Genomic DNA, 57,671 nt, shown 5'->3' with positions numbered 1-57,671 from the left:
GAGCCCTTTGTACCCGTTCACTGGCAGGCAGCTCGCCCAGCCACGCCAATCGAGCAACCTCTTCGCTGACGTGGATCGGGGCCGCCCTGTCCAGCAAGGCCACACCTGTACGCAGGCGGTAAGCCTCCACGGCGTTGCGCGCCTCTTCAGACCACGGATTGTGGTGTAATGTTGTCCCTTCGTTTTGCGCCTGCCTTCGTTCAAACAGCGCATCGGGGATGTCCACCAACTGGTTGCTGTGCAGATCAAGCTGAGTCAGGTGGCGAAGTGCCATAGCCCCGTACGGTATTTCGGTCAAGCCACAATCGGTCAGATATAACTGATTCAACCTAGTCATAGCACTGACATTCGGCACCATCCCCAAGCGGTTTCTCGCCAGTGATAACACCCGCAACTGCGTCAAGCCTGCCAGGATCGTCACACTTTGCGTGGTGAGTTGAATCTGATTGTGGTCCAGCGCCAACTGAGTCAAACCAACCATAGTGCCGACGATGCTCGGTATCCGTGTCAGCCTGTTTCCACTCAGGATCAGGTGACGCAGGCCCGGGAAGGAAGACAGAAAATCCCCGATATTGTCGGACAGTCTCATATTTCCCAGGGACAAGCTGGAAACATGGGGCATTCCTATTGGCAAGCTGGGCAAGTCGTTGATATGAAGGTCACTCAGGTTCAACGTGTAACCAACAAAATCACCCGCGTTGTTGAGCACCGTTCCCGAACGTCGTTGCCAACACGCCCTGATGCGTTTCGCTATGCGCTGTTTATTGTTTATCGACCCTTCCCAGTTCTTCAGGAAATCATCCAGCTGATCATACTGGGCTTGCCTGAGCCGAACCTCCTTGAGCATCACGCTATCGGTCTGCCCCCTGACGTTCAAATACCCCTCTATTTGCTCGAGCGTCGAACCCGGATAGAGCGTATGGGCCTCATGCCGACACTGAAAAGCTCGCGTAGAATCGGGCTGGGCGGCATGACCCGGCGCGCCGACGGCCAGCGCCATCGGTGACTGATATTCGTCCCCGCCCCCCGGCATGTTCAAGACTTCCCGCAGTTCTTCGGGAGGCAAAGCCCTACGTCTCAAGGCTTGGCGAAAATTTGTCCAACGCGTCTCCAGAGGGAAAACCATCACGTCAAGATCCGACGGCGGAACCATCTCGAAAAGGCTCCGGTAAACCGAATCCCCATGATGGGGTCTCCAGACCTCACCAATGCCGCCATTGTCATGTTTGACCCATCGTCTAACCGGGCTGATGGTTCGTCTAAGAGTCTCTGGCGTAAGTTCGGGTGTGACGCCAATACCGTCAAGCAATGGACCCGATGTAGAACCATCGTGCAGTTGAAGACCTGGGGTACCGGACCAGCCCGGCATCTTCTTGAGGGTATGCAGCAGCAAGCGTGCCGTGTCCTGCGTCAAGACTTGATTGAGGTACAGGCCTTCATAGGCTTGCCGCAGCCGAAACACATCAAGGTAGTCACGTGCCTCCTGGGACAATTGCAGGGGCGGACGCCGGGCGCTGTTCAATTGCCCTAGCCGGGTATCATCGGCCTGTGCCAGCAGTTGCTTGACCGCCACCTCAGGCAAGTCGGGAAAGGCCTCTTGCAACCACTTTTCCGGACTCTCTTCAAGACGGCGTGGTGGTGCATTCAGCAATTCCTCTCGTTTAATCGATGCCGCTAGCTGTAACCGTTGTCGCAACCCCTTCAGCGTTACATTCAGATCACGAGGTCGAGACGCCAAGGCGTCAAGACTGCTCTGATAAAAAAACTCATCTGACAGGCTGTCGGCATGGTTATAAAGCCCCGTTGGGTTTTCCGACCTTCTGTTTATGACCCAGTTTAGTGCCTCACGCAGTCGGGCTTCTTGCACGTCCTCCCCTAACAAGACCTTTAACTCGTCGTCATTAAGCTCCGACACCAGCGTGTCGAGAAGTTTTCCGCTGTTTAGCGAATATTCGCTGACAGCCACTTGAGGCAGCACTTCAGAGCCTGGAGGCGCCTGGAAGAACGTAGTGCCATCCTTCGTACGAATAACACTCAGGCCCCTGGAGGATGGCCAGATTTTTTCATGGGTAAGCAATTCAAGTTGCAAGTCAATGTTCGCTTGGCCATGGACCAGAGGGTCATTACTGCGCATCTGCTCGATGAACTCACAGTAACGGTGGTCAATCTGAAAACGCCGGATGGTCTCGGCCAGTAACGGCGCAGGCGGTGTCAGGTCGATGTGCATCTTGCGCAACTGGTCGTCACTTATGCCGCTGACCTTACGGACCTGCTCCAGCCGCTCATCACTCAGCCCGTCCACCGAGTGGCCAATGCGCCGCATCAATGTAGGACGGTCCCAGCTCAGAGGCTGCTCAAACTCGTGAACCCATCCCCCTACTGCGTTGTGTCTTGAACGTGGCGAATAACGTTGCGCATCATCGGGATGAAGGATAAAAAAGTCTTCGCCCTCGGCCTTCATTTCGTAATACTTCCCGTCTTGCACCTTCAAGTACACTTTGCCGTCGTGGGTATACAACCCGCGAGTATCCGCACGTACCCAGTGCGGCAGGTCAATGGTCTGTTCGTACTGGCGCCAGTCTGGTTGTATCAGGCGAGTTGCTCCTTTGCGGGACACTATCTGCGCCCATTCCCTGACATAATCAGATTGGCTGACAGCAGGTATCACTTGATGCCCGGCTGCGGCAAAAGCAAGGTTAAGTACAACGCCTGATACATGAGCCCATGCCTCTCGGATGTCGCCCCGAGCGGCACTACGGGCCGACTCATCAAGCTCATGCAGCATTTGTATGGCGCCAATTCCCATCATCAGCGGGCCCAACCCCGGCACGACAAAAGAGACCAGATTCAACACGTCCAATAGCGCACTGCCAACAGCCCATAACCGAGCCTGGCTTGCCTGCTTGTCTTTGTCGGCGGTAGAGACCACCAGCACCTTGCCATTGCTGCGGATCAAGTTGAGTTTCTGTTGTGCGACAGTTGGCCATGAAGCTTCAAACCGATTTCTACTGGCCTGAGGCCTATTCAACGTCGCCGAAGGCTCATGAATGAAGTCCTGATCAGGACTGCAAAGATTATCGGGATCCAAGTAGCGTTTGAGCGTGGCGAAAAAGCCAACATGTGTCTCTACCGGAATAAACTGACTGAAGAACACCCGATAGTCGTATGCACGAAACCGTTGAGTCAGATCCTGGGCTACCCCATCGAAAGAGGCATACTCCATCAGCGGTTTATCAGGATCACCGGGGACATAAAGAACACAGTCTCTCGTTGATCGGGTGACATAGAACAACATCACCTGTCGGGTCTCGAAGGCTTCTATCAACGGATGCACACAGCGAACAGCACCTCCTTTCCAGACAATATGTGCTTGCCCCGCGATAAAACGGGTCAGCATCTGATAAGTGCTGTGTTTGATGTGGTTGCGCTCAAGCGCGATCAGGGCTGAGGCCTGTAACTGAGTCGTTTGAAAGGTCACCAACGCGTCCAGGAAGGGCTTGGCGCCGGTGGAGTCCTGTGCTGGAAGGATTGAGTCGATATGAGCCTGATATTGCGCGCCCAGATCGAGGGTACGGCATAGCTGCGCAAATTGATGCGCAGGTATAGACAGGGCTTGTTCCTCGACGGCAAAGACTGTGGGCAGAATCTCACTGATATAGTTGTGAAAGTCGAATCGGGTCAGGAGCCGGCAATTCTCACAACTGTCCGGCTCGGCTTCATGGACCTCGAAGTTACCCATCGCGGCTTCAAGCAGTGTGATCCCCTGATAATAAAAGTCCCTTTCCCCGCCTACGCCTGTTGAGAAATTCAACGCCCCACCAAAATCCGTACGCTCGTTGCGTCGGTTTACATCGTAGACTTTGGTGGCAAAAAAGATTTTTTTGACATCCAGATCGACGCTGAACTGCTTTTGTATCGCCGCAACCAGCAGCGGCTCCGTAAATTCCGCGCAGTCCTTGAGCCCATCAAACACTCGATCAATGTCATTTAGCGCAGCCCACCCCTGTGCATGGGCTGCATGGAGTTTGTCCTTCGAAGCAACTGCCGCGTCCCGATAGAAATCGGGAACATGAAGATCCATTGCAGCCAGTTCCTTCTTTCTGCGAAGCGTGGACTGCGAATACCAGTCCGGAATGTTCTCCTTGATCGGCGTGACGTGAATGCCGTGTATCTCCAGCTCAGGTATCCGTGCCTCGTCCGTCGTTTTGTCGTTCATGATTGGCCTACTGAGTTCTCTCAAAAGACCAGCTTATGTTGCCCTCAAGTTACTCTGCCCCTAACTAATTAGCCTGCGACAAATACTTCCCTCTAGCCTTGACCCAACTCTTCAATTGATATTTCGCGCATCCGGAACTTCTGAATCTTGCCGGTCACCGTCATCGGAAACTCATCGACAAACTTGAAGTGCTTGGGCGTCTTGAAGTGCGCGATCCGGCCCTTGCACCAGGTTTGCAGCTCCAACTCATTGGCAACATGGCCGGGGTGGAACTTGATCCAGGCGACAATTTCCTCGCCATAACGCGCATCCGGAATGCCGATGATCTGTACATCCGCCACCGCCGGGTGGGTGAAGAAAAACTCTTCCAGTTCCCGTGGGTACACGTTCTCGCCCCCGCGGATGATCATGTCTTTGTTGCGCCCGGCGATGCATACGTAGCCCTGTTCATCCATGGTCGCCAGGTCGCCGGTGTGCATCCAGCCGGCATCGTCGATGGCTTCGCGGGTGCCGTCGGGGTTGTTCCAATAGCCCAGCATCACGCTGTAGCCGCGGGTGCACAGTTCGCCGGTCTGACCTCGGGGCACAGTGTTACCGGCTTCGTCGATGATCTTGCTTTCCAGTTGCGGCTGGGTGCGGCCGACGGTGGTGACTCGCAGCTCCAGACCGTCATCCGGCCCGGTCTGCAGTGACACCGGGCTGGTTTCGGTCATGCCATAGGCAATCTGCACCTCGTGCATGTGCATCTCGCTGATGACCCGGCGCATCACCTCGATGGGGCAGGTGGAACCGGCCATGATCCCGGTGCGCAGGTGCGACAGGTTGAATTCGGCCCGGCGCGGGTGATCGAGCATGGCGATAAACATGGTGGGCACGCCGTACAGGCCCGTGGCCTGCTCTTCGGCGACGGCGGTCAGGGTCAGCAACGGGTCAAAACCGTCGCTGGGGTAAATCATGGTAGTGCCGTGGGTGATGCAACCGAGATTGCCCATGACCATGCCGAAGCAGTGATACAGCGGCACCGGGATCACCAGACGATCGTGCGCCGTAAGGCCCAGGCTTTCGCCGACCATGTAGCCATTATTGAGAATGTTGTGGTGACTGAGGGTGGCCCCCTTGGGGAAGCCGGTAGTGCCGGAGGTGTACTGGATGTTGACGGCTTGATCGAAGTGCAGGCTGGCCTGGCGAGTGTGCAACTGGTCTGGCGGGACGCCCGCGCCAATGGCCGACAACTGCGACCAGGGCAGGAATCCCGAGGGCGGTCGCGGGTCGAGGCTGATCACGCCACGCAACTCGGGCAACAGGTCGCAACGCAACTCGCCGATGGGGTGTTCCGCCAGCTCTGGCACCAGTTCCTGGAGCATCCCATGATAATCAGAGGACTTGAATGAACCCGCGCAGACCAGCCATTGGCAACCGGATTGCTTGAGCACGTATTCCAACTCGCTGCTGCGGTACGCCGGATTGATGTTGACCAGAATCACCCCGAGCTTGGCGCTGGCCACTTGGCTGATGCACCACTGGGCACAGTTGGGGGCCCAGATCCCGAGGCGGTCACCCGCCTGCAAGCCCAGCGCCAGCAACGCACGGGCATGCAGATCCACGGCGTCGGCCAGTTGCCGCCAGGTGTAACGCAGGTGTTGATGGCGCACCACCAGTGCTTCGCCCTCGGGATACGCGGCGACGGTGCGATCGAACGCCTGGCCGATGGTTTCGGCCAGCAAGGCCTTGTCCTGAGCGCCACGGCTGTAGCTCTGATTCGGTTGTTGCATAACGACCCCTATTGTCTTTTTTGTAGGTGGACGGTGCTCTGCGCCGAGCGCACTTGACGTTAACGTAAACTACGATTGACAGCCACGCAACGCAAGCTTACGTTAACGTAAAGGTGAGCGCCCTTCTCCGCGCAATCAGCCCATACAACAACAACGCTTATTAAGGTGCCCGTCCATGAGCTATCCCTCCCTGAACTTCGCCCTCGGTGAAACCATCGACATGCTGCGCGACCAGGTGCAGTCCTTCGTCGCCAAGGAGCTGGCACCCCGGGCCGCCCAGATCGACATCGACAACCTGTTCCCCGCCGACATGTGGCGCAAGTTCGGTGATATGGGCCTGCTGGGCATCACCGTCCCGGAAGAATACGGCGGCGCCGGGCTGGGCTACCTGGCTCATGTGGTGGCAATGGAAGAGATCAGCCGCGGCTCGGCCTCGGTAGCCTTGTCCTACGGTGCGCACTCCAACCTGTGCGTCAACCAGATCAACCGCAACGGTAACCACGAACAGAAACTCAAGTACCTGCCCAAGCTGATCAGCGGTGAGCACATCGGCGCCCTGGCCATGAGTGAGCCAAATGCCGGTTCCGACGTGGTGTCGATGAAGCTGCGCGCCGACAAACGTGGCGACCACTACGTCCTCAACGGCAGCAAGACCTGGATCACCAATGGTCCCGACGCCAACACCTATGTGATCTATGCCAAGACCGACCTGGAAAAGGGTGCTCACGGCATCACCGCCTTTATCGTCGAGCGCGACTCGAAAGGTTTCAGCCGCAGCAACAAGTTCGACAAGCTGGGCATGCGCGGTTCGAACACCTGCGAGCTGTTTTTCGATGATGTGGAAGTGCCCGAAGAAAATATCCTTGGCGTACTCAACGGTGGCGTGAAAGTGCTGATGAGTGGCCTCGATTACGAGCGCGTGGTGCTGTCCGGTGGCCCTACGGGGATCATGCAGGCCTGCATGGACCTGATCGTTCCGTATATCCACGACCGCAAGCAGTTCGGCCAGAGCATCGGCGAGTTCCAGCTGATCCAGGGCAAGGTCGCCGACATGTATACCCAGCTCAACGCCAGCCGTGCGTACCTCTACGCCGTCGCCCAAGCCTGTGAGCGTGGCGAAACCACCCGCAAGGACGCCGCCGGGGTGATCCTCTACAGCGCCGAGCGCGCCACGCAAATGGCCCTCGACGCGATCCAGATTCTCGGCGGTAACGGTTACATCAACGAATTCCCTGCCGGCCGTCTGCTGCGCGATGCCAAGTTGTATGAAATCGGCGCCGGTACCAGCGAGATTCGGCGCATGTTGATTGGTCGCGAACTGTTTAACGAAACCCGCTGACGGAGCGCGATCCATGGCCACTCTGCATACCCAGCTCAACCCGCGCTCGGCGGAATTCGCCGCCAACAGCGCGGCGATGCTCAAGCAGGTCGACGCCCTGCACACCCTGCTCGCCCACGTGCAGCAAGGCGGCGGTGCCAAGGCCCAGGAGCGTCATACCTCGCGGGGCAAACTGTTGCCTCGCGAGCGCATCAATCGCTTGCTTGATCCTGGCTCGCCCTTCCTCGAGCTCAGCCAGCTGGCCGCCTATCAGGTGTATGGCGAAGATGTGCCGGCAGCCGGGGTGATTGCCGGGATCGGCCGGGTCGAAGGCGTCGAGTGCATGATCGTCGCCAACGATGCCACGGTGAAAGGCGGCTCCTATTACCCGCTGACGGTGAAAAAACACCTGCGCGCGCAAACCATCGCCGAGCAGAACCGCCTGCCCTGCATCTATCTGGTGGACTCCGGCGGCGCGAACTTGCCGCGCCAGGATGAAGTGTTCCCGGACCGCGAGCACTTCGGACGAATCTTCTTCAACCAGGCCAACATGAGCGCCCAGGGCATTCCGCAGATTGCCGTGGTGATGGGCTCCTGCACCGCCGGTGGCGCCTATGTGCCAGCCATGGCGGACGAAGCAATCATGGTGCGCCAGCAAGCCACCATCTTTCTCGCCGGCCCGCCGCTGGTAAAGGCCGCGACCGGTGAAGTGGTGAGTGCCGAAGACCTGGGCGGCGCCGATGTGCATTGCAAGATTTCCGGGGTGGCCGACCACTATGCCGACAGTGACGAACACGCACTGGCATTGGCTCGGCGCAGCGTGTCCAACCTCAACTGGCGCAAACTGGGTCAGTTGCAACAACGCGTGCCCGTGGCGCCGTTGTACAGCCGTGAAGAACTGTATGGGGTGATTCCGGCAGATGCCAAGCAGCCGTTCGATGTACGGGAAGTCATTGCCCGGCTGGTGGACGGCTCGGTATTCGATGAGTTCAAGGCGCTGTTCGGCACCACGCTGGTGTGCGGCTTTGCTCACCTGCACGGCTACCCGATTGCGATCCTCGCCAACAACGGCATCCTCTTCGCCGAGTCGGCGCAAAAAGGTGCGCACTTTATCGAGTTGGCCTGTCAGCGCGGGATTCCGCTGTTGTTCCTGCAAAACATCACCGGGTTCATGGTCGGCCAGAAATACGAAGCCGGGGGTATCGCCAAGCACGGTGCCAAGCTGGTGACAGCCGTGGCCTGTGCCAAGGTGCCGAAGTTTACCGTGATCATCGGCGGCAGCTTTGGTGCCGGTAACTACGGGATGTGCGGCCGCGCCTATGACCCGCGCTTCTTGTGGATGTGGCCCAACGCCCGCATTGGTGTGATGGGCGCCGAGCAGGCCGCTGGCGTACTGGTACAGGTCAAGCGTGAACAGGCCGAACGCGCTGGCCAGCCGTTCAGTGCGCAAGAGGAAGCCGCCATCAAGCAGCCGATCCTCGACCAGTACGAAACCCAGGGCCACCCTTACTACTCCAGCGCTCGCCTGTGGGACGACGGCGTCATCGACCCGTTGCAGACCCGCGACATACTGAGCCTGGCCTTGTCCGCCGCGCTGAATGCCCCCATCGAGCCGAGCCGCTTCGGCGTGTTCCGCATGTAAATGGAGCTGCACCCATGAGCGATTTCAATACGCTGGAACTGGTGACCGACGCCCGTGGCTTTGCCACCTTGTGGCTCAGTCGCGAAGCCAAGAACAACGCCTTCAACGCCGAGATGATCCGCGAGCTGATCATTGCCCTGGATCAAATCCAGGGCAACCCGGCCCTGCGCTTCCTGGTGCTGCGCGGACGCGGCAAGCACTTCAGCGCCGGCGCCGACCTGGCCTGGATGCAGCAGTCAGCCGAACTGGATTACCACACCAATCTGGACGATGCCCGGGAACTGGCAGAGCTGATGTACAACCTCGCCAAACTGAAGATCCCGACCCTGGCCGTGGTTCAGGGCGCGGCCTATGGTGGCGCTCTGGGCTTGATCAGTTGCTGCGACATGGCCATTGGTACAGACGATGCCCAGTTCTGCCTGTCGGAGGTGCGCATCGGCCTGGCACCGGCAGTCATCAGCCCATTTGTGGTCCAAGCCATCGGTGAGCGTGCGGCCCGGCGTTACGCCCTGACGGCAGAACGTTTTGGCGGCCAGCGCGCGCGGGAGATCGGGCTACTGGCGGAAAGTTATCCGGCCGACGAGCTGGATCGCCAAGTGGAACAGTGGACTGCCAACCTGTTGCTCAACAGCCCAGCGGCCATGCGCGCCAGCAAAGACCTGCTGCGGGAAGTCGGCCATGGCGCGCTTACTCCGGCCCTGCGTCGCTATTGCGAAAACGCCATCGCACGCATCCGTGTCAGCAGCGAAGGCCAGGAAGGCCTGCGGGCCTTTTTGCACAAACGAGCGCCCAGTTGGCAGTCTCAGGAGCCGCGTTCATGAGTTCACCCGTTCTTAACACCGTGTTGGTGGCCAATCGCGGCGAAATCGCCTGCAGGGTCATGCGCACCGCCAAGGCCATGGGTTTGACCACTGTGGCCGTCCACAGCGCCACGGACCGCGATGCGCGCCACAGCCGTGAGGCCGACATCCGCGTCGACCTCGGCGGCAGCAAAGCCGCCGACAGCTACCTGCAAATCGACAAACTGATTGCGGCCGCCAAGGCCAGTGGCGCCCAGGCGATTCATCCCGGTTATGGCTTTCTCTCGGAGAACGCCGGGTTTGCCCGCGCCATTGAAGCTGCCGGCCTGATCTTTCTCGGCCCGCCCGCCTCGGCCATTGATGCCATGGGCAGCAAGTCCGCCGCCAAGGCGTTGATGGAAACCGCTGGTGTCCCGCTGGTGCCCGGCTACCACGGCGAAGCCCAGGACCTGGAGACCTTCCGCCAGGCCGCTGAACGCATTGGCTACCCGGTGCTGCTCAAGGCCACCGCCGGCGGTGGTGGCAAGGGCATGAAGGTGGTCGAGGACGTCAGCCAACTGGCCGAAGCCCTGGCCTCGGCACAGCGTGAAGCGCTGTCGTCCTTTGGCAATGCGCAGATGTTGGTGGAGAAGTACCTGATCAAGCCACGCCACGTGGAGATCCAGGTGTTTGCCGATCAGCACGGCCATTGCCTGTACCTCAACGAGCGCGACTGCTCGATCCAGCGCCGCCACCAGAAGGTGGTCGAGGAAGCCCCGGCACCCGGCCTCAGCCCCGAGCAGCGCAAGGCCATGGGGAGCGCGGCTGTGCGTGCGGCCCAGGCTATCGGTTACGTCGGCGCCGGAACGGTGGAGTTCTTGCTGGATGCCCGGGGTGAGTTTTTCTTCATGGAAATGAACACCCGGTTGCAGGTGGAGCACCCGGTGACCGAAGCCATTACCGGCCTCGACCTGGTGGCCTGGCAGATTCGTGTCGCCCAGGGCGAGCCGCTGCCAATGACGCAGGAACAGGTGCCGCTGCTGGGGCATGCCATTGAAGTGCGGCTGTACGCCGAGGACCCGAGCAACGACTTTCTGCCGGCTACGGGGCATCTGGCGTTGTACCGCGAATCCTCACCAGGCCCGGGGCGTCGCGTGGACAGCGGCGTCGAGCAAGGGGACAGCGTCTCGCCCTTCTACGACCCGATGCTGGGCAAGCTGATTGCCTGGGGTGAGGATCGCGAGCAGGCGCGGCTGCGACTGCTGAGCATGCTGGATGAATTCGCCATCGGCGGGCTGAAGACCAACCTGGGTTTTCTGCGGCGCATCATTGGTCATCCGGCCTTTGCGGCGGCGGAACTGGATACCGGGTTTATTCCCCGCTATCAGGATGAGCTGCTGCCGGCGGCCAGCGAATTGAGCGATGAGTTCTGGCAGGCCGCAGGCCATGGTTTCATGCAGAGTCGAGCCGCCAAGGTGCGCGAAGATGATCCGGGCTCTGCGTGGGCCACGAGCAACGGCTTTCGTTCCGGCCTGCCCGCCGAGACGTCGCTGCATTTGAGCTGCAATGGTCAGGATCGCCTGGTGATGTTGCAAACCCCGGGGCCCCAACTGCGGGGAGAACAGTTGGTGATCGAACAGAACGGCGTACGCCACTCACACTTGGCCGTACGGGGTCAGGACGCGCTGTTTCTGCGCTGGGGCGACGAGATGTACAGCATCACCCTGTTTGATCCGATTGCCGTCGTCGAGGCCAACCAGTCTCATCAGGGCGGCCTGACTGCTCCGATGAATGGCAGCATCGTGCGGGTGCTGGTAGAAGTCGGGCAAATGGTTGAGGCTGGAGCGCAACTGGTGGTGCTAGAAGCCATGAAGATGGAACACAGCATCCGCGCGCCCCACGCGGGGGTGGTCAAGGCACTGTATTGCCAGGAAGGCGAAATGGTTGCCGAGGGGAGTGCATTGGTGGAACTGGCGGATTAAAACTTCGCGACCGCTTGTACCACCACTCCGATGATCCGGCACTCAGCGCTGAACAACATTTTGGGGTAGGTCGGGTTGAGCGGTACCAGGTAAAGCTGACCGCTCTCCTCCATCAATTTGCGAAAGGTCGCCTGGGGACTGAAAGCCCATTGTGCGACCACCAGTTTGCCGGGCTCAGCCTTGATCGCCGGGTCCACCAGGATCATCATGCCCTCGCTGATGCTCGGGCCGCTGGGCGCTGTCATCGCATCGCCCGCCACCCGCAACCAGAACGCCGCGCCCCGTGCGTGGTAGTCGCTCAACTCGAAACGGGCAGCGCCATAGGGCGTGCGTTCTTCCTGCACCTCGCACACTCCTTTCCAGTCGCTCACCGGGTAGCGGAAATACGGGTTGTAGTGCTCCGTCTGCGGCAGTTCGTCTTCCGCCATCTCGGCGTTTTTTTCGCGCACGACCAAGGCAACTTCAAGCCCCCCCAAGCCGAGTTCTTCCATCACCCGATTCATGTCGGCGATGCTTGGCTCGCGGCGCTTGTTCAGCCAATGCCCAATGCCGCCCTGAGACATGCCCAGGCGTTCGGCCAGTTGGTCCTGGGTGATCTTGCGGTCCTTCATGTTGGCTTTGACCAACGCTATCCATTTATCCATGGGGCCTGACAATACGGTGTGTATTCACAGCCACAATAAACAGTTTGTAGTAATCAATCAAAAGACATAAATACGATCCGTACTATTATTCAATCCAGGCGTTCGACACCCACCCTGAGTACCGACCTCATGACGACACCCCCGGATCACCTGCCCTACACACCCAACGATGATGAACTGCTATTCCTGCGCAGCAGCGGTGCTGCCCAGCGTGCGCTCGACTATTACTTGAAAGAAGATGTAACTGGAGCGGCCCTCGATGACCTCTTGTTTGAGGTCAAAAACGATGTCAGCGATGAAGAAGCCCTGGTTCACGCCTCCGACCTGCTGCGAAGTGCAGCCGCCACGGCCTATGAGGCGGCGAACAGCGCCCAAGGCAATACCCGGGACCTGGCGTTTTCGGTGGTGTATCTGATTGATATGGCGAAGGCCATGGTAGAGCGATCGCTGCACGTACCGGCCCGAGAAAATCGGTAGCCGCGCACGCCGCACAAAGACGCAAAGGAAAAATATTTCTATCCCACGGATAAAAACATTTGACTTGCAAATGATAATGATTATTATTGCATCAGCTGATCGCGAGATCAGTCGATAGACCAAGGGACCTTAGGTCGGACTCTTGGAATATCTCCTCATCAGGCTAATCACGGTTTTTGACCCGGCTCTTTGGCCGGGTCTTTTTTTTGCCAGTTGTTCTGGCATGGCTTCAGGCTAATGAAGACTGTGTGTTGCTTGATGGCGCGCATGGTAGCAAAAGACCATCGCCGAAAGAAAGCCAAACGAACGCTCTAGCCCGGATCTTTCAAAAATAGCACTTGAGAATCAATCTCATAGATTCTAAGCTGCTGCGGCGTCATGGATGACGCCCCCTTCCTGCACCGCAACAATTTGCCCCCCGACCTCCCCTCGCGCCTGTGTAAAATGCCCGTCACAACAATCATATTCAGGCAACCAGACTATGACCGTGGCCTTGACCTCCATCAAAATCAGCACCGACTTCGACAGCGGTAACATCCAGGTCCTCGACGCCAGCGATGCCTATCAGTTGCTGCTGGCCATCAAACCCGATACCCGCAGCCAGCATTTCCAGTGGTTCCACTTCAAGGCCGAGGGTATGCACGTGGGCCACACCCACACCTTCCGTCTGAGCAACGCCGGCCAGTCGTCCTATAAACACGCCTGGAGTGGTTACAACGCCGTTGCATCCTACGACCACATCAACTGGTTTCGCGTACCCACACGCTTTGATGGCGAGACGTTGCACATCAACCTTGAGCCCAAGGAAAAACAGGCCTGGATCGCTTACTTCGAGCCCTACAGCCGTGAACGCCACGACGGGTTGATCGAGCAGGCACTGAGTCGTGCTGGCACGCAATTGCTGGCCACCGGTAAAAGTGTCGAAGGCCGTGATATCCAGCTGCTGCGCCGAGGTAAAGGCGATACGGCCAAGCGTAAGGTCTGGATCATTGCCCAGCAGCATCCCGGTGAACACATGGCCGAGTGGTTCATGGAAGGCATCATCGAGCGCCTGCAACAAGACGGCGACGATGAACTGAAAAAGCTCCTGGCGGCCGCCGACCTGTACCTGGTGCCGAATATGAACCCGGACGGCGCTTTTCACGGCCACCTGCGCACCAACGCCATGGGCCAGGACCTCAACCGCGCATGGCAGAGTGCAAGCCAGGAGACCAGCCCGGAAGTGCTGTTCGTCCAGCAGCAAATGGAAAAGTACGGCGTTGACCTGTTCCTCGATATCCACGGTGACGAGGAAATCCCGTACGTCTTCACCGCCGGTTGCGAAGGTAACCCCGGCTACACACCCCGTATCGAACAGTTGGAAAAACACTTCCGCAGCCACCTGAGCGCCCTGACCCGGGATTTCCAGACCGCCCACGGCTACACCCGTGACCTGCCGGGCGAAGCCAACATGACGCTGGCCTGCAACAGCGTTGGCGAGAAATTTGACTGCCTGTCCCTGACCCTGGAGATGCCTTTCAAGGACAACGACGATGCGCCCAATGCACACACGGGGTGGTCCGGCAAACGCTCGATGCAGTTGGGCAAGGATGTATTGAGTACCCTCGCGGATATGGTCAACGTACTGCGTTAATCCTCGACAACAACGGTGCCCGCCTGATCGGCGGGCACCCGCTCGCAATCCTCTGGCGTTAACAGCCGACCGTCCGCCGAACGTAACTCCAGCGTCCTTAACGGTTTGCCGTGCTCGCGATCAACCATCACCGAATGCGCTTCCCCTTCGCGGTAGAAAAAAACCTCACCCCACTGACGTAAGCCAATGATCACGGTGAACAGTCCCCTCCCCTTGTTCGTCAACACGTACTCCTGATACGCACTGCCATCCGACGCTGGCACGACCTCCAGCACCTCATGGGCCACCAGGCTGCGCAAACGCGTAGACAGAATGTTCTTCGCCATCCCAAGGCTGCGCTGAAATTCGCCAAAGCGACGAAGACCGTCAAACGCATCACGAATGATCAGTAACGACCAACCATCACCAATCGCATCCAGCGAGCGCGCCACCGGGCATTCGGCGCTTTCAAAGCGGGTGAGCTTGACCATGGACACTGTCTGCCTCTGAAGAAAATGTAGTTGCAATATAAAACCAGAATACCTACCGTACAACTGGTTTCAATTCGAAACCAACATAGGTAGTGACTCATGTCCAACTCCCCCTTAAGTGGCGTCGTGGTCTTGCTGTTCGCCATCGCCTGCGGCTTGTCGGTAGCCAATGTCTACTATGCCCAACCCTTGCTGGACGCCATGGCCGACACTTTTGCCCTGGACCACGCCACTGTCGGCAGCGTCATTACCCTGACCCAGGTTGGCTATGGCGTAGGCCTGGTGCTGCTGGTGCCTCTGGGCGACCTGCTCAACCGTCGACGCTTGATCGTCGGCCAGTTGCTGCTGTCGACCTTGGCCGTATTGCTGGTGGCGTTCTCTTCCAACAGCTTCTTGTTGCTGGCCGGCATGGCGTTGACCGGCCTGCTGGCGGTGGTCACGCAAACCCTGGTGGCCTTTGCTGCCAACCTGGCACGGCCAGAACAACGTGGGCATGTGGTGGGCCTGGTCACCAGCGGCATCGTGGTGGGTCTGCTGCTGGCGCGTACGGTATCGGGCGCCATGGCCGACCTGGCGGGTTGGCGCTCGGTGTACCTGCTGTCGGCGGGGTTGACCTTACTGATGGCGCTGTTGCTCTGGCGGGTCCTGCCTGAGGCCGAGCCGCCGCGAGCCACCCACTCCTATACCCAACTGATCCGTTCAGTGTTCAGCCTGTTCAAGCAAGAAAAAGTACTGCGCGATCGCGCGGTCCTGGCCTTGCTGATTTTCGCCGCCGGCACGGTGTTGTGGACGCCACTGGTGCTGCCCTTGAGCGCCCCGCCGCTGTCGCTGTCCCACACACAAATCGGCTTGTTCGGACTCGCCGGCGCCGCCGGTGCCCTCGGTGCCGCCCGCGCCGGGCATCTGGCCGACCGCGGCTTTGCACAGTGGACCAGCGGCGGAGCGTTGATCCTGATGCTGGTGTCCTGGCTGGCGATCGGTTTTACCCAATCGTCTTTGTGGGCGCTGTTGCTCGGGGTGATTACCTTTGATCTGGGCCTGCAAGCCGTCCACGTCACCAGCCAGAGCCTGATCTACAGCGTGCGCCCCGAAGCCCAGAGCAGGCTGGCGGCGGGCTACATGCTGTTCTATTCGGTGGGCAGCGCGTTGGGGTCAGTCGGGTCGACGCTGATGTACGCCTGGGGAGGGTGGATCGGTGTGTGTGGCCTGGGCGCAGCCATCAATCTGCTGGCGCTGATCTACTGGCTGGCCACCTTGGGCCCTGCACCGGCGGCCCACTCACAGCCGGTGCAGGGTTAGGCTTCAATCCTTGGTGCCAGTCATGCTTTGCAACACGCCGTCACGGCGAATCAGTCCATGAAATAACGCCGCCGCCAGGTGCAACAGCACCGTCAGAAACAGCAGATAGGCGAGAAGCCCATGGGCCTTGCGCAGCACCGCAAACAGCTGCGCATTGGCCGGCACCAGCGCTGGCAGTTGCAGGGAACTGCTGAGCATCACCGGGTCCCCCGCCGCCGAGATCATCGCCCAACCCAGCAGCGGCAACACCAACATCAAGCCATACAGCAGCACATGAGAGGCCTTGGCCGCCAGCACTTGCCAGAGCGGCAAATCAGCGGGCAATGGTGGCTGACGGGTGGAAAAACGCACCACCAACCGCACGACCACCAAGGCCAGAATGGCGATCCCCAAGGGTTTATGCAGGTGAATCAGCCATTCGTGCCGCTCCGACACCGACGCCGCCATGCCCGCGCCAATAAACAACATGGCAATGATCATCAACGCCATCAGCCAATGCAGCAGCCGCGCCAAGGGGGCGAAATACCGGGGTTGAGCATTCATGGCTTCGACTCCTGAGGGGCGTTGTGCAACTGACTGACTTCACTGGTGCGACGCAGGTAGGAGCTGGCGTAGGCCGCCGAACGCGCCGCCAGCAACGGGTCACTCGAAGCTTCAATTCCGCTCGGCAAGATCAACGGATCAAAGTTGATATCGCGGCAATCGCCATCGAGTTGCGGCTGGCTGCTTTCCAGCACCAGAGTCCCGGCGTTCAGCACCTTGTGTTCGCCGGCCCAGGGCTTGCTGGCGTCGTCGACCGGGTCTCCCGGATTGGCCAGGGTGACGTTCAACTGCCAGCGCAGCGGCCCCGTAACCAGGCGTTGCGCGAGGTCTTTCTCCAGGAAATCACTGCCTTGGGGCGCAGTGGCGCCCGGTGCATCCTGGCTCTGCGGCACCACCCCCCAACGCACGGCCTGGCGCTGGCCATTGGCATTGACCAGATAAAACGCATTGATGCTGTTATAGGTCTCGGTGGCATAACTGGCTGACGGTTTGGCGGTCTTGACCCAGGCCAGGAATGGCGCGGTCTCCGGATGAGCGGCGAAGAAAGCCGGCATGCTGGCCGGGTTCGGCTTGCCGGTAGCCGGGTCCGGCGCACCGGCCTTGAGCATCTGGAAGAACGCCTCGGGTGTGCCTACCGGGAACACCGGCATGCTGTTCATCCCGGTACGCCATTGCTGGCCATTGGCCAAGCTGAACTGCAAGGCAAAACTGCGCAAGGGCACGCTGCTGTCCGGCGCATAAGGGTTGCCACTGGGCAAGGCAAAACGGCCGATGATTGGCGTGCGCGCCTCGCTGAACACTTGGGCACTGGAATACTGGCGCGCCTCATTGCTGCTCTCGAAATAGCCCGCCACGCACACACCCTTGGAATGGTTACGCCGGTAACCCGGGTGCACGCCATTATTGGTTTCCAGCGCATTGACCAGCGTCTTGGGACGCAACCGCTGTGGGTCCAGGGTGCCGTTGACGTAGGCAAACGCCCCCGCCGCAACCGCAACCACCACCCCGATGCTGGCTAACCGAACGATCAGGCTCGCGGTGCTCAGCGGGGGACGTGGCGGTGATGAGTGATCTACCATGAAAAACTCCAGGGCCAAGGGCCTCAGGTGCGAAAACATAAGGTCGGAGCATTAGGACGAACGCCAACTCCCTCTATTCCACGGCCTACTGTTTATTTTTAAGGGCCTGGAATAACCTTCGACGTCGGACGTCTTCCTAGTCCCAGCGTAGTGACTAGCCAGAATCCCATGCACGAACTCGACGAACAGTTACGTGAACTCATCCCCAGGCTTCGGCGTTTTGCCGTGTCGCTGACACGCCAGTCCAGTAGCGCCGATGATCTGGTGCAGGCGAGCCTCGAACGTGCAATCGTCCGTTGGGCCGACAAGCGCCCTGAAGGCGACCTGCGGGCCTGGCTGTTCTCGATCCTCTACCGGCAGTTCCTCGACGCCCACCGCCGCTCCCGGCGCTATACAAGCATGCTGGAGTTCTTCACCGGCCGAGACGACACCCAGCCCTCGGTGGAACGCACCGTCATGGCTCAATCGACCCTGCAAGCCTTCGATCAACTGAGTACCGAGCAGCGCGCCCTGCTGCTCTGGGTGTCGGTCGAAGGCCTGAGCTACAAAGAAGTCGCCGACATCCTCGAAGTGCCTATCGGCACCGTGATGTCTCGCCTGTCCCGCGCGCGCCAGGCCTTGCGCCAACTCAGCGACGGCGAAATCACCAGCCCTTCCCTGCGGATACTCAAATGATCAGCCTGCCCCCCAGCGAACGCGATTTGCACGCCTACGTCGATCACCAACTGCTGGAGTCCGATCGGCACCTGCTCGAGACCTGGCTGGCGGCCCATCCCGATGTGGCGGCCCAGGTCCAGGCCTGGCAGCAGGATGCACAACACCTACGCGCGTCGTTAAGCGGTGCGCTGCAACAACCCGCCAACCCCGACCTGGACCCGGCCTTGATTCGCCAGCGGATCAAGCGCCAGTCGCGCCGCCACTTCGCGACTGCCGCCGTGCTGCTGATTGCCGTCAGCATCGGCGGCCTGGGCGGCTGGCAGGCACGGCAGATGACCCTGAACACAGTGCTTCCGATGACAGATGCCATGCAGGCCTACCGCATGTTCGCCCAGGACGGCATCTTGCCCGCCGACTACAACGTGCAAGGTAACGGCGACATGCAAGCCTGGCTCGACCGCTACTTCACCCAGGCCCGTCGCCTGCCGGATTTGAGCCAGGCCGGTTTCAAGGCGGTCAGCGCACGCCTGCTTACCACCGATCAAGGCGCAGCGGCCATGGTGCTGTATGAAGATCAACAGGGCCAACGCATCAGCTTCTACATCCGGCCACCGGGACCGCAGAACAAGCTGCTGCCCCGTGGCAGCAGCAGTGCCGATGGGCTACAGGCCGAATACTGGTCCGGCGACGGTTATAACTATGCGATGGTCAGCCCGTCAGACGAGCCGGTCACCCAGATGCTGAAACAGACGGTGGGGTTCTAGAAACCCACGTCCAGCACCACATTGTCGATATAGGTTCCCCCCGGCGGGGTGTTCTGGTCGGTGTAGATCTTGGCGTTGTAGTTGAAAACCTGGCTACCGGTACCCAGGCCATTGCCCGGATTGACCTCGGCGGTAGAGCTGGCGCGGCGCGCCGTCGACACACTGCCCCAACGCGTAGTCGTGGCGCTTTTGAAGATGTCATACGCCAGCAGGTTGCTGCCGGAGATCATCTGCCGCCGCCCACCCACGCTGACGGGGTTCTGGCCGTCACTCAAGCCCACGGTGTAGGCACTGCCCTTGGTACAGGCGATGTTGATGGTCTGGCCGGTGACAGCAGCAAAGCCACTGACCACCGGCGCGCTGCCAAAGCTGATATTGGGCGCGGTGATCTGGCAGTCGTTGGTCACGGTCATGCTGACAGTCAGGCTGGCGGTGCCGGTACCGGTATCCCGCAATATGCAAAGCGAGCCAATCCCCAGCGCCGCGCAATAGTTCCAGTTCCAGAAGATACTCAACGTCTCGCTGTAGACCCCGGCGGCAACGTTACTGCCGGTAATGCTGCTCAGGTAGATCGGTACAGTCTTGTTGCCTGGCCCGGAGACCAGCCCCAGGCTTTGGGCAATGTTGTTGCTGGCAAAGTCAAACTGGGCCCCACGCGTGATCGGGTAACTGGTGCTGTTATTGGCGTAAATCGTGTAGCCAATAACATCCCCCGTGGGGCCAACCATGCCGCTGGTGGCCGAGGTAATCGTCGCGTAGAAGTGATCGCTGGCCGCCAGCAACGAGATCAGCGTGGGCCCGCAGCTCAGGCCGGCGTTGGTGGTCGAGCTGGCCTGGGCGGCGGTGCGCACTGTCATCGAACTCACCGAGCCGAAGCTCGCCGGAACGGTCGACACCACCGAGCAGGCCGCCTGTACCTGTGTCGCAAAACCCAGGCTTGCCAGCACCGCCAGTGAATACAACCCTTGCTTGAACCGCACGTCCACACTCCTTCACTTTATTGACAAACCAGCGGGCCAATCAGCGGCACCTGCTCCTGCTGGATATCCAGATCGAACGTCGCCTGGCAGGTATGACCTTCTCCCACGGTCACCCGCAACGTGTTGTGCGCTGCCAGGCCCTCCAGATAGACCAGGCCATCCCAGCCCACCACCGCCTGCGCACCGCTTTGCTCATGCTGCACCAGGCTGCCCAGCGGCAGGTCCTGGTGCTGGGCATCCACCAGCGTAATGCTCGCTGCAATGACTCGGCGCACTGGAAACTCCAGCACATAGCCACTGCCCCGACGAACCGCAACACGTTGTTCAACCTGCGGGGTTTGTACGTTGGACGGCAGGTTCAACGGATCGATTTCATACTTGGCGCGGTAATAGGCGCTGCTCCAGGGCACCAGTAAATGCCCGTTACGGTCGGTTTCCCCCACTTTCTGGTTCTCGTAGAGCACCGGCACGCCGGCAAAACCATCGGTACTGACCACCACGAAGGCGTCATTGACCCGATTGGCCGCGAAGACTTGCTTGTCCATCCACACCAGCGAACCGCTGGCGTCCGCCCAACGGGTTTGTGCGTTGCTACTGCCATACACGCCGGCCTGCAGTTGCACCGACTGCAAGCGCCAGGTCAGGTCGGCCTGACGATAGGCCGGGCCGTCGCCATGGGCGTAGCCGAGGTTGTAGCCCACGCCGCCGTCGGTGGGGACCGCACGGCTGTAGTTGACCCGCTGACGATTTTCCCCGGCCTGGCTACGCTCGTTGCTCAGGCTCAGGCTGCCGTACATGTCGAAGGGGATCACCAGTTGTGCCTGCATGGCCCAGTTGCTGTCGCCGATCTCGCGGTTGGCGGACAGGTAGAAACTGGTGTTGTGCCACAGCTGTTTACTCCAGGTCAGGTTCAGCAGCCGTGTGCGTGAATCATCGGCTGCCTGCACATCAAAATAGCCGGCGCCGATGCTGCCGTAGCTGTCCAGGTTCAGGCTCAAGGTCACCTGTTCACTGCGCTTGCTGAGGCTGGCGTACGGCGTGTCGACCAGCGTCAGGTCGGCGTATTGGTCACGGCGCTGCACCCGCTGGTACGACAGGCTGTAGCGCTGGCTGCTGTACTGGTAGCCCAGGCTCAGTTGCTGGCCTTTCTCGCCCTCGAACTGGCTTTGACTGATAGCCGTGTTGAGCACACCAAAGTTGCCCAGCCGCAGGTTGCCGCCCAGCCCGCCCAGGGTCAGGGAGTTGGACGCTTCGGCATGGCTTTCCAGGGTGAAGGTATCCGATAGCCCGTAACGAAAGCTGCCACTGGCCACACCAGGCCCGTAGCCAAAATCCTTCACGGTGTAATCCCGACGCAAATTACCGGCGGCCACCGAAAAATCCGACAAGCCTTTTTGCAGCAACGTACTGGTGACGTAGAACGGCACGGTGGTTGAGACCTGCCGACCCAGCGCATCCGTAGTGACCACCACCGCTTCGCCCGCCCCGTTGATAAACGGAATATTGGTCAGGGTGTAGGGCCCGGGCTGCAGGTCGGCGCTGCTGGATTTATAGCCGTTGATAAACAGGTCCACCGACGACGGCACAGCAGCCTCACCGGCGAACTGTGGCAAGGGGTAAGTCACCAGGTCCGGGCGCACGGCAAAATCCCGGGACAGTTGCACGCCCCCCAGACGCACCGAACTGCTCCAGGGCAATGCGCCGCTGATCACGTCGCCGGCCTCGTAAGTCAGCAGGCGCTCATCGTCGGAGAAGCGCCAGGTGGTGTCATAACGCCGGTAGCCATTGTTCAGGGTGCTGCCTTCCACCTGAGAGCCAATGGTGCTGCGGTATTGGCCGGTGTTGGACAGCGTGCCCCAGGTGTCAAACAGCCGGACTTCGTTCCACACGGCCAGGTAGGTGCCGCTGTCGTCGGTGTCGTTGAGGTAGGCGTCATAGTTGAGCAAGGCACCAAAACTGGTCATCGCCTGGGTGCGCGGATAGTTGTTGCGGTTGCCGATGAACTGGTCCGGCAACCAGGCCGGCGGCACATCCACCAGCAAGCGCTGGCCCTGGCTGTCGTAGTCGCTGTGCAGGCCAGGCAAGTTGTCGAGGGCGACCTCTTCGCTCGTACCAGCAGGCAGTTTCATGCCCACATCACGCAAGGTGGCCGCGGGCAGAAACATCCGCCCGGCACGCTGATTGACGGCGACCACCCGGCCGGTGTCGAGTTGGTTGACCACCAGTCCCAAAAACAACTGTGCATCGGCAACAGCCTCCATATTGCCGGGGGGCGGCGGCAATGCGGCAGCCACGCTCAGAGGCGCAAATACCAGGCTACACAGACCACACACCACCAACACCGAACGCCACAGATAACGAGCCCGATCATGGCTCAGCAAGGCTTTGTGTCCTTCACTGGACATCTCCATCCTATTGAAACCAGGGACTGCTCCTGCATCATGTCCCAGGCCGCAGCGTTACCGCCCCGGCGCAATGTTCTCCACGGTTGTTGCCCCGTTGATCCGGACCTGCAAAGGCTGGTCAGCCGCTACTGCATCCGGGATCGGCCAGCGCATGGTCGCGCCCGGCAACACATATCCCAGCAAACCGTCCACCAGGGGCCGAGGCTGGCCACCCTGCTTGAATGCGGCGTCGGTCAGGCGAGCATGCACGGCGCCCTGATTGCGCATTTCCACATAGTTGCGCCCGGCGACCGTGACCTTTTTCCAGCTCAGATCGGGCTTGCCCGCACCTTTCGGATCCCGCTGGCGGGTGCTGTCGTCCTTGCTCCACAGTCCTGGACCATAGGCGAACAAGGGCACCGAATAGCGCATCTGAAAGCGGATGGCAGCCGCCGTCTTGCCATCGGCCGGGGGCGCAACCGGCGTCGCCGAAGGAATTTCATCGATGATGATCCGATAGGCCAGCTCCTGGCCTGGTGGCACTTCCCGGGTGCGGGTCAGGCGTATCAGTTGCTTCTGCCCCGGCTCGATCTTGGCCACCGGCGGGCTGCCAATCACGTCGCGCTGGTTCTGGTATTGATCATCAAACCCGCTCTGGCTCCAGGCAAACACACGGATTTGCAGGTTGGCCGTCTCGGTGCCACGGTTTTCCAGCCACAACGCGCTGGCCTGTTGATCCGCTTCCAACACCGGATCAATCGGCCAGATCAGCACGGAGCTGGCGGCCTGAACCTTTCCCACACCCAACGCCACCAGTGCGATAAAACCCGCAACCCATAACCGCCGGGAAGCTGAATACATAGACCCCACTCCTTATGCCAATCGCCTTACCACGACAGCTGCACCTGCAGCGTGTCGCTGTACGTCCCCCCAGGCTGGTTACCCGGTAACTGCACCCGGCCGTAAATCGGCAGGGTGATGGTGTTGGCGTTGCTGTAAGCCACGCTGACACTTTGACTGATCCCCAGGCTCTGGCTCAGTGCCGCGTCCTGAAACAGCTGATACGTCACCAGCGCACTGCCGCTATTGAGCTGCATGTGCCTGCCGCTGCTGTTATGCAAACCACCGTCGACGCTCATGTTCAGGGTGACCCCCGGCGTACATTGCAGTGTCACTCCACCGCTCAACGCTACGGACACTGTGCTGGTGGACAACGCCGAATAAGTGCCGAAGGTCAGGTTGCCGTAGTTCGACCCGCCGCCCACCACCAGGCAACCCGGGATAATGGTCGCGCTGACCTGGAAGGTCTGGCTGGTGACGGCCAACAGCGACAACGGCATTCCCCAGCCGATAACCACCGCCGCCGTCGTGTACCAGACGCCCTTCATGACCCTAGAACGTCAGCGAGACAGCAACCGTATCGGTGTAAGTACCGGCCGGCAGCCCCACCTTGCCCACGGCTTGGCCGTAGAGATTCACGGTTTGCGCCACACCGGTGCTCGGGCCCACGTTGATCGTCCCGTTAATCGCCAGGAGCGTCGAATGCCCGGAGTCGGTGTAGAAGTCATACGGCACATAATTGGCAACGCCGTCGTACAGTGCCCGGGTACCGCCCGTAGACTGGCCGTCATGAGACCCGGCACCCACGGTGATCACCGGCGAGGTGCCCGAGGAACACTGAATGGACAGGGCACCCCCACCGCCACCCAGCACTTGACCGGAGGCCGTGGTGAACTGGCTGTTGGTGGTACCAAAATTGAGCGCACCGAAGTTCAAGCCCGTGGTGCCGCCCACGCCATTGACCAAGCAACTGTTGGTCAAGATCAGGGTGGACGTGATCTGCCCCGTCACGGTGGTTGCCGCCTGAGCGCTGGACGCCAACATCAGCGCCATCAACGGAAGGCCTACTTTCGAGACAAGTGCATGCATGGTGTTCTCCTCATGTTTTACCAATCCAGTGTCACCGTCAGGGTGTCTGTGTAGATCCCGGCCGGTAAGGCTCTGGCATTCGCCACCACGGAACCGAACACCGGAATCGGTATTTGTGTGCCCTTGGTCACGACGAAATTGCGTTGTTGGCCGATGCTGTAGGTATTGCGACCGGAAGCATCGGCAGACAGGCTATAGGGAATGGTTTGCCGACCGTTGCTCAACCGCCGGGTATTGCCGTCGCCATGGGCACCACCGTCGATGGTCACGGTGAAGCTGCTGACAGACGGGTTGCAGGACACCGCCAACGGGGCCTTTTCCTCATCACTGACCTCAGCACTCAAGCGGCTGTCCCAGGTCGGGCCATGGTTGCCGAAATCCAGCACTGCCACCCCGCCGTCCGGGCTGACCGGGGCGCTGTCAGTGCCTTTGCTCACTTCGCAGCTGGCGGTAATCACCAGCCGTGCATGAATCTGGCCGCTGACCGCCGCCTGGACGTCATCCGCCAGCAACAACAGGCCGCCCATGGCCACCAGGGCCAGGCACCGGGCTACCATGTCACCGTCACCTTGAGCAGGTCGGAATAGCGCCCAACCCGGGGAATATCCTTGAGCGGCTCGATACGCCCGTAGAGTGGCAAATCAACCGACCCTGAATCCGGTACACGGCCGCTGACCGGTACATCCACGGCCAGAGGAATTCGCCGGGCGGCGTCGGTGTAAATACGGTAAGGAATGGGCTTGCTGCTTGAAGAGGTCGCAGCGGCCAGGTAACGCACCTCACCCACGCCACCGTGCAAGCCACCATCGACGCGCACCTGATAAGGCGTATCCGGATTGCACTCCAGGCGTGGCTGGCGTTGGCTGATCAGCGCTGCACTCAACGGGCCTGCCGGGTCATCCAGGCGCGGACCACTGCCAAAATCCAGGACCCCGAGCTGTTCAATACCGGTACTGCGAGTCATACCCACCAATTGGCAACCACGCTGCACGTCAATACGCACCTCCACCTGAAGCTGTGCGCCGTAAACCGTGTCGCAGAGCATCGCGCTCATGACTGCCAAGACTGCGTGTACCTTCACTGCCCCACTCCTTGTACAGGGGTGATTACTGGGTATGAGGTTAGCCACTCAGGGGGAATCTGCCAGTCGGATCAGAGACTTGCCGAGATCTCGCCATCACACCGAAAGAAGACGGCCCAAGCCATGCCTTTTCGAGATAGCTACCCCATCGCTTCTCTATTGGTCAAAAAGCCCTTGCCGCTCTAAAGTGAGCGACCACCGACACACAGAGTGACTTGCATTGGCCGCTTTACCGCCAACCTCTTCCTCCCGCGTGCCCTTGATCAAGCGGCTGCTGGGCAAAAAAACCGACGCCGACAGTGACCCGGCTATTCACCGGTTCTTCGAGGACAAGGCCCGCCAGCAGGGTTATACCCTCAGCCCCGGGCAACAGCAGGTCATCGCGGTCATGGCCCGGCAATCCGTACAGTTGCTGGCCGGCCGGCCCACCCACAGCCTGTATCTGCACGGCGCCGTCGGGCGGGGCAAAAGCTGGTTACTGGATGGGTTTTTCCAGGCACTGCCAATCGCCCAGAAACGCCGAGTGCATTTCCACAACTTTTTCGCCCGCCTGCACCGGGGCATGTTCGCTCATCGCCAACAACGCGATGCCCTGGGCAGTACCCTGGACGAGTTGCTCGATGACTGCCGGGTGTTGTGCTTCGACGAATTCCACGTCCACGACATTGGCGATGCGATGCTCATCGCCCGTTTGTTCAAGGCGTTGTTCCAGCGAGGCGTCCTGCTGTTGGTGACCTCCAATTACCCGCCCGCCGGCCTGCTGCCCAATCCGCTGTACCACCAGCGATTCAAGCCGGTGATCGAGTTGATCAGCGCCCGGATGGACGTCATGGAAGTCAGCGCCCCCCAGGACTACCGCAGCCTGACCCAGGCCCATGGTGAACAACGCTTTACCCGAGGCCGTTTTGTCTGGCCTGGCCGCCAGGCGCAGCGCGTCGCTTTGGGTTTGCCGCCTGCGGATCTGCCGCCCTTGTCGCTGACGGTCGGTGCCCGCCAATTAACCGTGCGCGGGCACCAGAAGCGTACGTTGGGTGTGACCTTCAGCGACTTATGCGAACAGCCAACGGCTGTAATGGATTACCTGCACCTGTGCGAGGACTTTGACCACTGGATCATCGATGGCCTGCCCTATCTGGGCGATTGCCCGATTGCGGTCCAACAGCGTTTCATCAACCTGATCGACGTGCTGTACGACCAGGACAAACACCTGATCCTGCTGAGTGAACAGCCACTGGACCAAGCCTTGAGCGGCCACGCCATCGACCTGGCACGCACCCGCAGCCGGCTGGGGCAGTTGCACGAGGCCGGTCCAAACGCATTTGAACAGGACCTCGTGCCCCTCGAGCCGCTATCATGACCGCCTTTTACACCCCTATTGCCGAGTGATTGCGCTGCTCATGGATACCCTTGCCCAACTCAAAGCCGGCCAATTGGCTGGCGTCACGCGTCTGGATCTGTCTTGCGGGCTGACCGAATTCCCACAGGAAATTTTCGACCTGGCAGACTCCCTGGAAATCCTCAACCTGAGCGGCAATGCCTTGAGCAGCCTGCCGGATGACCTGTATCGCCTGCGCCACTTGCGCGTACTGTTCTGCTCGGACAACGCCTTTACCGAAGTCCCTGAATGCCTGGGTCAATGCCAGCAGTTGAGCATGGTGGCGTTCAAGGCCAACCGTATCCACACGGTCAGCGCCGCGTCGCTGCCGCCGCTGTTGCGCTGGTTTATCCTGACCGACAACCAGATCAGCCAATTGCCGACAGCGCTGGGTGAACGCCCGCTGCTGCAAAAACTGATGCTGGCGGGCAACCACCTTGAGCACCTGCCCGAAAGCCTGGCCAACTGCAAAAACCTGGAACTGATCCGCATCGCTTCCAACCGTTTGACCCACCTGCCGGACTGGCTGCTGGCCTTGCCCAGCCTGACGTGGCTGGCCTACGCAGGCAATCCGGTGGAGATGGCCGTGGAGCTTGCCGGCGATGACTCGACGCCCAACATTCCCTGGTCGCAACTCAGCCTGGAACACGTCCTGGGCGAAGGCGCTTCCGGGATTATTCGCCAGGCGACCTGGACGCCGCCAAGCGGCTCAACCCAGCCGGTCGCAGTCAAGTTGTACAAGGGCAGCATCACCAGCGATGGATCACCGCTGCACGAAATGCAGGCCTGCATCGCTGCCGGCCGGCATGCCAACCTGATCAAGGTTGAAGGGCGGGTTATCGGCCATCCCGAGAACCAGGCCGCCCTGGTGATGCAGTTGATCGATCCGAGCTACCGCAACCTGGCCGCCTTGCCGAGCCTGGCCTCGTGCACTCGTGATCTCTACGAACCGAGCACCCGCTTCAGTGCCGACGTGGCACTGCGCATGGCCCGCGGGATTGCCTCGGTCGCCGCCCATTTGCATCAGCACGGCATCACCCATGGCGATCTGTACGGCCACAATATTTTGTGGAACGAAGCCGGTGATTGTCTGCTGGGGGATTTTGGTGCGGCATCGTTCCATGCCACGGCGGACAGCCTCGAATCCAGAGCCTTGCAGCGTATTGAAGTGCGCGCGTTCGGGGTGTTGCTGGGGGAATTGCTGGAGCGGATTGATAGCGGTTTGAGCGAAGACAACCGCCAGCGACTGGAAGCGTTGCGCGAACGTTGCTGCCAGCCGAATGTGTTGGCGCGGCCGGGGTTTGAGGAAGTAAACCGGTCTTTAGAACACCACTGAACCCATGTGGGAGCGGGCTTGCTCGCTCCCACATTTAGTCCAGGTTCACGTCACAAAGCGTTAGCCCGCCAGACCGACGAACATATCCTGCACGTCGTCATGGTTGTCGAGGCCTTCAAGGAAGGCTTCGACTTCGGCCATTTGCTCATCGCTCAAGCCCGAGACCGGGTTCTTGGCGATGTAGCCCAATTTGGCGGACAGCACGGTAAAACCCTGCTCCGGCAATGCCTTCTGCACCGCATCGAGGTCAGTCGTTTCGGTGATGAACAGGGTTGCGCCCTCTTCTTCACCTTCCTCGAAATCCTGGGCACCGGCTTCAATCGCCGCCATTTCCGGGTCAGCATCCGGGCTGTCTGGCGAGGCTTCGATCAGGCCCACATGGTTGAAGTCCCAGGCCACGGAGCCGGAAGCACCCAATTGCCCTTTGCGGAAGGCCACGCGGATTTCCGCCACGGTGCGGTTGATGTTGTCAGTCACACATTCGACGATCAGCGGCACCTGATGCGGGGCAAAGCCTTCATAGGTCACGCGATGGTATTGCACGGTCTCGCCCAGCAGACCGGCGCCTTTCTTGATGGCCCGCTCCAGGGTTTCCTTGGGCATCGAGGCCTTTTTGGCCTGCTCCACTACCAGACGCAAGTGTGCGTTGGTCGCGGTGTCGGCGCCGTTGCGGGCAGCAATGGTGATCTCTTTTACCAGCTTGCCGAAAATCTTGCCCTTGGCATTGGATGCCGCTTCTTTATGTTTGACTTTCCACTGTGCGCCCATGACTCACTCTCTTATATCCATGGCGCCGAGACGTCTACTGGCCGGCGCTTTGGGGGCAGAGTTTATAGGGCAAAAAGTCTCTAATCCACCAAAAAACCGGCCAGCCTTGTCACCGCCTAGATACGCAAAGGCTTGATCGGCGCCTCGCGCTGCGGCACAAAATCCCCCACCTGTGCCAACACCGCCGGCCTGGCATTCCAATAAGGCATCAACACCAACGAGGAAAACAACGCGGCGCCTGCAAACACGATAAACACTGTCACCGTGTCGAAGTACCCCGGCAGCAAGCCACCCAGCACCGCCCCCACCGAGCCGCAGCCGTTGACGAAGCCCGCTGCCGTCGCACCGGCTTTGGCGGTGCCGAAGTCAATGGCGGCGGTGCTGCTGATCATCGAATCCGGCCCGTACAGGGTCAAGCCCATGACAAACAGCAGCGCCATCACCATCACCACACTGCCGGTGTGCAAGGCCCCCATGAACAATGCCAGGGCCACGGTCAACGCCAGCAGGCTAAGGACACACGCCGGCATGCGTCGAGCGCCAAACAGCTTGTCGGAGGCGACGCCGATCATGATCGGCCCCAACAACCCCGCCAACTCGAATGCCGTCGGCACAATCGCCGCACCGACCTTGCCCACCGACGGCATCTGTTCGAAGACAATCACCGGCCCCCATAGCAGGATCGCGTAGCGTGCCGGCTTCAACAGGAAGTACGCCAGCCCCAGGGTCAGCACCGTGCGGTTGCGCAAAATGGCGCGCAGCGGCTCCATCACGCTGATTTTCCTGGCAGCCGCCGCCTCCTCGGGCGTCAGTACCGGCTCGACTTCTACTGCCGGCAGCCCCACATCCTGTGGCGTATTGCGCTGGAAAATGAAGAACAACACCGCGACGACGGCGACGGCGGCCGCACTGGAGATAAACGCCGCATGCCAGGTCCCGATCAGGGTATAGGCCCACCACCCGGCAAACGGCGACGCCACCAGACCGCCGAACGCATAACAGGAACTCCACAACCCCAGCACCCGTCCACGTTGCTGCGCTGGGAAAAAACTGCCGAGGTTCTTGCACAGCCCTGACCAGCCGGTAGATTGCGCCAGCCCCTGAATCAACATGCACGTCACAAAGATCGGCAACGTGGCAAAGGTGCCCATGACCAGGGCCGCCGCCGCAGAAATCAACAGCCCGCCCAGCACCACCACCCGCGGCCCGAAACGGTCGGCCAGCATGCCCCAGGTGAATTGGCCAACGGCATACGCGGCCAGGTAAATGCCATCCAGGTTGGCCATCATCATCTTGTCCAGCGGGAAGCTCGGGTCGTCGACGATCCCCAACTTGGCCACGGAAAACGCTTTACGGGTGAAATAGAAGGCGGCGTACGCCAGCCAGGTGATGGCGAAAATCTGCACGCGCCAACGCTTGATGCTACTCATAGGAGTATTCATGGTGGTTCTGACCTCGGGTGTGAGTGTGCCGGCAGAATGGAAAACAAACGCCTGTATTTTTATTGTTGAGCACTGCAGTAGCCGCCCCCTGACCGGGGCGGTACTGGTCAGATGAGTCCTGCTGATAAGCACGCAAAAGACCCATGGCCGCCGAAGTTGTAGGACTCAACCTACGGCGACTGGGGGCTATCAAAGCAATGGCTGACTAATAGGTAAAATCGATTTATCGTATTTCAAATATAAGCTGAGCTTGTAAGAGGATTCGTGATGTCGGTGTCCCATGCCCAACTCAAAGCCTTCCATGCCGTCGCCGTCCACGGCAGTTTTACCCAGGCGGCCGAGCGCCTGTTCCTGACGCAGCCGGCGATTTCTGACCAGGTGCGCAAGCTGGAAGAACGTTTTGGCGTGCTGCTGTTTCACCGCAACAAACGTTCGGTCAAGTTGACCGACCTGGGAGAGCGGCTGCTGAGCATCACCCAACGCCTGTTTGTGATCGCGGCCGAAGCCGAAGAGCTGCTGCAAGACTCCCGCGCCCTGCAAACCGGCACCCTGACCCTGGCGGTGGACGCCCCCGTGCATGTACTGCCGCAAATCGCGCTCTTCTGCCAGCGATACCCGGGCATCAGCGTCAAGATCGAAACCGGCAACACCGATGAGTCGCTGTTTCGGCTGTACAACTACCAAGCCGACCTGGCGTTGTTGGGGCGTGACGTCAACGATGAACGGCTGCTGTCACTGCCGCTGCCCGACGATCAACTCATGGCGTTTGTTGCGCGCAATCACCCATGGGCCGGGCGCGAGTCGATCTGTCTGGCAGATCTGGACGATACGCCGTTGGTCTTGCGTGAAATCGGCTCGGTGACCCGTCAGACCCTGGAACAGGAAATGCGCCAGGCCGGGCTGCGCATTCGTCCGGCGATCCAGGTGGAGGGCCGGGAAGCGGCGCGAGAGGCGGTGGTGGTGGGGATTGGTGTGGGCGTGGTATCGGCGGCAGAGTTTGGTGCGGATTCGCGGGTGTATGCCATGCCGATTCGTGACTGTAGCCAACGGATGAAGGAAACGCTGGTGTGCTTGAAGGAGCAGAGTTCGCGGCGGGTGGTGGCGACGTTTCTCGATATCGTGCGGGAAAGTCTTCGCTGAATTTCAAGGGCCTCATCGCGGGCAAGCCCGCTCCCACAGGTGATCACCTATCCATGTGGGAGCGGGCTTGCCCGCGATGAGGCCAACCAGATGTTCAGCCAACATCTGCCCCCGGCGCCAACTCGAAAAACGCCTGAATCAAGCGCAACTCCCGACGCCGTTCCATGCAGCCCACCACATGCCGATTCACCAACCCATCGCCACGGATCGGAATTGCATGCACCCGCGGGTCGCGGCTGACTTCCATCGAGGACACCACGCCCACACCCAGCTCTGCGGCGACGGCTTCCGTCACCGCCTCACGACTGTCCAATTCCAGCAGCACCTTGGGCTGTACTCCGGCCTGCAAGCAGGCTTCGTCAAAAGTGCGCCGAGTGATGGAGCTCGGCTCGCGCAGCACCATGATCACCTGATCCAGCTGCTCCAGGCCAATCCCCGCAGGCTCAGCCAACCAGGGATGCCCGGCCGGCACCAGTGCGCAGATCCGTGATTCAATCAAGGGTTGCAGGTGCAAGCCCTTGCGCGGCTCGACTTCCGTCAGCACCGCCACGTCAGCATGTTCAGACAACAGCGCCGCCAGGGTTTCCTGAGCGTTGCCCAAGCGCAAGTTGACGGTAATCCCCGGATAACGGGCACGCAGGCTGGCCAGCATCGGCATGACCAGGTGCGGCCCGTCCGCCGCCACTTCCAGGCGTCCGGTGAGCAACTGCCGGTTGGCCTCCAGCATTGTCTGCGCTTCTTCCACCAGGCCGAAGATCGCCCGGGTGATCGCCGCCAACCGGGTGCCCTCCTCGGTCAACTCCACCCGCCGGGCGGTACGCCGCAACAACGGGATCTGGTAATGCTCTTCCAGCGCCTTGATATGCCCGGTGACTGCCGGCTGGCTGATGAACAGCCGCGCGGCGGCACGGGTGAAACTGCCTTCACGGGCCACGGCGTCAAATGCACGGAGTTGAAACAGGTTCATAGCTATCGGCCTCACTGATGGCTGGCATAACAACAAACAATTTGATTGATGACAAGCCAAACTGCAATTTATGCCCCGTAGCTTCATCCCAAACGTTTTGCGAGGACATAAGAATGAGTACTGCCGCGCCGATCCTGCTCACCCCCGGTCCTTTGACCACCTCAGCCCGCACCCGCCAGGCAATGATGGTCGACTGGGGTTCATGGGATGACAGCTTCAATCAACTGACCGCCAGCCTCTGCGAGCAACTGCTGGCCATCGTCAATGGCGCTGGCAGCCACCATTGCGTGCCATTGCAAGGCAGCGGCACCTTTGCCGTGGAAGCCGCCATCGGCACACTGGTACCGCGAGACGGCAAGGTGCTGGTGTTGATCAACGGCGCTTATGGCAAACGCCTGGCGAAGATTTGCGAAGTGCTGGGCCGCCCGTTCAGCACCTTTGAAACCGCCGAAGACGAACCTACCACCGCCGCTGACGTGGATCGCCTGCTGCAAGCCGACACCGGCATCACTCACGTCGCGCTGATCCATTGCGAAACCAGCACCGGGATTCTCAACCCGCTGCCCGAGATCGCCCAAGTCATCGCCCGCCACGGCAAGCGCTTGATCATCGACGCCATGAGTTCCTTCGGCGCACTGCCGATTGATGCCCGCGAGGTGCCGTTCGATGCGCTCATCGCCGCCTCAGGTAAATGCCTTGAAGGCGTACCCGGCATGGGCTTCGTCTTCGCCGAAAAACAGGCACTGGCCGCAGCCCAAGGCAACTGCCACTCCCTGGCGATGGACCTGTTCGACCAGCACGCCTACATGGCCAAGACCGGCCAATGGCGCTTTACCCCGCCGACCCACGTGGTCGCCGCGCTGCACGAAGCCTTGCTGCAATACAACGAAGAAGGCGGCCTGCCCGCCCGGCATCAACGCTATGCCAATAATTGCCAGGCACTGCTGGACGGCATGGCCGAACTGGGTCTGCGCAGCTTCCTGCCGGCCGCGATCCAGGCGCCGATCATCGTCACCTTCCACGCGCCCAAAGACCCGCGCTACCAGTTCAAGGAGTTCTATGAGCGGGTCAAGGCCAAGGGTTTCATCCTCTATCCGGGCAAATTGACCCAGGTCGAGACCTTCCGTGTCGGCTGCATCGGCTACGTCAACCAGGTCGAAATGCAAGCAGCGGTTGCGGCGGTCGCCGAAGTGCTGCAAGAGATGCAAGTACTCGAAATCTGACGGCCCATATGCCCCTCACAAACCCCTTTTTGAACCACAGGATTTGAGCCATGAACTACCAGAACCCAACCCAGCTGCAAGCCGCCATTCTCGACTGGGCCGGCACCGTGGTCGACTTCGGCTCCTTCGCGCCGACCCAGATTTTTGTCGAAGCCTTCGCCGAGTTCGACGTACAGGTTTCCATCGAAGAAGCCCGTGGCCCGATGGGCATGGGCAAGTGGGACCACATCCGCACCCTCTGCGACCAGCCGCAAGTCGCCGAACGCTACCGCAAAGCGTTTGGCCGCACGCCAACCGATGATGACGTCACCGCCATCTATCAACGTTTCATGCCGCTGCAGATCGAAAAAATCGCCGAGCACTCAGCGTTGATCCCCGGCGCTCTGGACACCATCGCCAACCTGCGCCAGCAAGGCATCAAGATCGGCTCCTGCTCCGGCTACCCCAAGCAAGTCATGGACAAAGTGGTCGAGCTGGCCGCCACCAACGGCTACATCGCCGACCACGTGGTCGCCACCGACGAAGTGCCCAATGGCCGCCCATGGCCGGCCCAGGCCCTGGCCAACGTCATCGCCCTGGGGATTGATGATGTGGCGGCCTGCGTGAAGATCGACGACACCGTGCCGGGTATCCTCGAAGGCCGTCGCGCCGGGATGTGGACAGTGGCGCTGACCTGCTCGGGTAATGCCCTGGGCCTGACCTATGAACAGTTCCGTACCCTGGACAGCGACACACTGGCCAGCGAACGCACGCGCATCGAGGCCATGTTCAAAGGTTCACGTCCTCATTACATGATCGATACGATCACTGATCTGCCGGCCGTCATCATCGATATCAATCAGCGCCTGGCACGAGGCGAAATGCCTCAGGGCAACTGATCGAGATCAAAACATCGCCACCTCACGCACCTGTCACGGGCAAACCTCTGAAAACAGGCTTACATTAAAAGGACTCCGTCGCCAAAGAACGGAGGTTTGCCCTGATGAGTGAGGAAGAAAGCGATGCCGTGGAAAAATTCCGATACGCGCTACAGCACCATGTCGATTGCCCTGCACTGGCTGATGGTGGTGCTGCTGGCGGTGGTTTACGCCTGCATAGAGTTACGCGGACAGTTTCCCAAGGGCAGTGGCGCAAGAACGCTGATCGTGGAAATGCACTACATGTTCGGCCTGACCGTGTTTGTGCTGGTCTGGCTGCGCCTGTTTGCCCGCAGCCTGGGGGTGGCGCCGAAGATCGTACCGGCGCCACCTCGATGGCAGGCCACACTCGCCACACTGATGCATGTGGCGTTGTATGTGTTGATGATCGGCATGCCGATCTTCGGCTGGTTGATCGTCAGCGCCCAGGGCCACTCGGTAATGTTCTACGGGCTTGAGTTGCCGCCATTGATTGGCGAAAACAAGGACTTGGCCAAACAGATCAAAGACTGGCATGAACTGGGTGGCACTGTCGGTTATTGGCTGATCGGGCTGCACGCCTTGGCAGGGCTGTATCACCATTACATCGTTCGGGATAACACCGCGCTGCGGATGATGCCCAAGCGCTAGTTCCGGGCAAAACCCCGGCGGCCCTGCAAGCCGCCGGTGTGGATGAAAATCAGGCGAGTGCCGGGCGCAAAACGTCCTGCCTCAACCTGCCCCTTCAAGGCCAGCAATGCCTTGCCGGTATAAAGCGGTTCCAGAGGCAATCCGCAGGCCTGTTCTGTGGCATCGATAAAAGCCAGCAGCACTGGATCAACCTTGGCAAACCCGCCTCGGCTGGCATCGATCAGTTCATACCCTCCTTGCACAACCTCTCGCACCGACTGCGCGACACCATGATCATCCGGCACAGCCAACGCACCATAGACCGGGTGCGCGCCCGCCTCGGCCAACACCAGTCCAGCCAGCGTGGTACCCGTTCCCGCCGCCAGCCACCAACCGTCATAGTCACGCCAACCCAAACCGTCCAACTGCGCCCGCGCCTGATCCACCATCGGCCGGCATCCCAATGCTCCCGCCAAGCCACCACCGCCTTCGGGTACCGGATGAAGGTACGGATACAGTGTTTGCCATGGCAACCAGAAGTCGGGCTCATTGCGCGCGCGATAGCCGCCATAACCTAGCCAATGCAGCTGCATGCCGAACGTTTGAAGGTCGAGGACCGTGGGATTTTGTTGCCGATGGCCACGCAGCAGGCCGACGGTGGGGAAACCAAAACGTTTCCCCGCTGCCGCCAAGGCGTGCAAATGATTGGAGTAAGCCCCGCCCAAACTGATGATGCCGGTCGCGCCGGCTTCCCGGGCTTGCGCCAGGTGTTCGGTCAGCTTGAACCACTTGTTGCCAGTGATCAGCGGGTCGATACGATCCAGGCGCAGCACTGCAACTTCAACTTGAGCCTGGGCCAGCCAGTCCAGGTTCAGCGGTTCAAGGGGCGCGTGAGGAAGCCAGTCGAAGGGACCCATGACGGCAGATCTGCATAAAAAAAGGGGCGGTAGTCTAACACCGCCCCTTCAAGCTATTTACAACTCGGCCGCCAGACGTGAGCCCTGGTTGATGGCACGCTTGGCATCCAGTTCAGCCGCCACATCGGCGCCGCCGATCAAGTGCACGTTCTGCCCCGCGGCTACCAGGCCATCCTGCAACTCACGCAGTGGATCCTGGCCGGCGCAGATGACGATATTGTCCACCGGCAACACCTGTGGCTCGCCCTCGGCGCCGATGCGGATGTGCAGGCCCTCATCATCGATTTTCAGGTATTCGACACTGTTGAGCATCTGCACGTGCTTGTTCTTCAAACCGGTGCGATGAATCCAGCCGGTGGTCTTGCCCAGGCCATCGCCGACCTTGGAGGTTTTGCGCTGCAACAGGAACACCTGGCGCGCCGGGGCATGAGGCTCGGCCTTGATCCCGGCCACACCGCCGCGTGCCTCCAGGTGAGTGTCGATACCCCACTCTTTCCAGAACGCTTCACGGTCCAGGCTGGTGGATACGCCTTGATGCACCAGGAACTCCGAGACATCAAAACCAATGCCCCCGGCACCGATTACCGCGACGCTTTTACCCACTGGTTTGCGCTCCAGGATCACATCCAGGTAGCTCAGCACCTTGGCGTTCTCGACGCCCGGGATCGCCGGAATGCGTGGGGCAATACCGGTGGCGAGAATGATCTCGTCATAACCGCCGGCCACCAGTTGTTCCACGTCGACTCGCGTGTTGAGGCACACCTCGACATGGGTGGTTTGCAGCTTGCGCTTGAAGTAGCGCAGGGTTTCAAAGAACTCTTCCTTGCCCGGCACACGTTTGGCGATGTTGAACTGGCCACCGATCTCGCTGGCGGAGTCGAACAGGGTCACCTGATGGCCGCGCTCGGCCGCCACCGTCGCGGCCGCAAGACCTGCAGGACCGGCACCGACCACGGCAATCTTCTTGATCTGCTTGACCGGCAAATAGTTGAGCTCAGTTTCGTGGCAGGCACGTGGGTTGACCAGGCAGGTGGTCAACTTGCCGCCAAAGGTGTGGTCCAGGCAGGCCTGGTTGCAGCCGATGCACGTGTTGATTTCGTCGGCGCGGCCTTCAGCGGCCTTGTTGACGAAGTCCGGGTCGGCCAGGAATGGCCGGGCCATGGACACCATGTCGGCATCGCCTTCGGCCAGGATCTGCTCGGCAATTTCCGGGGTGTTGATACGGTTGGTGGTAATCAGCGGAATGCTCACCGAGCCACGCAACTTAGCCGTCACCTTGCTGAACGCAGCACGGGGCACCTTGGTGGCAATGGTTGGGATCCGCGCTTCGTGCCAACCGATGCCGGTGTTGATAATGGTCGCGCCAGCCTGTTCGATGGCCTTGGCCAGCAGCACGATCTCTTCCCAGGTGCTGCCGCCTTGCACCAGGTCGAGCATCGACAGGCGGAAGATGATGATGAAATTAGGGCCAACGGCCTCGCGCACGCGGCGGACGATTTCCACCGGCAGGCGCATGCGGTTTTCGTAGCTGCCACCCCAGCGGTCGGTGCGATGGTTGGTGTGGGAGGCCAGGAACTGGTTGATGAAGTAACCTTCGGACCCCATGATTTCCACGCCATCGTACTCGGCCACCTGGGCCAGTACCGAACAGGTAACGAAATCGCTGATCTGCTTTTCGATGCCCTCTTCGTCCAGCTCCTTGGGCTTGAACGGGTTGATCGGCGCCTGAATCGCGCTCGGCGCCACCTGTTTTGGGCTGTAGGCATAACGGCCAGCGTGGAGGATCTGCATACAGATCTTGCCGCCGGCTTCGTGCACGGCCTGAGTCACGATCTTGTGCTTGCGTGCTTCTTCTTCGGTGGTCAGCTTGGCCGCGCCGGCATACACACCACCTTCATCGTTCGGGCCAATGCCACCGGTGACCATCAGGCCTACGCCGCCTCGGGCGCGTTCGGCAAAGTAGGCCGCCATGCGTTCGAAACCGCCGGGTTTTTCTTCCAGGCCAGTGTGCATCGAGCCCATCAGGGTGCGGTTACGCAGGGTGGTAAAACCCAGGTCCAACGGGGCCAGCAGGTGCGGGTAGGCAGCAGCGGTCATGGTACAGCTCCACAACGGATCATCACGGGACGTGGAAAGCTCGAACGGCCTCCCATCGGTTTATGCCCACAGACTAAGAGCCAGTGCGTTGCCGCTCAATGACTGAAACTGACAAGTTATTGATCCAAATGTGCAGCGCCCCTTGGCAAGTGGGTTCATGAGCCCTACCCTAGGTGGCGAACCCTGCACCCGGTCCGTTGTCTTTTTCTCATGCGTAAACTTCTTGCTTTCACCCTCACCATGGCCCTGGTCGCCGCCCTTTGCGCCTATCTGGTCTGGACCCAGGAACGCCCCGTGGGGCATTACCTGTCGGACCTGCGGATCAGCCTCGCGGTCGACGAAGGCACACCCTCCGATCGCGGCAACCTGTTGGGTATCCAGCCGGAACTGTTTCCCGCTGACTATCAGAGCCTGGAACGCCTGCACCTGAAGCTTGCGGCCTACCTGCAAAAGGCCCGGGACCAGGGATTGCTCAACGACAAGACCATCGTCGTGCTGCCGGAGCATGTCGGAACCTGGCTGATGGTCAGCGGCGAAAAGAATGAGCTATACCAGGCCACCAGCCTGAAAGAGGCGATGAATTGGCTGTCGGCCAGTAACCCGTTGCTGTTCCTGCGGGCACTGATCAGCGCCCAGGGTGACAACCGCATCGATGACGCCTACCTGCGCATGAAAGCGCCGGCCATGGCCCGGGACTATCAGGTCCTGTTCGGCGGCCTGGCCAAGGAATTCGGCATCACGCTGGTGGCCGGCTCCATTGCCCTGCCCAACCCCAGCGTCAGCCAGGGTCAATTGCAGGTTGGCCACGGCCCGCTGTACAACACCAGCCTGGTGTTCGGTCACGATGGGCTACTGCTGGGCCAGCCGCAGCGCCAGCTCTATCCGATCTTCGATGAGCGAGGTTTTATCGCGCCGGGCGACGAAAACGCCATCACCGTGATCGACACCCCGGCCGGGCGCCTGGGCATCCTGATCGGCAGCGACAGCTGGTACCCGGACAATTACCGCAAGCTCAATGAACAAGGCGCGCAACTGGTGGTCGTGCCGGCGTTCGTCATTGGCCGTGATACCTGGGACAAACCGTGGCGCGGTTTCAAAAGCGTCTCGACCCCACCGGAAATCAGCCTCAAGCCCGAAGAACTCAGCGAGGGTGAAGCCTGGCATCGCCTGACCCTGATCAGCCAGCAGCCTATCAGCCAGGCCACTGCCGGTATGAGCGTGTTCCTGCGCGGCCAGTTCTTTGACCAAGGCAGCAGCGGCCAGAGCTTTCTGAGCAGCACCGGCAAAGTGTTCGCCGACGGCAACGCCCATGGCGCGCGCATGCTGAATGTCTGGTTGTAGAGTATGAAACCCGCGCCGATGCGTCTCGGTGATCTGTCAGTGGGCTTCGTCCATACCTTGGCCGACGCCGTCCTCAGCCATGGCCTGGACCCGCAGCCGCTGCTGCTGCAATACGGCCTGGACCCGGCGCGACTCGGCGAGGCCGGCGCTCGCTTGTCGATCCCGCGCTACATGCGCCTGGGCCACGCCGCCATCCAACTGACCGGCGACCCGAGCCTGGGCCTGCGCATGGGCCAGCTCAGTCGTTTGAGCCAGGCAGGGCTGGCCGGTGTCACGGCGGCTCAGGCGCCCACGGTGCGTGAAGCTGCGCGCATACTGACGCGCTTCGAAGCGTTGTACGGCTCAAACTATCGCGGCCAATCCAGCTTTCATGAAGACGCCGAAGGCGCTTGGCTGCGTTTCTACTCCATCAGTCCTTACAACGCTTACAACCGCTTTGTGGTGGATTCGATCATCGCCGGCTGGCTGCACCAGCTTTCGAGCCTGAGCCTGCAATCGGTCCAGGCTGAGCGCATCGAGATTGAGTTCACCGCGCCGGACTACAGCGAACGCTACAGCGTGCTGGGGGATTGCCCAATCCAGTTTGGCGCCGAGGCCAATCAGCTACGCCTCAGCCAGAACACCCTGGCCATGCGCAACCCCGAGCATTGCCCGAGTACCTGGCAGTTGCTGTTGCAGTTGTGTGAAAGGGAATTGGAGCAGTTGACCCGCACCCGCAGCCTGCGCGAGCGCATTACCCGTTTGCTCGGGCCGATGCTCAATGGTGGCCGGGAACCCGACCTGGAAGAAGTGGCGGCACGCTTGAAGCTGCCGACCTGGACCTTGCGTCGCAAACTGGCCGAAGAAGGCACTCAGTTTCGCGCAATTCTCAACGATACCCGCCGCGACCTGGCCATGACCTACATTCGCGACACCGAACTGGCATTTGGTGAAATTGCCTATTTGCTGGGTTTTGCTTCAGCGGAAGCCTTTCAACGGGCCTTCAAGCGGTGGAACAGCCAGACCCCAGGGGAATTTCGCCGCAGTCAGCGGCATTCCGCCTGAAGTCTGTTTACAGCTCTGTTGCATCATCGGCCGGATCCAGCGGATCCAATTCAAAGGCCTGGTACTCCAACAGTTCTTCCTGGTAATCGTCCATTGCTGACTCCTTGTTTAATCGAAAAGGCGTTGTGTAATGACCTGCACAACCAGCCTAAAGTGCCTTCATGACGAAAAAATGTCCGAGCCATGACGTTCCTGCACTTAAAGATTAAACGTAGCAGCCTTCTTTGGATTTAACAGGACATGTCATAAATGCAATTGCAATCATTGCAATTGCAATCATTAAACGAATTCCATTAAGGTATAGGCATCCATTGCCAGGCGACCCGCCCCATGACTGCCCGTACCGTGCAATCAGCCCTGACCTGCATCGACGCTCTCAGCGCCGAGAAACAACTCCGCAATTCGCCGCGGTATACCGTCATGGCGATGGCTAATACCCTGGAGTCGACCCGACAAGCGTGGGTCATTCGTGGCCAGTCGCGCTCCCATCGCACAGGCACCTGGCCCAGTTGGTTTGCCCGCAATACCGGGGAAAAACCAATGCTGTATCTGCACAGCGCTACGTCATCCGCACAGTTGCGCGCACTGTCGAGCGAGACCGAACAGCGGGGAATTTTGTGCAACGACATCGAAACCCGCCCATCCCCCTCGCTACCGTTGTGGCTCGCGAGCAATCTGCACTGCACGCCTTATGATCCGGCCTCGGGCGAAGAAGCCCAGGCAATTGTCCTGGCGGGTTTACAAGCGCTGTATGTCGACGGCAAGCCAGGGTTTTATTACCTGGCGCTGCATGATCAGAACGACGGGCCGAGGCTGCACCCGCAAGACCGTGACGACGCGCTCAAGGGCATGTATTGGATCCGGCGTGAGCCCGTGGGGGATCTGAAAGTACGATTACTGGGTGCAGGGCGGGCATTTGAGGAAGTCCTGCACGCCGCTCAATTACTGGAAACGGATTGGAGCGTCCAGGCACAACTCTGGAGTTGCCCCAGCTACACACGACTGGCCCGTGAAGCAGGCGCGGCTGAGCGCTGGAATCGCCTGCATCCCATGGCACCCAGGCGTAGCTGTCACTTACGTGATTGCTTGACCCATGACGAAGCACCGGTAGTTGCGGTTACCGGCTATCCACAACCGATTGTCGATCAATTGTCAGCGTATGTGGACGCACGGTTTGTGGCATTAGGCGCGGGATCAGTGGGGGCCTCGGCGCCCAGTCGGTTTTGGATCACCGTGTTAGCGTTGAAAGCATTGGCGGATGACCGGCGTATCGATGCAGGCATAGTAGAGGCGGCACTGCATCGGTATCGACTGAAATGAATCAGTCTTTGCGTCGTCCGCGGGACTGTAGACCTGCCCCCATCGCCAGGGCTGCCGTACGCTCCAGTGCACCGGCAAACCCTTGGCGCTGCTCGGCGTCGAGCTGCGACAAAAACAACTCATCCACTGTGTTTTCGTAGATTTTCCACATTTTCTTGCGCAACACCCGACCGGCATCGGTGATCGAGACAAACGCCGCTCGACCATCACCGTCACAGCGCGAACGCACTACCAGCCCGTCCTTTTCCAGACGGTCCACCAACCGCGTCAGGTTGTAACGCTCGATGGCAAGCACATCGGCCAGCTCATGCATACGCCGGGTACCTTCAGGGCCGCTTTCCAGGCCCCACAACGCATCGTACCAAGCGTAGGGCGGTAGCCCGGCAGCAGCCAGGCGCCGCTCGATTTCACGGATGACCGTCCTGTGGGCCCGGACAAAACGGAACCAGACATCAGGCTCTTTCGACGACATGCAACACCATCCGGAGAATTCGAGAAGGTTGCAATAGTAGCTCATCCCGCGCTAGATTCAGCCTAGTAGTTGCAACTGCAACTAATTTTTCAGCATGCCAACACCCATCTCCCACCAGGAGCCCGTACGCTGAAGTCCACCCGCCCCGGAGCCTGACATGAACTCGAATAACGCTGTAAGACATGACAACGATCCACAGGAAACCCGCGAATGGCTGGAGTCCATCGAGTCGGTGCTGTCCACCGAAGGCCGTCCGCGTGCTCATTACCTGATTGATCAGTTGCTGGATTTCGACGTGGCTCGGCATGGTGACTTCCACGGACGGGTGACCACCCCTTACGTCAACACAATCCCCGTCGACCGCCAGTTGCCCTACCCCGGTAACTTGGCCATTGAGCGGCGTCTGAATGCATTCATCCGCTGGAACGCCATGGCCATGGTGCTACGTGCCGGTAAACACTCGGGCGTCGGCGGACACATCGCCACCTATGCGTCGGCAGCCGTCCTCTACGATGTAGGCTTCGACCATTTTTTCCGTGGCCGCACCGATAGCTTCGACGGAGACCTGGTGTATATCCAGGGCCACTCTTCGCCAGGCATCTACGGCCGCGCCTACCTCGAAGGCCGGATCAGCGAAGCGCAGCTGGACAACTTCCGTCGGGAAGCGGACGGCAAAGGTCTTTCGTCCTATCCGCACCCACGCTTGATGCCAGACTTCTGGCAATTCCCTACGGTGTCCATGGGCTTGGGACCCATCACCGCCGCCTACCAGGCGCGCTTCATGCGCTACTTGGAATTACGTGGCCTCAAGCAGCATCAGGGGCGCAAGGTCTGGGCCTTCCTCGGCGATGGAGAGATGGACCAGCCAGAATCCCTGGCGGCAATTTCCCTGGCCGGCCGGGAGAAACTCGACAATCTGATTTTTGTGGTCAACTGCAACCTGCAACGTCTGGACGGCCCGGTACGAGGCAACGCCAAGGTGATTCAGGAGTTCGAAAGCCTGTACCGTGCCGCTGGCTGGAACGTAATCAAGGTGATATGGGGCAGTGGCTGGGATGCATTGCTGGACAAGGACCAGAGTGGCCTGCTGCGCCAGCGCATGATGGAGTGCGTCGATGGTGACTATCAGAACTACAAATCGCAAAACGGCGCTTATGTGCGGGAACACTTTTTCGGCAAATACCCAGAGTTGCTGGCACTGGTTGCCGACCTTTCCGATAACGATATCTGGAAGCTCTCTCGCGGCGGCCACGACCCCGACAAGGTCTACAATGCCTATGCTGCTGCCGTGCGCCACAACAGCCAACCCACGGTGATCCTGGCGAAAACCGTCAAGGGCTTCGGCATGGGCGAGGCCGGCGAAGGCCAGAACATCAACCACCAGTTGAAAAAGATGGGCGCCGAGGCAGTGAAAGCTTTCCGCGATCGCTTCGGGCTGGACGTGGCAGACGATCAACTGGCCGACATCCCCTACCTCAAGCCCGACGCCGACAGCGAAGAGGCCCGCTACTTTGCCGCTCGCCGCCAGTCACTGGGCGGCTATATCCCGTCTCGTAGCGGCGCAGTCGAACCATTGCGGATCCCTGAACTCGATGCGTTTTCCACCCAGCTCAAGGACACCGGCGAACGCTCGATATCCACTACCATGGCGTTTGTGCGCATCCTCGGTACTCTGCTCAAGGACCCGAACATCGGTAAGCTGATTGTGCCCATCGTGCCAGACGAGTCCCGCACCTTTGGTATGGAAAGCCTATTTCGCCAGATCGGCATTCACTCCGCTGTCGGTCAGTTGTACACCCCGCAAGACGCTAGCCAACTCAGCTACTACAAGGAAAGCAAGGACGGACAGATCATGCAGGAAGGCCTAAATGAATCCGGCGCCATCTCCTCATGGATTGCTGCCAGTACGTCCTACAGCAACCATGGCTTGATGACCGTACCTTTCTATATCTTCTATTCGATGTTCGGCTTCCAGAGGGTTGGTGATTTGGCCTGGGCGGCAGCTGATGCACGGGCACGGGGCTTTCTGCTGGGAGCGACCGCCGGACGTACCACGCTGATGGGTGAAGGTTTGCAACATGACGATGGACACAGCCATGTACTGTCGTCGGTCATTCCTTGCTGCGTGTCCTATGACCCGACCTTTGCCTTCGAGCTGGCAGTCATCATTCGTGAGGGCATGCGTCGCATGTACGTCGAGCAAGAGGACATTTACTACTACATCACCCTGCTCAACGAAAACTACCCGCACCCGGCAATGCCCAATGGCGTCGAGGAAGGAATTCTCAAGGGAATGTATCGGTTAAAGCCGGGCGAAGAAACGCAACAACCACGGGTACAACTGATGGGCAGTGGTTCGATCTTGCGAGAGGTCATCGCCGCTGCGGATTTATTGCGAGACGACTTTGATATTGCTAGCGATGTCTGGAGTGTCACCAGCCTGACTGAGCTACGCCGTGATGGCCATAAAGTGGAGCGCTGGAACCTGCTGCATCCAGAGAGCGAACCCCGCATCAGTTATGTGGAGCAGTGCCTGTCGGGTCACGCTGGCCCAGTAGTCGTGACCACCGACTACATGAAGATTTTCGCCGACCAGATTCGCCCCTTCGTCTCGGGACGCCGCTTCGTTGCGCTGGGGACTGATGGCTTTGGCCAATCAGATACCCGTGAGGCTTTGCGCGAGTTCTTTGAGGTAGACCGGCATTTCATCGTGCTCGCTGCCTTGAAAGCCTTGGCCGATGACGGCGTGATCAGCCGCAGTCGCATCGCAGAGGCCATTGGTCGCTACGGGATCAACGTCGACAAGTCGAACCCCGCAGCGGTCTAGCTTACTGAGCCGGCGTCGGCAGTGGAGGAATCGCCTCTGTCGGCGCTGGCAACGCAGGCGTGGTTTCAACCGGGACGGCGGGTGCAGGTACTTCCTGCGGCGCAATCGGTGCAACTTGCGGTGATGGCGCTATCGGTTGTAACACAGCCGGTGCTACGGGAGCCAAGGGCGCAACCGGTACTTCCTTCGACGCTTCAACCTTATCCGTGGCCTGGGCTGCCTTGGGTTCAGGCACACCCAAGTCAGCCTTGGGCTTCTCGGGCAGGTGCTCGGCCGCTTTCACCTCTTGCGGCAGGAACACGTCCACCAATGCGAAGTAGCGCTCATAAAACTTGGGCGAGGTCACCGTCTCGCTGGCCACCTTGACCATCGAATCGTCGGTGGAGCCAATGGGCATCGACACCGAACCCAGTACACCGACCCCAAGGCTCGCTGAATTGTTGACCTTTTTCAGCGCATAACGATCCTGCAGAGCGTTGGCAAACATGGTCGAGTGGTGATCGGCGCTGCCGTCTTTGGCACACACGATACTGAAACTGATCTGCAGGTGAGTCTCACCGGTCTGCTGGAAACTCTTGTTACCGCTCACCAGCTTGGGATCACTGCTGGTGATGATGTAGCCCTGGCTCAGCAGCGCACGCCTGGCCGCTTCACAGGCGGCGACTTCACTGACCGGATAGTCCCGAGAGAACGTACCGGAATCATCGAAATTCTCATGTTCATAAATAGCGGTCTTGGGTGACGAACAGCCCGCGGCGCCCGCCAGCACCAGCGCCAGCCCGAGGCTACGCAAGTGAAATGATGTCAACATTGAAAATCCTGAGGAAAACAGTCAGGGCGGTATTGTGCAACAGAACGTGGCCCTGGCGTGCGGATTCCTGTCGGTAAAATCCAAGACACTTATGGGACGGTGTCCGCAGGAAAAAGCTGGTCGCACATATGGTCGATAAACACCCTTAACTTGGCCGAGGCGTGCCGGCTGGATGGCCAGAGCATCCAGAAGCTGCCGCTGTGTTCCACATAGTCGTCCAACACCCGTTGCAACCTGCCCTGCTCCACCGATTCACGGACCATGAAGTCCGGCAGGCAGGCAATGCCCAGGCCTTCATGGGCAACGTGCATGAGCGATTCAATGGTCGTGGACACCAGCGACGCACGCAGGATCGGCTCGGGCGTACCGGGTTCCGGTCGCAAAGGCCAGGCTTCCAACTTACCGGTGGCGCAGAATTTGTGACGCAAGCAGGCGTGCTCATTCAAGTCCTGGGGGCCAAGGGGCACGCCGTGTTGGGCAAAATAGTCAGGCGAGCCCACCAGCACCAAGCTGAAATGCCCAAGCAGGCGTGCCATCAAACGCGAATCCTCGGGCTTGCCAGTACGCACCACCGCGTCAAAACCCTCCTCGATCACATCCACCATGCGGTCAGAGAAGTCCACGTCCAGTTCTATATCCGGATAAGCGCGCATAAAGTCAGTCAATACCGGCATTAACAAACCCCTGACCTGAGGCAAGCTGATGCGCAACTTACCCCTTGGGGTAGCGGCTGCCTGGGTCAACTCCTGCTCCGCCGCCTCGACCTCGGCGAGAATGCGTCGGGAACGTTCCAGAAACAATGCGCCCTCCCCCGTCAACGTGATACTGCGGGTGCTGCGGTGAAACAGCCTGACCCCCAGGCGCTCTTCGATACGCGCGATGCTCTTGCCGACCGCCGAGGAAGACACCCCCAACACCCGACCGGCATCGGTAAAGCTGCGGGTTTCCGCCACCAGCACAAACACCGAAATACTGCCCAGACTGTCCATGGTGGCTTTCCAGATGATTGCGGATACAAGCGTCCGATAAGTTCGGAACCTTAGCCTGTTTTTCTGCCCAACGCAGCCCTCTACTCTGCGTCCTTGCCCTGCCGCATTGACACTGGAGCCGAGAAACATGAACGACAGCTGTGTACTTTCCGATTCTCCCCCCCACCGTGCTGCCAGCCGTGATCGACTGCCTCTGAGTGGTTTGCTGGCACTGGCCACGGCCGGGTTCATCACCATCCTCACCGAGGCCATGCCCGCAGGCCTGCTGCCACAAATGGGCGCCGATCTCGGGGTTTCCGAGGCACTGGTCGGTCAGCTCGTAACGCTCTACGCCATCGGCTCATTATTGGCAGCCATTCCCCTGACCATCGCCACCCGTGGCTGGCGCCGGCGACCGTTGCTGCTGATTGCCATCGGTGGCTTTGCCCTGGTCAACAGCATCACGGCGTTTTCCAACGACTACCTGCTGACACTGATAGCGCGTCTGTTTGCCGGTGTTTTTGCTGGCCTGCTCTGGGCGCTATTGGCCGGTTACGCCAGCCGTATGGTGGCGCCGCATCTGCAAGGACGAGCAATTGCCGTGGCCATGCTGGGCGCCCCGTTGGCACTGTCCCTTGGGGTACCCGCCGGAACCTTCCTCGGTACCGCAGTGGGATGGCGCTTAAGCTTTGCGATCATGACCGGACTAACGATTGTGTTGCTGGCCTGGGTGCGCTGGCAGGTGCCGGACTTTGCCGGGCAAAGCGCTGAGAAACGCCTCGGGCTCCGCCAGGTACTGGCACTACCCGGAATTCGTCCGGTGTTGTTTGTAACCTTCACCTACGTGCTGGCCCATAACATTCTCTACACCTACATCGCGCCTTTTTTAGTACCTGCCGGAATCGCAGCCGACATCGACCGGGTGCTGCTGGTGTTTGGTCTGGCCGCGCTCTTGAGTATCTGGATTGTTGGGGTGTTGATTGACAAACGCCTGCGCCAGTTGTTGATCATCAGCTGTACGTTGTTTGCCTTTTCAGCACTGGCGCTGGTGTTCTGGATCAGCTCTGCCGGCGTGATCTACACGACGGTCGCGTTGTGGGGCCTGGCCTTTGGTGGCCTTGCGGCACTGCTGCAAACGGCGCTCGCCAAGTCCGCCGGGGATTCGGCCGATGCAGCGCAGTCGATGCTGGTCACCGTGTGGAACCTGGGGATTGCCGGAGGCGGTTTGGCAGGAGGCATATTGTTGCAAGGAATGGGAGTGACTTCATTTCCGTGGGCGGTCGCCACATTGCTGTTGCTGGCACTGCTCACGACACTACGGACGAAACACATTCACTGACTCGAACGGGCAAAAAAAACCCGGCCTCTTCAGGCCGGGGTCTTTTTATTCAGGCGACTCGCAACATCAGAACTTCTTGATGTCAGCCTGGGTTTCCAACTGCTTGCGATAGGCGGCAAAGTCCTGCTGCCCCTCGCGCGATGCGAGGAAGCGACGGTACTGAGCCTTTTCTTCGTCCGTCGGAACAGCGGCTTCGTTGACGCCGTTCAAGCGCACGATCATCAGGCTACCGTCCGCCAGCGTCACGCTGGTGAAGGTCGGCTTGTCCTTGGCCGCAGGCTTGGGCATACGGAACAGGGCTTGCAACACGGCTGGGTCGCTCCCTTCCTGGCCACGGGTGGCCGCTTCAGTAACTTTCCAGTTCTGACCATCGATCACTTGATTCAATGGAGTCTTGCCGTCACGCAGGCTGGCAATCAGCTCATCCGCATGCGCCTTGGCCGCAGCGCTGGCGCGCTCCTTGGTCATTTGCGCACGGATGGCCGTCGAAACGCTTTCCAGCGGCAACTGCGCAGGCTTCAAGTGCTCTTTGGCACGCAGCACCACGATGGTTTCCGGATCCAGATCGATGGCGGTGCTGTTGGCACCCTCATCCAGGACTTCAGGGCTGAACGCTGCGGCAACTACCGCACGGTTCGCCGCAATGCCATCACCACCGTCACGACCAAATGGTTTCGAGGTGTGCACAGTCAGCTTCAGGTCCGACGCTGGCTGGGCCAGGTCGGAAGCTTCGAATGCAGCATCTTCCAGTTGTTTGGTCGCTTCAACGAAACGCTGTTCAACCTGCTGGGTCTTGAGCTCGTGAGTCAGCTTGTCTTTCAGGCTGGCAAACGAAGGCACTTGCGGTGCTTCAACACCCAACAGCTTGATCAGGTGCCAACCGAAGGTGGTACGCACCGGCGCCGAGACCTGATCCTTGTTCAAGGCATACAGGGCTGTTTCGAAGGCCGGGTCGTAGACGCCAGGCCCCGCGTAACCGAGATCACCGCCGCTGTTCGCCGAACCTGGATCCTGGGAGAACTCCTTGGCCAGGGCTTCAAAGCTTTCGCCCTTGGCCAGGCGCGCCTGGATTTCCTCGATCTTGGCCTTGGCTTGCGCCTCGTTCACCTTGTCGTTGACTTCAATCAGAATATGCGCGGCACGACGCTGTTCAGCGAGGTTGGCGGTTTCTTTCTGATACAACGCCTGCAGCTCATCGTCCTTGACCGTGACCTGGTCGAAGAAAGAAGACTTCTTCAGCTCCAGGTAGTCGATGACCACTTGGTCAGGGGTCATGAACTCTTTGGCGTGCTGGTCGTAGTAAGCCTTGACCTCGTCGTCGGTGAGTTTCACCGCAGCAGGATCAGCCTTGATGTTGACGGTGGCGAAATCGCGAGTCTGCTTTTCCAGGCGCGCAAACGCCAGGACCTGAGCGTCGGTGACAAAACCACTGCCGGCGATACCTGCACGAACCTGGCCGATCAGCATTTCCTGAGTCAGCATCTGACGGAATTGCAGACGGCTGTAACCCAACTGACGGATCACCTGGTCAAAACGCTCGGCGTTGAACTGACCATCAACCTGGAATTCCGGTGTCTGCAGGATCACTTGGTCCAGCGCAGCCTCGGAGAAAGCGAATTTCGAATCAGCGGCGCCTTGCAGCAGCAGCTTGCGATCGATCAAACCTTTGAGAGCGGCTTCGCGCAACAGCTTTTCATCCAGCAAGGAAGCATCGAAGTCCTTGCCCAACTGTTGCATCAACTGACGACGTTGCATGTCGACAGCCTGGCTCAGCTCGTTTTGGGTGATTTCTTCACCGTTGACCTTGGCCACGTCCTGCTTGTTGTTGGTCGAAGCCTGAAAAATAGCCTCGATACCGGTGAACGCCATCAATGCGACGATGATCCCGATAATGGTCTTGGCAATCCAGCCTTGTGAATTGTCCCTGATATTCTGCAGCATGCGTCCCCCAGAAACGGTTGAACTTCAAAATTAGGCAACCGTGGAGCGTGGGTAGAGTCCGGATAGAAGAAAGGCGCATCCGAGGATGCGCCTTCTCGTAACTGGCGGAGCGGACGGGGGTTTGAACCCACACCCCCGGCGTGGCGACCCGATGGATACTTGGGTCAGCTACCGCTCCGCTGCCAGGTCAGACCTGCGTCCAACCCGGATGGGTAAGGCTTGAACGAAGCTTAGTTAACCGCTTCTTTCAGGGCTTTACCGGCTTTGAAACCTGGTTTTTTGGCCGCGGCGATTTGCAGCGCCTTGCCAGTCTGTGGGTTACGGCCAGTGCGAGCTGGACGATCGGTCACAGAGAAAGTACCGAAACCAACCAGTACCACGGAGTCGCCGGCCTTGAGAGCGCCAGTGACGGATTCGATTACTGCGTCCAGCGCACGGCCAGCAGCGGCTTTCGGGATATCAGCAGATGCAGCGATAGCATCAATCAGTTCCGACTTGTTCACTCTAAGTCCCCTTATATCTATTGAGTATGATTCTAAGTTTTTTGGTGAAAGCAAAAACCAGTGCTGAATGGCCTACAGACACTTAAGAGCCGCTTTATAACAAGGGCTCTAAAAAGCTGTCAAGGAAGCCACCAGGCTTAAACGTATTAATGCGTGCTAATTCTTTCCTTAGAGTCAGTCTCGCGTTTTTCATCCTTTGCAACTATCTCCGGAGCCACATCCGGCAAGGGCTCCGGCGCGTATTGCAGCGCAATTTGCAGGACCTCGTCAATCCATTTAACGGGTTTAATCTGCAGATCTTGCTTGATGTTGTCAGGAATTTCCTTCAAGTCACGCACATTCTCTTCAGGAATGATCACCGTCTTGATACCACCACGGTGCGCAGCGAGCAATTTCTCTTTGAGGCCACCAATGGCCAGCACCTGGCCTCGCAAGGTAATTTCCCCGGTCATGGCGACATCGGCACGCACCGGAATGCCGGTCAAGGCTGATACCAGTGCCGTACACATGCCTACGCCTGCGCTAGGGCCGTCCTTGGGGGTCGCCCCTTCCGGCATATGGATGTGGGTGTCGCGCTTCTCGTGGAAGTCCACGGGGATCCCCAGGCTTTTGGCGCGGCTGCGCACCACGGTCAGCGCGGCGGTGATCGACTCGACCATCACATCGCCGAGGGAACCGGTCTTGATCAACTGGCCTTTGCCCGGCACGACAGCCGCTTCGATGGTCAGCAATTCGCCGCCCACCTGAGTCCACGCCAGGCCGGTTACCTGACCGATCTGATCCTGCTGCTCTGCCAGGCCATAACGGAATTTACGCACGCCCAGGTAGTGCTCCAGGGAGTCTGCGGTGGCCTTCACCGAGAAGCGCTTTTCCAACGCATGTTCCTTGACCGCCTTGCGGCAGATCTTCGCCAACTGACGCTCAAGGCCCCGTACACCGGCCTCGCGGGTGTAGTAACGAATGATGTCGCGGATCGCCTCGACCTCGAATTCGATCTCTCCCTTCTTCAGGCCATTGGCCGAAATCTGCTTGGGCGCGAGGTATTTGACCGCGATGTTGATCTTCTCGTCTTCGGTGTAGCCCGGCAGACGAATCACCTCCATCCGGTCCAGCAACGCTGGCGGAATGTTCATGGAGTTGGAGGTGCAAAGGAACATTACGTCGGACAGGTCGTAGTCGACTTCCAGGTAATGGTCGTTGAAATTGTGGTTCTGCTCAGGGTCGAGCACCTCCAGCAAAGCCGACGCCGGATCGCCACGCATGTCACTGCCCATTTTGTCGATTTCATCGAGCAGGAACAGTGGGTTGCGCACCCCCACCTTTGTCATCTTTTGAATCAATCTTCCCGGCATCGAACCGATATAAGTCCGGCGATGACCGCGAATTTCCGCTTCGTCGCGCACGCCACCAAGAGCCATGCGTACGAATTTACGGTTTGTTGCGTGGGCAATCGACTCAGCCAGCGAGGTTTTACCCACACCAGGAGGCCCGACCAGGCACAACACCGGGCCGCGAATCTTCTTCACGCGCTTTTGCACAGCGAGGTATTCGAGGATGCGTTCTTTGACTTCTTCGAGGCCATAGTGATCGGCATCGAGAATGTCTTCAGCGCGAGCCAGATCCAGGCGCACCTTGGTCTGAGCCTTCCACGGCACCTGAACCAGCCAGTCGATGTAGGAACGCACCACGGTCGCTTCGGCCGACATTGGCGACATCTGCTTGAGTTTGTTCAGCTCGGCAGTCGCTTTGGTCAGGGCGTCTTTCGGCAGGCCAGCGGCATCGATACGCTTCTTCAGCTCTTCGATTTCGTTGTGGCCTTCCTCGCTGTCACCCAGCTCCTTCTGAATGGCCTTCATCTGCTCATTCAGGTAGTACTCGCGCTGGCTGCGCTCCATTTGCTTTTTGACGCGCCCGCGAATGCGTTTCTCAACCTGCAGCAGGTCGATTTCAGCATCCAGCAATGCCAGGACGTGTTCGACCCGGGCCGACAAATCGATAATTTCGAGGATGTCCTGCTTCTGCTCGATTTTCAGCGCCATGTGCGCGGCCATGGTGTCGACCAGGCGGCTTGGCTCATCAATGCTGTTGAGGGAAGAAAGGACTTCAGCAGGAACTTTTTTGCCCAGTTGCACGTATTGCTCGAACTGGGAAAGCAGGCTGCGAACAAAGACTTCGGACTCGCGCTCAGGCGCATCGACTTCGTCGATCAGCACCACTTCGGCGCGCAGGTGGCCGTCCACCTCCATGAAGCGCTCAACCGCGCCACGCTGCTCGCCTTCAACCAACACCTTGACGGTGCCATCAGGCAGCTTGAGCAGTTGCAGAACGGTAGCAATCGTACCGACGCGATACAGGGCATCTTCGCCCGGATCATCGTCGGCAGGATTTTTCTGGGCCAACAGCAGAATCTGCTTGTCGCCCGTCATCGCGGCCTCGAGGGCTTCGATAGACTTCTCGCGCCCCACGAACAGCGGGATAACCATGTGCGGATACACAACGACATCGCGCAACGGCAGGAGAGGCAATTCAATGGTTGTCTTCATGATTTCGCCTCTATGACAGATGAAAGTAAGCTTGAAACCAAGATGGGGGCTGTCTGCAAAAAAAACAAGCTTAATGGCAGCAGTTAAACGCAGTAAAAACAAAGGGGCCCTAAGGCCCCTTGTTCTATTCCGGCAGGATGACGCTTATGCGTCAGGCGCAGCCTTGGCCGCCGGCTCACTGTTTTCATAGATATACAGTGGCTTGGACTTGCCTTCTATAACGCTTTCGTCGATCACCACTTTACTCACCTCGGATTGCGAGGGGATTTCATACATGGTGTCGAGCAACACGCCTTCGAGGATCGAACGCAAACCACGGGCGCCCGTCTTGCGCTCCAGTGCCCGCTTGGCCACCGATTTGAGCGCGTCAGCACGGAACTCGAGGTCCACACCTTCCATCTCGAACAGCTTGGCGTACTGCTTGGTCAGGGCGTTTTTCGGCTCGGTGAGAATCTGCATCAATGCAGCCTCATCCAGCTCATCCAACGTCGCCAAAACCGGCAGACGACCGACGAATTCCGGGATCAGACCGAACTTGACCAGATCATCAGGTTCGACTTCACGCAGGGATTCACCGACTTTCTTGCCTTCTTCCTTGCTGCGTACTTCTGCACTGAAGCCAATGCCACCACGGGTGGAACGGTTTTGAATAACCTTTTCCAGACCGGAGAACGCACCGCCGCAGATGAACAGGATGTTACGCGTATCAACCTGAAGGAATTCCTGCTGGGGATGCTTGCGGCCGCCTTGTGGCGGTACGGAAGCAACCGTACCTTCGATCAGTTTCAACAGCGCTTGCTGCACGCCCTCACCGGAAACATCCCGGGTAATCGAAGGGTTGTCGGATTTGCGCGAAATCTTGTCGATTTCATCGATGTAGACAATGCCCATCTGGGCTTTCTCTACGTCGTAATCGCATTTCTGAAGCAGCTTCTGAATGATGTTCTCAACGTCTTCGCCCACGTAACCCGCCTCGGTGAGGGTAGTTGCGTCAGCAATGGTGAAGGGAACGTTCAGCAGGCGAGCCAGGGTTTCTGCAAGCAGGGTTTTACCCGAACCTGTAGGACCGATCAGCAAGATGTTGCTTTTGCCGAGCTCGACGTCGTCATTCTTTTTGTCACGTTGGTTAAGGCGCTTGTAGTGGTTGTACACCGCTACGGCCAAAACCTTTTTCGCACGTTCTTGACCAATCACGTACTGGTCAAGGATGCCGCTGATTTCTTTAGGCGAAGGCAATTTATGCGCGCTGCTTTCGGCCTGAGCTTCCTGCACCTCCTCACGGATGATGTCATTGCACAGGTCGACGCACTCGTCGCAGATAAAGACCGAGGGGCCGGCAATCAATTTGCGCACTTCATGCTGGCTTTTGCCACAGAAGGAGCAATAGAGCAGCTTGCCGTTGTCCTCGCCGTTGCGGGTGTCAGTCATTCGTTCGATCCAAATCCGATAGGCTTGCAACACAAGATGAAGGCTATTGAGGGCTTTTTCAAGCCCACTGGTGGTCGGACCCGCCGACCAGCCCTATTTTGAGCTGCTTATATTAAGCGGGGCGCTTTTCGATCACTGCGTCGATCAACCCGTACTCACGCGCGGCTTCGGCGCTCATGAAGTTATCGCGGTTGGTATCGCGCTCGATCTCTTCCAGGGTATGCCCACTATGCTTGGCCATCAGCGTGTTGAGGCGCTCACGAATAAAGAGGATTTCCTTGGCATGGATTTCGATATCCGACGCCTGACCCTGGAAACCGCCCAGTGGTTGGTGAATCATCACACGCGAGTTCGGCAGGCAGTAACGCTTGCCCTCAGCACCAGCGGTCAGCAGGAAAGCACCCATGCTGCACGCTTGACCGATACAGGTGGTCGATACGTTCGGCTTGATGAACTGCATGGTGTCGTAGATCGACATGCCTGCCGTTACCGAACCGCCCGGGGAGTTGATGTAGAGATGGATGTCCTTGTCCGGGTTTTCCGCTTCAAGGAACAGCAGCTGCGCACAGATCAGATTGGCCATGTAGTCCTCTACCGGACCAACCAGAAAGATCACCCGCTCCTTGAGAAGGCGCGAGTAGATGTCATAGGCGCGCTCGCCACGAGCAGACTGCTCGACAACCATCGGGACCAGGCCGCCTGCGGCCTGGATATCAGAGTTCTGCTGAATATACGAATTACGGAACATGCTCTGCAGTTACTCCCAAATAGTCATGTCTTGAATACGCATAAGCCAGCGCGAGGCTGGCTTATGGGTGTATTTTCGAACGAGTTGGACAATCAGTCGGCTTGTGCTGCTTCCGCCGGCTTGACTGCTTCTTCGTAAGAGACCGCTTTGTCGGTCACCTTAGCCTTCTGCAGAACAGTATCTACAACTTGCTCTTCCAGCACAACCGAACGCACTTCGTTCAGTTGCTGGTCGTTCTTGTAGTACCAAGACACAACCTGCTCAGGCTCCTGGTAAGCCGAAGCCATTTCCTGAATCATCTCGCGGACGCGGGTTTCGTCAGGCTTGAGGTCGAACTGCTTGACCACTTCAGCCACGATCAGACCCAGCACTACACGGCGCTTGGCTTGTTCTTCGAACAGCTCAGCCGGCAGTTGGTCAGGCTTGATGTTGCCACCGAACTGCTGAACAGCCTGCACGCGCAGACGATCCACTTCGTTGGACAGCAGGGCCTTAGGCACTTCGATCGGGTTGGCAGCCAGCAGACCGTCCATGACCTGGTTCTTGACCTTGGACTTGATGGCCTGACGCAGTTCACGCTCCATGTTCTTGCGAACTTCGGTGCGGAAACCTTCGATACCGGTTTCCTTGATACCAAACTGGGCGAAGAACTCTTCGTTCAGCTCTGGCAGCTTAGGCTCGGAAACGGTGTTGACGGTCACGGTGAACTCAGCAGCCTTGCCAGCCAGGTCCAGGTTCTGATAGTCAGCCGGGAAGGTCAGGCTCAGAACACGCTCTTCGCCGGCTTTAGCGCCAACCAGACCGTCTTCAAAACCCGGGATCATGCGGTTGGAGCCCAGTACCAGCTGAGTACCCTTGGCCGAACCGCCAGCGAACACTTCGCCGTCAACCTTGCCAACGAAATCGATGTTCAACTGGTCTTCGTTCTGGGCAGCACGATCAGCCACTTCAAAACGAGTGTTCTGCTTGCGCAGAATTTCCAGCATGTTGTCCAGGTCCGAATCAGCCACGTCGGCGCTCAGACGCTCGATAGCGATGGAGTCGAAACCGGCCACTTCGAATTCAGGGAACACTTCGAACACGGCTACGTATTCCAGATCCTTGCCTGCTTCCAGAGTTTTAGGCTCGATCGAAGGCGAACCAGCCGGGTTCAGCTTTTGCTCGACAACAGCTTCGTAGAAGGAAGCCTGGATCACGTCGCCTACAGCTTCCTGACGTGCGTCAGCACCAAAACGGCGCTTGATTTCGCTCATCGGCACTTTGCCTGGACGGAAACCAGCGATCTTGGCCTTTTGGGCAGTCTGCTGCAGACGCTTGTTGACCTGAGTCTCGATGCGCTCAGCCGGCACGGTGATGCTCATGCGGCGCTCAAGAGCAGAAGTATTTTCAACAGAAACTTGCATGGATATTCCTCGTTGCACAGACGTTAGCCGGCCGTTTCCGACCCAAGAATCAAGGGCATGCATTCTAGTGGGTCAAACTCAAGAAGTCACCCTACTGAAAACGGGTAAAAAAGCAGCAGGCAATTTATAGGAGCGGATGCACGAATACACCTCACCCCGCTAGCAAATACAGTCAATCGCGCCAGGGCTCTGCGCCAACCCTTCTATATATAGAAGAGGCGGTCGATCACCTCGCTGGCAGCCGATCTCGCACGCGAGCTCGACGGGCCGGGCAGCAGCATCGAGAAACATAAATACGACGAAGCGCCCTGCCCTTGCGACCCCAAACCTGCGGCCGCGCTGAACACTCAAACCACTGAAACAAAAACGGCACAGCCCTTTTCAGATGCTGCGCCGTTATCTGCTATTAAATAGCTGCACGGATCCAATTTCGCCGGACCCGCTCCAAGCGTTCAAAACCGGCAACGATTCTAACGCCAAGGCATTGAGAATGCTTGCTTTTTTCTTGACGCTTGAACATCAGGCCAATTTGGCAAACCGCAG

At 59.4% G+C, this 57,671-nt stretch carries 47 protein-coding genes (1 of these 47 running past the window's edge); 20 read left to right on the top strand and 27 right to left on the bottom strand.

The window, feature by feature from the left end:
- Together GNF76_RS24330 and GNF76_RS24325 are read right to left on the bottom strand one after the other, a co-directional pair.
- Positions 1–4,216: the 5' portion of an NEL-type E3 ubiquitin ligase domain-containing protein gene (locus tag GNF76_RS24330; RefSeq protein WP_155585627.1), read on the bottom strand. The gene continues 965 nt to the left of window position 1, outside the view; only the first 4,216 of its 5,181 coding nucleotides appear in the window; the start codon lies at positions 4,214–4,216; its stop codon lies off the left edge, out of view.
- Between the two features lie 92 nt (positions 4,217–4,308).
- Positions 4,309–5,988 carry an AMP-binding protein gene (locus tag GNF76_RS24325; RefSeq protein WP_155585626.1) on the bottom strand — a complete coding sequence of 560 codons (1,680 nt, stop codon included), beginning with the start codon at positions 5,986–5,988 and terminating at the stop codon, positions 4,309–4,311.
- A 175-nt stretch (positions 5,989–6,163) separates the two neighbouring features.
- Here GNF76_RS24325 and GNF76_RS24320 point away from each other — a divergent pair, with 175 nt between their 5' ends.
- The 4 genes from GNF76_RS24320 to GNF76_RS24305 are packed head-to-tail and all read left to right on the top strand — an operon-like array spanning position 6,164 to position 11,709.
- Positions 6,164–7,327 carry an isovaleryl-CoA dehydrogenase gene (locus GNF76_RS24320; RefSeq protein WP_155585625.1) on the top strand — a complete coding sequence of 388 codons (1,164 nt, stop codon included), beginning with the start codon at positions 6,164–6,166 and terminating at the stop codon, positions 7,325–7,327.
- A 13-nt stretch (positions 7,328–7,340) separates the two neighbouring features.
- The gene (locus GNF76_RS24315; RefSeq protein WP_155585624.1) at positions 7,341–8,948 is read left to right on the top strand and encodes a carboxyl transferase domain-containing protein; all 1,608 of its coding nucleotides are present in this window, start codon (positions 7,341–7,343) and stop codon (positions 8,946–8,948) included.
- Between the two features lie 14 nt (positions 8,949–8,962).
- A complete protein-coding gene (locus GNF76_RS24310; protein WP_155585623.1) occupies positions 8,963–9,769 on the top strand; it encodes a gamma-carboxygeranoyl-CoA hydratase in 807 nt (268 codons plus the stop codon).
- Entirely contained in the window at positions 9,766–11,709 is a 1,944-nt protein-coding gene (locus GNF76_RS24305; RefSeq protein ID WP_155585622.1) for an acetyl/propionyl/methylcrotonyl-CoA carboxylase subunit alpha, read from the top strand. The genes GNF76_RS24310 and GNF76_RS24305 overlap by 4 nt, the downstream gene beginning before the upstream one ends.
- On the opposite strand, the gene GNF76_RS24300 is transcribed toward GNF76_RS24305, so the two are convergent.
- On the bottom strand, positions 11,706–12,353 hold the full coding sequence (locus GNF76_RS24300; protein WP_155585621.1) for a LexA family protein: 648 nt from the start codon (positions 12,351–12,353) through the stop codon (positions 11,706–11,708). The two genes, GNF76_RS24305 and GNF76_RS24300, sit on opposite strands and share 4 nt — an antisense overlap.
- Positions 12,354–12,482: 129 nt before the next feature.
- On the opposite strand from GNF76_RS24300, the gene GNF76_RS24295 reads away from it, so the two are divergent.
- The gene (locus GNF76_RS24295; protein WP_155585620.1) at positions 12,483–12,830 is read left to right on the top strand and encodes a DUF6124 family protein; all 348 of its coding nucleotides are present in this window, start codon (positions 12,483–12,485) and stop codon (positions 12,828–12,830) included.
- Between the two features lie 481 nt (positions 12,831–13,311).
- Positions 13,312–14,463: a M14 family metallopeptidase gene (locus GNF76_RS24290; RefSeq protein WP_155585619.1), complete on the top strand. Its 1,152-nt coding sequence runs from the start codon at positions 13,312–13,314 to the stop codon at positions 14,461–14,463.
- Here GNF76_RS24290 and GNF76_RS24285 read toward each other — a convergent pair.
- Positions 14,460–14,933 carry a winged helix-turn-helix transcriptional regulator gene (locus tag GNF76_RS24285; protein WP_155585618.1) on the bottom strand — a complete coding sequence of 158 codons (474 nt, stop codon included), beginning with the start codon at positions 14,931–14,933 and terminating at the stop codon, positions 14,460–14,462. The two genes, GNF76_RS24290 and GNF76_RS24285, sit on opposite strands and share 4 nt — an antisense overlap.
- Positions 14,934–15,032: 99 nt before the next feature.
- Here GNF76_RS24285 and GNF76_RS24280 point away from each other — a divergent pair, with 99 nt between their 5' ends.
- Entirely contained in the window at positions 15,033–16,232 is a 1,200-nt protein-coding gene (locus GNF76_RS24280; protein WP_155585617.1) for an MFS transporter, read from the top strand.
- 3 nt (positions 16,233–16,235) lie between these two features.
- Here the strand turns inward: GNF76_RS24280 and GNF76_RS24275 are convergent, their stop codons facing one another.
- Together GNF76_RS24275 and GNF76_RS24270 are read right to left on the bottom strand one after the other, a co-directional pair.
- Positions 16,236–16,775: a cytochrome b gene (locus GNF76_RS24275; protein WP_155585616.1), complete on the bottom strand. Its 540-nt coding sequence runs from the start codon at positions 16,773–16,775 to the stop codon at positions 16,236–16,238.
- Entirely contained in the window at positions 16,772–17,854 is a 1,083-nt protein-coding gene (locus tag GNF76_RS24270; protein ID WP_155585615.1) for a catalase family peroxidase, read from the bottom strand. Before GNF76_RS24270 ends, GNF76_RS24275 begins: the two co-directional genes overlap by 4 nt.
- A gap of 168 nt (positions 17,855–18,022) precedes the next feature.
- Here GNF76_RS24270 and GNF76_RS24265 point away from each other — a divergent pair, with 168 nt between their 5' ends.
- Both GNF76_RS24265 and GNF76_RS24260 read left to right on the top strand, forming a co-directional pair.
- Complete coding sequence (locus GNF76_RS24265) at positions 18,023–18,529, top strand: sigma-70 family RNA polymerase sigma factor (protein WP_155585614.1); 507 nt, start codon at positions 18,023–18,025, stop codon at positions 18,527–18,529.
- A complete protein-coding gene (locus GNF76_RS24260) occupies positions 18,526–19,275 on the top strand; it encodes an anti-sigma factor family protein (protein WP_155585613.1) in 750 nt (249 codons plus the stop codon). The genes GNF76_RS24265 and GNF76_RS24260 overlap by 4 nt, the downstream gene beginning before the upstream one ends.
- On the opposite strand, the gene GNF76_RS24255 is transcribed toward GNF76_RS24260, so the two are convergent.
- From GNF76_RS24255 to GNF76_RS24225, 7 genes are read right to left on the bottom strand one after another with little or no spacing between them, the layout of a single operon-like run.
- The gene (locus GNF76_RS24255; RefSeq protein WP_178123537.1) at positions 19,272–20,255 is read right to left on the bottom strand and encodes a Csu type fimbrial protein; all 984 of its coding nucleotides are present in this window, start codon (positions 20,253–20,255) and stop codon (positions 19,272–19,274) included. The two genes, GNF76_RS24260 and GNF76_RS24255, sit on opposite strands and share 4 nt — an antisense overlap.
- Before the next feature lie 17 nt (positions 20,256–20,272).
- Positions 20,273–22,666 (bottom strand): fimbria/pilus outer membrane usher protein, encoded by a 2,394-nt coding sequence (locus GNF76_RS24250; RefSeq protein WP_155585612.1) that lies wholly within the window; start codon positions 22,664–22,666, stop codon positions 20,273–20,275.
- 48 nt (positions 22,667–22,714) lie between these two features.
- Complete coding sequence (locus GNF76_RS24245) at positions 22,715–23,500, bottom strand: fimbrial biogenesis chaperone (RefSeq protein ID WP_155585611.1); 786 nt, start codon at positions 23,498–23,500, stop codon at positions 22,715–22,717.
- 26 nt (positions 23,501–23,526) lie between these two features.
- Positions 23,527–24,027, bottom strand: coding sequence for a Csu type fimbrial protein (locus GNF76_RS24240; protein WP_425502859.1), 501 nt, complete (start codon positions 24,025–24,027; stop codon positions 23,527–23,529).
- Between the two features lie 4 nt (positions 24,028–24,031).
- Positions 24,032–24,568 (bottom strand): Csu type fimbrial protein, encoded by a 537-nt coding sequence (locus tag GNF76_RS24235; RefSeq protein WP_155585610.1) that lies wholly within the window; start codon positions 24,566–24,568, stop codon positions 24,032–24,034.
- Between the two features lie 17 nt (positions 24,569–24,585).
- A complete protein-coding gene (locus GNF76_RS24230) occupies positions 24,586–25,125 on the bottom strand; it encodes a Csu type fimbrial protein (protein WP_155585609.1) in 540 nt (179 codons plus the stop codon).
- Positions 25,119–25,622: a Csu type fimbrial protein gene (locus tag GNF76_RS24225; protein ID WP_425502861.1), complete on the bottom strand. Its 504-nt coding sequence runs from the start codon at positions 25,620–25,622 to the stop codon at positions 25,119–25,121. The genes GNF76_RS24230 and GNF76_RS24225 overlap by 7 nt, the downstream gene beginning before the upstream one ends.
- A 247-nt stretch (positions 25,623–25,869) precedes the next feature.
- Here GNF76_RS24225 and zapE point away from each other — a divergent pair, with 247 nt between their 5' ends.
- Complete coding sequence (gene zapE / locus GNF76_RS24220) at positions 25,870–27,006, top strand: cell division protein ZapE (protein ID WP_155585608.1); 1,137 nt, start codon at positions 25,870–25,872, stop codon at positions 27,004–27,006.
- Positions 27,007–27,046: 40 nt separating this feature from the next.
- A complete protein-coding gene (locus GNF76_RS24215; protein WP_155585607.1) occupies positions 27,047–28,360 on the top strand; it encodes a leucine-rich repeat-containing protein kinase family protein in 1,314 nt (437 codons plus the stop codon).
- A 60-nt stretch (positions 28,361–28,420) separates the two neighbouring features.
- Here GNF76_RS24215 and GNF76_RS24210 read toward each other — a convergent pair whose 3' ends face one another.
- Together GNF76_RS24210 and GNF76_RS24205 are read right to left on the bottom strand one after the other, a co-directional pair.
- Entirely contained in the window at positions 28,421–29,128 is a 708-nt protein-coding gene (locus GNF76_RS24210; protein WP_155585606.1) for a YebC/PmpR family DNA-binding transcriptional regulator, read from the bottom strand.
- Positions 29,129–29,244: 116 nt separating this feature from the next.
- On the bottom strand, positions 29,245–30,570 hold the full coding sequence (locus GNF76_RS24205) for an MFS transporter (protein WP_155585605.1): 1,326 nt from the start codon (positions 30,568–30,570) through the stop codon (positions 29,245–29,247).
- Positions 30,571–30,837: 267 nt separating this feature from the next.
- On the opposite strand from GNF76_RS24205, the gene GNF76_RS24200 reads away from it, so the two are divergent.
- On the top strand, positions 30,838–31,710 hold the full coding sequence (locus GNF76_RS24200; RefSeq protein ID WP_155585604.1) for a LysR substrate-binding domain-containing protein: 873 nt from the start codon (positions 30,838–30,840) through the stop codon (positions 31,708–31,710).
- Positions 31,711–31,804: 94 nt separating this feature from the next.
- On the opposite strand, the gene GNF76_RS24195 is transcribed toward GNF76_RS24200, so the two are convergent.
- Complete coding sequence (locus GNF76_RS24195) at positions 31,805–32,677, bottom strand: LysR substrate-binding domain-containing protein (RefSeq protein ID WP_155585603.1); 873 nt, start codon at positions 32,675–32,677, stop codon at positions 31,805–31,807.
- 113 nt (positions 32,678–32,790) lie between these two features.
- Here GNF76_RS24195 and GNF76_RS24190 point away from each other — a divergent pair, with 113 nt between their 5' ends.
- From GNF76_RS24190 to GNF76_RS24180, 3 genes are all read left to right on the top strand, one after another.
- The gene (locus tag GNF76_RS24190) at positions 32,791–33,900 is read left to right on the top strand and encodes a 2-aminoethylphosphonate--pyruvate transaminase (protein ID WP_155585602.1); all 1,110 of its coding nucleotides are present in this window, start codon (positions 32,791–32,793) and stop codon (positions 33,898–33,900) included.
- 50 nt (positions 33,901–33,950) lie between these two features.
- A complete protein-coding gene (phnX, locus tag GNF76_RS24185) occupies positions 33,951–34,778 on the top strand; it encodes a phosphonoacetaldehyde hydrolase (RefSeq protein ID WP_155585601.1) in 828 nt (275 codons plus the stop codon).
- A 123-nt stretch (positions 34,779–34,901) separates the two neighbouring features.
- Positions 34,902–35,447, top strand: coding sequence for a cytochrome b (locus tag GNF76_RS24180; RefSeq protein ID WP_155585600.1), 546 nt, complete (start codon positions 34,902–34,904; stop codon positions 35,445–35,447).
- Here the strand turns inward: GNF76_RS24180 and GNF76_RS24175 are convergent.
- Complete coding sequence (locus GNF76_RS24175; RefSeq protein ID WP_155585599.1) at positions 35,444–36,343, bottom strand: 1-aminocyclopropane-1-carboxylate deaminase/D-cysteine desulfhydrase; 900 nt, start codon at positions 36,341–36,343, stop codon at positions 35,444–35,446. The genes GNF76_RS24180 and GNF76_RS24175 overlap by 4 nt on opposite strands.
- A gap of 57 nt (positions 36,344–36,400) precedes the next feature.
- Entirely contained in the window at positions 36,401–38,440 is a 2,040-nt protein-coding gene (locus GNF76_RS24170; RefSeq protein WP_155585598.1) for an NADPH-dependent 2,4-dienoyl-CoA reductase, read from the bottom strand.
- A gap of 210 nt (positions 38,441–38,650) precedes the next feature.
- On the opposite strand from GNF76_RS24170, the gene GNF76_RS24165 reads away from it, so the two are divergent.
- From GNF76_RS24165 to GNF76_RS24155, 3 genes are all read left to right on the top strand, one after another.
- On the top strand, positions 38,651–39,781 hold the full coding sequence (locus GNF76_RS24165; protein WP_155585597.1) for a carbon-nitrogen hydrolase family protein: 1,131 nt from the start codon (positions 38,651–38,653) through the stop codon (positions 39,779–39,781).
- Between the two features lie 3 nt (positions 39,782–39,784).
- A complete protein-coding gene (locus tag GNF76_RS24160; protein ID WP_155585596.1) occupies positions 39,785–40,825 on the top strand; it encodes an AraC family transcriptional regulator in 1,041 nt (346 codons plus the stop codon).
- Positions 40,826–41,155: 330 nt separating this feature from the next.
- Positions 41,156–42,145 (top strand): transketolase-like TK C-terminal-containing protein, encoded by a 990-nt coding sequence (locus tag GNF76_RS24155; RefSeq protein WP_155585595.1) that lies wholly within the window; start codon positions 41,156–41,158, stop codon positions 42,143–42,145.
- Position 42,146: 1 nt separating this feature from the next.
- Here the strand turns inward: GNF76_RS24155 and GNF76_RS24150 are convergent, their stop codons facing one another.
- Positions 42,147–42,617, bottom strand: coding sequence for a MarR family winged helix-turn-helix transcriptional regulator (locus tag GNF76_RS24150; RefSeq protein WP_155585594.1), 471 nt, complete (start codon positions 42,615–42,617; stop codon positions 42,147–42,149).
- Positions 42,618–42,774: 157 nt separating this feature from the next.
- Between GNF76_RS24150 and aceE the strand changes: the two genes are divergently transcribed.
- The gene (gene aceE / locus GNF76_RS24145; RefSeq protein ID WP_155585593.1) at positions 42,775–45,444 is read left to right on the top strand and encodes a pyruvate dehydrogenase (acetyl-transferring), homodimeric type; all 2,670 of its coding nucleotides are present in this window, start codon (positions 42,775–42,777) and stop codon (positions 45,442–45,444) included.
- Position 45,445: 1 nt separating this feature from the next.
- On the opposite strand, the gene GNF76_RS24140 is transcribed toward aceE, so the two are convergent.
- Positions 45,446–46,255, bottom strand: coding sequence for a DUF2242 domain-containing protein (locus GNF76_RS24140; protein WP_155585592.1), 810 nt, complete (start codon positions 46,253–46,255; stop codon positions 45,446–45,448).
- 89 nt (positions 46,256–46,344) lie between these two features.
- Positions 46,345–47,244 carry a LysR family transcriptional regulator gene (locus GNF76_RS24135; protein ID WP_155585591.1) on the bottom strand — a complete coding sequence of 300 codons (900 nt, stop codon included), beginning with the start codon at positions 47,242–47,244 and terminating at the stop codon, positions 46,345–46,347.
- Positions 47,245–47,371: 127 nt separating this feature from the next.
- Between GNF76_RS24135 and GNF76_RS24130 the strand changes: the two genes are divergently transcribed.
- Entirely contained in the window at positions 47,372–48,562 is a 1,191-nt protein-coding gene (locus GNF76_RS24130; protein ID WP_155585590.1) for an MFS transporter, read from the top strand.
- A 66-nt stretch (positions 48,563–48,628) separates the two neighbouring features.
- On the opposite strand, the gene GNF76_RS24125 is transcribed toward GNF76_RS24130, so the two are convergent.
- From GNF76_RS24125 to tig, 6 genes are all read right to left on the bottom strand, one after another.
- Complete coding sequence (locus GNF76_RS24125; protein ID WP_155585589.1) at positions 48,629–50,503, bottom strand: SurA N-terminal domain-containing protein; 1,875 nt, start codon at positions 50,501–50,503, stop codon at positions 48,629–48,631.
- Positions 50,504–50,733: 230 nt separating this feature from the next.
- Positions 50,734–51,006 (bottom strand): HU family DNA-binding protein, encoded by a 273-nt coding sequence (locus tag GNF76_RS24120; protein WP_003174819.1) that lies wholly within the window; start codon positions 51,004–51,006, stop codon positions 50,734–50,736.
- 146 nt (positions 51,007–51,152) lie between these two features.
- A complete protein-coding gene (gene lon, locus GNF76_RS24115; protein ID WP_155585588.1) occupies positions 51,153–53,549 on the bottom strand; it encodes an endopeptidase La in 2,397 nt (798 codons plus the stop codon).
- A 144-nt stretch (positions 53,550–53,693) separates the two neighbouring features.
- The gene (clpX, locus tag GNF76_RS24110) at positions 53,694–54,977 is read right to left on the bottom strand and encodes an ATP-dependent Clp protease ATP-binding subunit ClpX (RefSeq protein ID WP_155585587.1); all 1,284 of its coding nucleotides are present in this window, start codon (positions 54,975–54,977) and stop codon (positions 53,694–53,696) included.
- 112 nt (positions 54,978–55,089) lie between these two features.
- Complete coding sequence (gene clpP, locus GNF76_RS24105) at positions 55,090–55,725, bottom strand: ATP-dependent Clp endopeptidase proteolytic subunit ClpP (RefSeq protein WP_003174822.1); 636 nt, start codon at positions 55,723–55,725, stop codon at positions 55,090–55,092.
- Between the two features lie 92 nt (positions 55,726–55,817).
- Positions 55,818–57,128, bottom strand: coding sequence for a trigger factor (tig, locus tag GNF76_RS24100; protein ID WP_155585586.1), 1,311 nt, complete (start codon positions 57,126–57,128; stop codon positions 55,818–55,820).
- Positions 57,129–57,671: the final 543 nt, after the last annotated feature.

The sequence above is a fragment of the Pseudomonas spelaei genome, assembly GCF_009724245.1.
In the GTDB taxonomy this organism is placed as follows: Bacteria; Pseudomonadota; Gammaproteobacteria; order Pseudomonadales; family Pseudomonadaceae; genus Aquipseudomonas; species Aquipseudomonas spelaei.
Note: the sequence above shows the minus strand (reverse complement) of the source record. Positions and strands in the feature narration are given on the sequence as shown.

Excerpts from the sequence above, each read along its gene's own strand:
- GNF76_RS24325 (WP_155585626.1), bottom strand. The coding sequence starts at position 5,988 with ATGCAACAACCGAATCAGAGCTACAGCCGTGGCGCTCAGGACAAGGCC.
- GNF76_RS24320 (WP_155585625.1), top strand. The coding sequence starts at position 6,164 with ATGAGCTATCCCTCCCTGAACTTCGCCCTCGGTGAAACCATCGACATG.
- GNF76_RS24315 (WP_155585624.1), top strand. The coding sequence starts at position 7,341 with ATGGCCACTCTGCATACCCAGCTCAACCCGCGCTCGGCGGAATTCGCC.
- GNF76_RS24310 (WP_155585623.1), top strand. The coding sequence starts at position 8,963 with ATGAGCGATTTCAATACGCTGGAACTGGTGACCGACGCCCGTGGCTTT.
- GNF76_RS24305 (WP_155585622.1), top strand. The coding sequence starts at position 9,766 with ATGAGTTCACCCGTTCTTAACACCGTGTTGGTGGCCAATCGCGGCGAA.
- GNF76_RS24300 (WP_155585621.1), bottom strand. The coding sequence starts at position 12,353 with ATGGATAAATGGATAGCGTTGGTCAAAGCCAACATGAAGGACCGCAAG.
- GNF76_RS24295 (WP_155585620.1), top strand. The coding sequence starts at position 12,483 with ATGACGACACCCCCGGATCACCTGCCCTACACACCCAACGATGATGAA.
- GNF76_RS24290 (WP_155585619.1), top strand. The coding sequence starts at position 13,312 with ATGACCGTGGCCTTGACCTCCATCAAAATCAGCACCGACTTCGACAGC.
- GNF76_RS24285 (WP_155585618.1), bottom strand. The coding sequence starts at position 14,933 with ATGGTCAAGCTCACCCGCTTTGAAAGCGCCGAATGCCCGGTGGCGCGC.
- GNF76_RS24280 (WP_155585617.1), top strand. The coding sequence starts at position 15,033 with ATGTCCAACTCCCCCTTAAGTGGCGTCGTGGTCTTGCTGTTCGCCATC.
- GNF76_RS24275 (WP_155585616.1), bottom strand. The coding sequence starts at position 16,775 with ATGAATGCTCAACCCCGGTATTTCGCCCCCTTGGCGCGGCTGCTGCAT.
- GNF76_RS24270 (WP_155585615.1), bottom strand. The coding sequence starts at position 17,854 with ATGGTAGATCACTCATCACCGCCACGTCCCCCGCTGAGCACCGCGAGC.
- GNF76_RS24265 (WP_155585614.1), top strand. The coding sequence starts at position 18,023 with ATGCACGAACTCGACGAACAGTTACGTGAACTCATCCCCAGGCTTCGG.
- GNF76_RS24260 (WP_155585613.1), top strand. The coding sequence starts at position 18,526 with ATGATCAGCCTGCCCCCCAGCGAACGCGATTTGCACGCCTACGTCGAT.
- GNF76_RS24250 (WP_155585612.1), bottom strand. The coding sequence starts at position 22,666 with ATGGAGATGTCCAGTGAAGGACACAAAGCCTTGCTGAGCCATGATCGG.
- GNF76_RS24245 (WP_155585611.1), bottom strand. The coding sequence starts at position 23,500 with ATGTATTCAGCTTCCCGGCGGTTATGGGTTGCGGGTTTTATCGCACTG.
- GNF76_RS24240 (WP_425502859.1), bottom strand. The coding sequence starts at position 24,027 with ATGAAGGGCGTCTGGTACACGACGGCGGCGGTGGTTATCGGCTGGGGA.
- GNF76_RS24235 (WP_155585610.1), bottom strand. The coding sequence starts at position 24,568 with ATGCATGCACTTGTCTCGAAAGTAGGCCTTCCGTTGATGGCGCTGATG.
- GNF76_RS24230 (WP_155585609.1), bottom strand. The coding sequence starts at position 25,125 with ATGGTAGCCCGGTGCCTGGCCCTGGTGGCCATGGGCGGCCTGTTGTTG.
- GNF76_RS24225 (WP_425502861.1), bottom strand. The coding sequence starts at position 25,622 with ATGAGCGCGATGCTCTGCGACACGGTTTACGGCGCACAGCTTCAGGTG.
- GNF76_RS24215 (WP_155585607.1), top strand. The coding sequence starts at position 27,047 with ATGGATACCCTTGCCCAACTCAAAGCCGGCCAATTGGCTGGCGTCACG.
- GNF76_RS24210 (WP_155585606.1), bottom strand. The coding sequence starts at position 29,128 with ATGGGCGCACAGTGGAAAGTCAAACATAAAGAAGCGGCATCCAATGCC.
- GNF76_RS24205 (WP_155585605.1), bottom strand. The coding sequence starts at position 30,570 with ATGAATACTCCTATGAGTAGCATCAAGCGTTGGCGCGTGCAGATTTTC.
- GNF76_RS24200 (WP_155585604.1), top strand. The coding sequence starts at position 30,838 with ATGTCGGTGTCCCATGCCCAACTCAAAGCCTTCCATGCCGTCGCCGTC.
- GNF76_RS24195 (WP_155585603.1), bottom strand. The coding sequence starts at position 32,677 with ATGAACCTGTTTCAACTCCGTGCATTTGACGCCGTGGCCCGTGAAGGC.
- GNF76_RS24190 (WP_155585602.1), top strand. The coding sequence starts at position 32,791 with ATGAGTACTGCCGCGCCGATCCTGCTCACCCCCGGTCCTTTGACCACC.
- phnX (WP_155585601.1), top strand. The coding sequence starts at position 33,951 with ATGAACTACCAGAACCCAACCCAGCTGCAAGCCGCCATTCTCGACTGG.
- GNF76_RS24180 (WP_155585600.1), top strand. The coding sequence starts at position 34,902 with ATGCCGTGGAAAAATTCCGATACGCGCTACAGCACCATGTCGATTGCC.
- GNF76_RS24175 (WP_155585599.1), bottom strand. The coding sequence starts at position 36,343 with ATGGGTCCCTTCGACTGGCTTCCTCACGCGCCCCTTGAACCGCTGAAC.
- GNF76_RS24170 (WP_155585598.1), bottom strand. The coding sequence starts at position 38,440 with ATGACCGCTGCTGCCTACCCGCACCTGCTGGCCCCGTTGGACCTGGGT.
- GNF76_RS24165 (WP_155585597.1), top strand. The coding sequence starts at position 38,651 with ATGCGTAAACTTCTTGCTTTCACCCTCACCATGGCCCTGGTCGCCGCC.
- GNF76_RS24160 (WP_155585596.1), top strand. The coding sequence starts at position 39,785 with ATGAAACCCGCGCCGATGCGTCTCGGTGATCTGTCAGTGGGCTTCGTC.
- GNF76_RS24155 (WP_155585595.1), top strand. The coding sequence starts at position 41,156 with ATGACTGCCCGTACCGTGCAATCAGCCCTGACCTGCATCGACGCTCTC.
- GNF76_RS24150 (WP_155585594.1), bottom strand. The coding sequence starts at position 42,617 with ATGTCGTCGAAAGAGCCTGATGTCTGGTTCCGTTTTGTCCGGGCCCAC.
- aceE (WP_155585593.1), top strand. The coding sequence starts at position 42,775 with ATGAACTCGAATAACGCTGTAAGACATGACAACGATCCACAGGAAACC.
- GNF76_RS24140 (WP_155585592.1), bottom strand. The coding sequence starts at position 46,255 with ATGTTGACATCATTTCACTTGCGTAGCCTCGGGCTGGCGCTGGTGCTG.
- GNF76_RS24135 (WP_155585591.1), bottom strand. The coding sequence starts at position 47,244 with ATGGACAGTCTGGGCAGTATTTCGGTGTTTGTGCTGGTGGCGGAAACC.
- GNF76_RS24130 (WP_155585590.1), top strand. The coding sequence starts at position 47,372 with ATGAACGACAGCTGTGTACTTTCCGATTCTCCCCCCCACCGTGCTGCC.
- GNF76_RS24125 (WP_155585589.1), bottom strand. The coding sequence starts at position 50,503 with ATGCTGCAGAATATCAGGGACAATTCACAAGGCTGGATTGCCAAGACC.
- lon (WP_155585588.1), bottom strand. The coding sequence starts at position 53,549 with ATGAAGACAACCATTGAATTGCCTCTCCTGCCGTTGCGCGATGTCGTT.
- clpX (WP_155585587.1), bottom strand. The coding sequence starts at position 54,977 with ATGACTGACACCCGCAACGGCGAGGACAACGGCAAGCTGCTCTATTGC.
- clpP (WP_003174822.1), bottom strand. The coding sequence starts at position 55,725 with ATGTTCCGTAATTCGTATATTCAGCAGAACTCTGATATCCAGGCCGCA.
- tig (WP_155585586.1), bottom strand. The coding sequence starts at position 57,128 with ATGCAAGTTTCTGTTGAAAATACTTCTGCTCTTGAGCGCCGCATGAGC.